The 57671-nt window shown below is 54.6% G+C and carries 54 protein-coding genes (1 of these 54 running past the window's edge); 19 read left to right on the forward strand and 35 right to left on the reverse strand.

The annotated features are described in order from the left end of the window. The 3 genes from tyrS to ACOQH0_RS09775 all read left to right on the forward strand — a co-directional run. Positions 1-570, forward strand: partial view of a tyrosine--tRNA ligase gene (gene tyrS, locus ACOQH0_RS09765; protein WP_010430352.1) — the final stretch only. 705 nt of this gene lie to the left of the window's left edge; the window shows 570 of its 1275 coding nt (coding positions 706-1275); the start codon falls outside the window, past its left edge; the stop codon is at positions 568-570. A gap of 65 nt (positions 571-635) precedes the next feature. Beyond that, positions 636-1496: a pyridoxal kinase PdxY gene (gene pdxY, locus ACOQH0_RS09770; RefSeq protein WP_420985647.1), complete on the forward strand. Its 861-nt coding sequence runs from the start codon at positions 636-638 to the stop codon at positions 1494-1496. A gap of 109 nt (positions 1497-1605) precedes the next feature. After that, a complete protein-coding gene (locus tag ACOQH0_RS09775) occupies positions 1606-2763 on the forward strand; it encodes a DDE-type integrase/transposase/recombinase (protein ID WP_421512123.1) in 1158 nt (385 codons plus the stop codon). A gap of 86 nt (positions 2764-2849) precedes the next feature. On the opposite strand, the gene gstA is transcribed toward ACOQH0_RS09775, so the two are convergent. The 12 genes from gstA to blr form a co-directional block, all read right to left on the reverse strand. After that, complete coding sequence (gene gstA, locus ACOQH0_RS09780) at positions 2850-3455, reverse strand: glutathione transferase GstA (RefSeq protein ID WP_023299960.1); 606 nt, start codon at positions 3453-3455, stop codon at positions 2850-2852. A gap of 109 nt (positions 3456-3564) precedes the next feature. Next, entirely contained in the window at positions 3565-5073 is a 1509-nt protein-coding gene (gene dtpA / locus ACOQH0_RS09785; protein ID WP_089599511.1) for a dipeptide/tripeptide permease DtpA, read from the reverse strand. A gap of 611 nt (positions 5074-5684) precedes the next feature. Continuing rightward, the gene (gene nth / locus ACOQH0_RS09790) at positions 5685-6320 is read right to left on the reverse strand and encodes an endonuclease III (protein WP_008500570.1); all 636 of its coding nucleotides are present in this window, start codon (positions 6318-6320) and stop codon (positions 5685-5687) included. Further along, the gene (locus tag ACOQH0_RS09795; RefSeq protein WP_010430367.1) at positions 6317-7003 is read right to left on the reverse strand and encodes an electron transport complex subunit E; all 687 of its coding nucleotides are present in this window, start codon (positions 7001-7003) and stop codon (positions 6317-6319) included. The genes nth and ACOQH0_RS09795 overlap by 4 nt, the downstream gene beginning before the upstream one ends. Before the next feature lie 2 nt (positions 7004-7005). Continuing rightward, positions 7006-7626 carry an electron transport complex subunit RsxG gene (rsxG, locus tag ACOQH0_RS09800; protein ID WP_421512124.1) on the reverse strand — a complete coding sequence of 207 codons (621 nt, stop codon included), beginning with the start codon at positions 7624-7626 and terminating at the stop codon, positions 7006-7008. Between the two features lie 10 nt (positions 7627-7636). Beyond that, positions 7637-8689 carry an electron transport complex subunit RsxD gene (gene rsxD / locus ACOQH0_RS09805; RefSeq protein ID WP_421512125.1) on the reverse strand — a complete coding sequence of 351 codons (1053 nt, stop codon included), beginning with the start codon at positions 8687-8689 and terminating at the stop codon, positions 7637-7639. Beyond that, entirely contained in the window at positions 8690-10711 is a 2022-nt protein-coding gene (gene rsxC / locus ACOQH0_RS09810; RefSeq protein WP_278434967.1) for an electron transport complex subunit RsxC, read from the reverse strand. Continuing rightward, positions 10704-11282, reverse strand: a complete 579-nt coding sequence (gene rsxB, locus ACOQH0_RS09815; protein WP_042716342.1) for an electron transport complex subunit RsxB — start codon at positions 11280-11282, stop codon at positions 10704-10706. Before rsxB ends, rsxC begins: the two co-directional genes overlap by 8 nt. Next, the gene (gene rsxA, locus ACOQH0_RS09820) at positions 11282-11863 is read right to left on the reverse strand and encodes an electron transport complex subunit RsxA (RefSeq protein WP_010430378.1); all 582 of its coding nucleotides are present in this window, start codon (positions 11861-11863) and stop codon (positions 11282-11284) included. The genes rsxB and rsxA overlap by 1 nt, the downstream gene beginning before the upstream one ends. Positions 11864-11939: 76 nt before the next feature. After that, a complete protein-coding gene (locus ACOQH0_RS09825) occupies positions 11940-12380 on the reverse strand; it encodes a DUF2569 domain-containing protein (protein WP_421512126.1) in 441 nt (146 codons plus the stop codon). An 85-nt stretch (positions 12381-12465) separates the two neighbouring features. Next, entirely contained in the window at positions 12466-12681 is a 216-nt protein-coding gene (gene ydgT, locus ACOQH0_RS09830; RefSeq protein ID WP_010430382.1) for a transcription modulator YdgT, read from the reverse strand. A 222-nt stretch (positions 12682-12903) separates the two neighbouring features. Continuing rightward, positions 12904-13029, reverse strand: coding sequence for a division septum protein Blr (gene blr, locus ACOQH0_RS09835; RefSeq protein ID WP_168112406.1), 126 nt, complete (start codon positions 13027-13029; stop codon positions 12904-12906). Positions 13030-13270: 241 nt separating this feature from the next. Between blr and ACOQH0_RS09840 the strand changes: the two genes are divergently transcribed. Then, positions 13271-14311, forward strand: a complete 1041-nt coding sequence (locus tag ACOQH0_RS09840; protein ID WP_421512127.1) for an oxidoreductase — start codon at positions 13271-13273, stop codon at positions 14309-14311. Positions 14312-14362: 51 nt separating this feature from the next. Here the strand turns inward: ACOQH0_RS09840 and add are convergent, their stop codons facing one another. The 3 genes from add to malX all read right to left on the reverse strand — a co-directional run bounded on the left by add (position 14363) and on the right by malX (position 18274). Beyond that, entirely contained in the window at positions 14363-15364 is a 1002-nt protein-coding gene (add, locus tag ACOQH0_RS09845) for an adenosine deaminase (protein WP_089599522.1), read from the reverse strand. A 96-nt stretch (positions 15365-15460) separates the two neighbouring features. Next, positions 15461-16633, reverse strand: coding sequence for a MalY/PatB family protein (locus ACOQH0_RS09850; protein ID WP_421512128.1), 1173 nt, complete (start codon positions 16631-16633; stop codon positions 15461-15463). Positions 16634-16681: 48 nt separating this feature from the next. Further along, positions 16682-18274, reverse strand: a complete 1593-nt coding sequence (gene malX / locus ACOQH0_RS09855) for a maltose/glucose-specific PTS transporter subunit IIBC (protein WP_089599526.1) — start codon at positions 18272-18274, stop codon at positions 16682-16684. Between the two features lie 178 nt (positions 18275-18452). On the opposite strand from malX, the gene ACOQH0_RS09860 reads away from it, so the two are divergent. Next, a complete protein-coding gene (locus tag ACOQH0_RS09860; RefSeq protein ID WP_421512129.1) occupies positions 18453-19481 on the forward strand; it encodes a Mal regulon transcriptional regulator MalI in 1029 nt (342 codons plus the stop codon). Positions 19482-19642: 161 nt separating this feature from the next. On the opposite strand, the gene ACOQH0_RS09865 is transcribed toward ACOQH0_RS09860, so the two are convergent. Beyond that, positions 19643-20506, reverse strand: coding sequence for a DUF2971 domain-containing protein (locus ACOQH0_RS09865; RefSeq protein WP_421512130.1), 864 nt, complete (start codon positions 20504-20506; stop codon positions 19643-19645). Positions 20507-20985: 479 nt separating this feature from the next. On the opposite strand from ACOQH0_RS09865, the gene ACOQH0_RS09870 reads away from it, so the two are divergent. Beyond that, a complete protein-coding gene (locus tag ACOQH0_RS09870) occupies positions 20986-21438 on the forward strand; it encodes a hypothetical protein (RefSeq protein ID WP_421512131.1) in 453 nt (150 codons plus the stop codon). 116 nt (positions 21439-21554) lie between these two features. Here the strand turns inward: ACOQH0_RS09870 and ACOQH0_RS09875 are convergent, their stop codons facing one another. Further along, complete coding sequence (locus tag ACOQH0_RS09875; protein WP_421512132.1) at positions 21555-23087, reverse strand: YdgA family protein; 1533 nt, start codon at positions 23085-23087, stop codon at positions 21555-21557. Positions 23088-23186: 99 nt separating this feature from the next. Beyond that, positions 23187-24362, reverse strand: coding sequence for a mannose-6-phosphate isomerase (gene manA, locus ACOQH0_RS09880; RefSeq protein ID WP_421512133.1), 1176 nt, complete (start codon positions 24360-24362; stop codon positions 23187-23189). 199 nt (positions 24363-24561) lie between these two features. Between manA and fumA the strand changes: the two genes are divergently transcribed. Both fumA and fumC read left to right on the forward strand, forming a co-directional pair. Then, entirely contained in the window at positions 24562-26208 is a 1647-nt protein-coding gene (gene fumA, locus ACOQH0_RS09885; RefSeq protein ID WP_237847624.1) for a class I fumarate hydratase FumA, read from the forward strand. 182 nt (positions 26209-26390) lie between these two features. Beyond that, on the forward strand, positions 26391-27785 hold the full coding sequence (fumC, locus tag ACOQH0_RS09890; protein WP_421512134.1) for a class II fumarate hydratase: 1395 nt from the start codon (positions 26391-26393) through the stop codon (positions 27783-27785). On the opposite strand, the gene tus is transcribed toward fumC, so the two are convergent. Beyond that, positions 27786-28715 (reverse strand): DNA replication terminus site-binding protein, encoded by a 930-nt coding sequence (gene tus / locus ACOQH0_RS09895; protein ID WP_214594095.1) that lies wholly within the window; start codon positions 28713-28715, stop codon positions 27786-27788. 73 nt (positions 28716-28788) lie between these two features. Continuing rightward, positions 28789-30087 (reverse strand): two-component system sensor histidine kinase RstB, encoded by a 1299-nt coding sequence (gene rstB / locus ACOQH0_RS09900; protein WP_421512135.1) that lies wholly within the window; start codon positions 30085-30087, stop codon positions 28789-28791. 670 nt (positions 30088-30757) lie between these two features. Here rstB and ACOQH0_RS09905 point away from each other — a divergent pair. After that, positions 30758-30988 (forward strand): hypothetical protein, encoded by a 231-nt coding sequence (locus ACOQH0_RS09905; RefSeq protein ID WP_421512136.1) that lies wholly within the window; start codon positions 30758-30760, stop codon positions 30986-30988. A 68-nt stretch (positions 30989-31056) separates the two neighbouring features. Further along, positions 31057-31284: a hypothetical protein gene (locus tag ACOQH0_RS09910; protein WP_421512137.1), complete on the forward strand. Its 228-nt coding sequence runs from the start codon at positions 31057-31059 to the stop codon at positions 31282-31284. Between the two features lie 895 nt (positions 31285-32179). Here the strand turns inward: ACOQH0_RS09910 and ACOQH0_RS09915 are convergent. Then, complete coding sequence (locus ACOQH0_RS09915; protein WP_089599550.1) at positions 32180-32440, reverse strand: hypothetical protein; 261 nt, start codon at positions 32438-32440, stop codon at positions 32180-32182. 251 nt (positions 32441-32691) lie between these two features. Then, complete coding sequence (rstA, locus tag ACOQH0_RS09920; RefSeq protein WP_108417029.1) at positions 32692-33408, reverse strand: two-component system response regulator RstA; 717 nt, start codon at positions 33406-33408, stop codon at positions 32692-32694. Between the two features lie 128 nt (positions 33409-33536). On the opposite strand from rstA, the gene ACOQH0_RS09925 reads away from it, so the two are divergent. After that, positions 33537-33872, forward strand: coding sequence for a GlpM family protein (locus ACOQH0_RS09925; protein WP_089599552.1), 336 nt, complete (start codon positions 33537-33539; stop codon positions 33870-33872). On the opposite strand, the gene folM is transcribed toward ACOQH0_RS09925, so the two are convergent. The 3 genes from folM to ydgH form a co-directional block, all read right to left on the reverse strand. Further along, positions 33869-34591, reverse strand: a complete 723-nt coding sequence (folM, locus tag ACOQH0_RS09930) for a dihydromonapterin reductase (RefSeq protein WP_421512138.1) — start codon at positions 34589-34591, stop codon at positions 33869-33871. The genes ACOQH0_RS09925 and folM overlap by 4 nt on opposite strands. Positions 34592-34630: 39 nt before the next feature. Beyond that, complete coding sequence (locus ACOQH0_RS09935) at positions 34631-36013, reverse strand: amino acid permease (RefSeq protein ID WP_089599555.1); 1383 nt, start codon at positions 36011-36013, stop codon at positions 34631-34633. A gap of 185 nt (positions 36014-36198) precedes the next feature. After that, entirely contained in the window at positions 36199-37143 is a 945-nt protein-coding gene (ydgH, locus tag ACOQH0_RS09940) for a DUF1471 family protein YdgH (protein ID WP_010430434.1), read from the reverse strand. 535 nt (positions 37144-37678) lie between these two features. On the opposite strand from ydgH, the gene pntA reads away from it, so the two are divergent. After that, the gene (pntA, locus tag ACOQH0_RS09945) at positions 37679-39208 is read left to right on the forward strand and encodes a Re/Si-specific NAD(P)(+) transhydrogenase subunit alpha (protein ID WP_010430436.1); all 1530 of its coding nucleotides are present in this window, start codon (positions 37679-37681) and stop codon (positions 39206-39208) included. A gap of 10 nt (positions 39209-39218) precedes the next feature. Then, a complete protein-coding gene (gene pntB / locus ACOQH0_RS09950; RefSeq protein ID WP_010430438.1) occupies positions 39219-40607 on the forward strand; it encodes a Re/Si-specific NAD(P)(+) transhydrogenase subunit beta in 1389 nt (462 codons plus the stop codon). An 84-nt stretch (positions 40608-40691) separates the two neighbouring features. Here the strand turns inward: pntB and uspE are convergent, their stop codons facing one another. From uspE to ACOQH0_RS09980, 6 genes are all read right to left on the reverse strand, one after another. After that, positions 40692-41642, reverse strand: coding sequence for a universal stress protein UspE (uspE, locus tag ACOQH0_RS09955; RefSeq protein ID WP_010430440.1), 951 nt, complete (start codon positions 41640-41642; stop codon positions 40692-40694). A 430-nt stretch (positions 41643-42072) separates the two neighbouring features. Then, entirely contained in the window at positions 42073-42825 is a 753-nt protein-coding gene (fnr, locus tag ACOQH0_RS09960) for a fumarate/nitrate reduction transcriptional regulator Fnr (RefSeq protein ID WP_006174991.1), read from the reverse strand. A 183-nt stretch (positions 42826-43008) separates the two neighbouring features. Then, positions 43009-43524: a methylated-DNA--[protein]-cysteine S-methyltransferase gene (gene ogt, locus ACOQH0_RS09965; protein WP_421512139.1), complete on the reverse strand. Its 516-nt coding sequence runs from the start codon at positions 43522-43524 to the stop codon at positions 43009-43011. 10 nt (positions 43525-43534) lie between these two features. Beyond that, on the reverse strand, positions 43535-45061 hold the full coding sequence (gene abgT, locus ACOQH0_RS09970) for a p-aminobenzoyl-glutamate transporter (RefSeq protein WP_421512140.1): 1527 nt from the start codon (positions 45059-45061) through the stop codon (positions 43535-43537). A 36-nt stretch (positions 45062-45097) separates the two neighbouring features. Continuing rightward, positions 45098-46543, reverse strand: coding sequence for a M20 family metallopeptidase (locus tag ACOQH0_RS09975; RefSeq protein WP_089599559.1), 1446 nt, complete (start codon positions 46541-46543; stop codon positions 45098-45100). Continuing rightward, the gene (locus ACOQH0_RS09980) at positions 46543-47853 is read right to left on the reverse strand and encodes a M20 family metallo-hydrolase (RefSeq protein WP_421512141.1); all 1311 of its coding nucleotides are present in this window, start codon (positions 47851-47853) and stop codon (positions 46543-46545) included. The genes ACOQH0_RS09975 and ACOQH0_RS09980 overlap by 1 nt, the downstream gene beginning before the upstream one ends. A gap of 175 nt (positions 47854-48028) precedes the next feature. Here ACOQH0_RS09980 and ACOQH0_RS09985 point away from each other — a divergent pair, with 175 nt between their 5' ends. Both ACOQH0_RS09985 and smrA read left to right on the forward strand, forming a co-directional pair. Next, positions 48029-48940 carry a LysR family transcriptional regulator gene (locus tag ACOQH0_RS09985; RefSeq protein ID WP_420986442.1) on the forward strand — a complete coding sequence of 304 codons (912 nt, stop codon included), beginning with the start codon at positions 48029-48031 and terminating at the stop codon, positions 48938-48940. A 354-nt stretch (positions 48941-49294) separates the two neighbouring features. Next, positions 49295-49858: a DNA endonuclease SmrA gene (smrA, locus tag ACOQH0_RS09990; RefSeq protein WP_089598704.1), complete on the forward strand. Its 564-nt coding sequence runs from the start codon at positions 49295-49297 to the stop codon at positions 49856-49858. 9 nt (positions 49859-49867) lie between these two features. Here smrA and tcp read toward each other — a convergent pair whose 3' ends face one another. Further along, the gene (tcp, locus tag ACOQH0_RS09995; RefSeq protein WP_303570446.1) at positions 49868-51526 is read right to left on the reverse strand and encodes a methyl-accepting chemotaxis citrate transducer; all 1659 of its coding nucleotides are present in this window, start codon (positions 51524-51526) and stop codon (positions 49868-49870) included. A 143-nt stretch (positions 51527-51669) separates the two neighbouring features. Here tcp and ACOQH0_RS10000 point away from each other — a divergent pair, with 143 nt between their 5' ends. Then, positions 51670-52536 carry an aldo/keto reductase family oxidoreductase gene (locus ACOQH0_RS10000; protein ID WP_421512142.1) on the forward strand — a complete coding sequence of 289 codons (867 nt, stop codon included), beginning with the start codon at positions 51670-51672 and terminating at the stop codon, positions 52534-52536. Between the two features lie 38 nt (positions 52537-52574). Here ACOQH0_RS10000 and ACOQH0_RS10005 read toward each other — a convergent pair whose 3' ends face one another. Further along, a complete protein-coding gene (locus ACOQH0_RS10005; RefSeq protein WP_029485054.1) occupies positions 52575-52784 on the reverse strand; it encodes a hypothetical protein in 210 nt (69 codons plus the stop codon). A gap of 213 nt (positions 52785-52997) precedes the next feature. Here ACOQH0_RS10005 and ACOQH0_RS10010 point away from each other — a divergent pair, with 213 nt between their 5' ends. The 3 genes from ACOQH0_RS10010 to umuC all read left to right on the forward strand — a co-directional run bounded on the left by ACOQH0_RS10010 (position 52998) and on the right by umuC (position 56335). Continuing rightward, entirely contained in the window at positions 52998-54521 is a 1524-nt protein-coding gene (locus ACOQH0_RS10010; protein ID WP_421512143.1) for an EAL domain-containing protein, read from the forward strand. A 133-nt stretch (positions 54522-54654) separates the two neighbouring features. Continuing rightward, positions 54655-55089, forward strand: coding sequence for a translesion error-prone DNA polymerase V autoproteolytic subunit (gene umuD / locus ACOQH0_RS10015; protein ID WP_010430481.1), 435 nt, complete (start codon positions 54655-54657; stop codon positions 55087-55089). Continuing rightward, positions 55073-56335: a translesion error-prone DNA polymerase V subunit UmuC gene (gene umuC, locus ACOQH0_RS10020; RefSeq protein WP_421512144.1), complete on the forward strand. Its 1263-nt coding sequence runs from the start codon at positions 55073-55075 to the stop codon at positions 56333-56335. The genes umuD and umuC overlap by 17 nt, the downstream gene beginning before the upstream one ends. A 12-nt stretch (positions 56336-56347) precedes the next feature. Here the strand turns inward: umuC and ACOQH0_RS10025 are convergent, their stop codons facing one another. Both ACOQH0_RS10025 and ACOQH0_RS10030 read right to left on the reverse strand, forming a co-directional pair. After that, positions 56348-56617, reverse strand: a complete 270-nt coding sequence (locus tag ACOQH0_RS10025) for a hypothetical protein (protein WP_010430487.1) — start codon at positions 56615-56617, stop codon at positions 56348-56350. An 82-nt stretch (positions 56618-56699) separates the two neighbouring features. After that, positions 56700-57587 (reverse strand): LysR family transcriptional regulator, encoded by an 888-nt coding sequence (locus ACOQH0_RS10030; RefSeq protein ID WP_218308129.1) that lies wholly within the window; start codon positions 57585-57587, stop codon positions 56700-56702. Positions 57588-57671: the final 84 nt, after the last annotated feature.

The following is a 57671-nucleotide window of genomic DNA, read 5'->3' on the forward strand; positions in this document are numbered from 1 at the left end:
TTCGGTAAGACCGAAGGCGGCGCGGTATGGCTCGATCCGAAGAAAACCAGCCCGTACAAATTCTACCAGTTCTGGATCAACACGGCGGATGCCGATGTTTATCGCTTCCTGAAGTTTTTCACCTTTATGGACATTGAAGAAATCAATGCGCTGGAAGAAGAAGACAAGAACAGCGGTAAAGCGCCACGTGCTCAGTACGTGCTGGCGGATGAAGTGACCAAACTGGTCCACGGTGAAGACGGTCTGGCCGCGGCAAAACGCATTACCGCAAGCCTGTTCAACGGTACCCTGAGCGATCTGAGCGAAGCGGACTTCGAACAGCTGGCGCAGGACGGCGTGCCAATGGTTGAGATGGAGAAAGGGGCTGACCTGATGCAGGCGCTGGTGGATTCTGAGCTGCAGCCGTCTCGCGGTCAGGCACGTAAAACCATCGCGTCTAACGCCATTACCATTAACGGTGAGAAGCAGGCTGACCCGGAATACACCTTCGTTGACGGCGATCGTCTGTACGGACGTTACACGCTGCTGCGTCGCGGTAAGAAAAATTACTGTCTGGTCTGCTGGAAGTAATTAAAAGTACACAGGGGCGTGGGAAACCACGCCCCTTTTGTTTTTACAGGGTTTGGTAAGAAAAAATGAAGAACATCCTCGCCATCCAGTCCCACGTTGTTTTTGGGCATGCTGGCAACAGCGCAGCGGAATTCCCGATGCGCCGCCTCGGTGCCAACGTCTGGCCCCTTAATACCGTACAGTTTTCAAACCACACGCAATACGGCAAATGGACCGGCTGCGTGATGCCGCCATCGCACTTGACGGAGGTTGTGCAGGGTATTGCCGAAATCGACCAGCTTAAGCGCTGTGACGCGGTGCTGAGCGGCTATCTCGGTTCAGCAGAGCAGGGGGAACATATCCTGGGGATCGTTCGTCAGGTGAAAGCGGCGAATCCGGCGGCAAAATATTTTTGCGATCCGGTCATGGGCCACCCTGAAAAGGGCTGTATTGTCGCGCCCGGCGTGGCGGAGTTCCACGTCCGCCACGCGCTGCCGGCCAGCGATATTATTGCGCCAAATCTGATCGAGCTTGAAATCCTCTGCGAGCATTCGGTCAACAGCGTAGAAGAGGCTGTAAGCGCTTCTCGCGAGCTAATTGCTCAGGGGCCTGAGATTGTCCTGGTGAAGCACCTTGCGCGCGCAGGGTTAAGCCAGGACCGTTTTGAGATGCTGCTGGTGACGAAAGACGAGGCATGGCACATCAGCCGTCCGCTGGTGGATTTTGGTACGCGTCAGCCGGTTGGGGTGGGCGATGTGACCAGCGGCCTGCTGCTGGTGAAGTTGCTCCAGGGGACGGCTCTGCGGGATGCGCTGGAGCATGTGACCGCAGCAGTTTATGAAATTATGATGGCGACGAAAAACATGCAGGAATATGAGCTGCAGGTGGTGGCGGCGCAGGATCGTATCGCGAAACCCGAGCATTATTTCAGCGCAACCCAATTGTAAAAGCAGGGATATGCCGGGTAAGCGTAGGGTATGAACCGGAAACATGGGTAACACTTTAGACCGGATACATGGGTAACAGTTATAACTGGCATAGAAGAGGAGACTCGCTATGCCCTGGACTGAGACCCGACCTATGCAACGCCTTGATTTTATCCGTGCCTGCCATGCAGGTACGGACTCCTTCTCCGCGCTTTGCCGTCTTTTTGGCATCAGCCGTAAAACCGGCTATAAATGGCTTCAGCGTTTTGACCCCTCTGACCTGTCATCTCTCTCTGACCGGTCGCGCGCGCCACACTCCCACTCCCGGACGGTTCCTGATGATATCGCCGGACAGCTGACGGCCCTGAGGCAAAAACACCCTGACTGGGGCCCCAAAAAACTGCGGATGTGGCTGCTCAATCATCATGTCGATTTTACCGTACCTGCTGCCAGCACTATCGGCGATATCCTCAAGCGTGAAGGCCTGGTTCCGGATAAAAAACGAAAACGCAGGACCCCGGGCAATCGCCAGCCCCTGACCACCATCAGTGAGAACAATCAGGTCTGGAGCGTTGATTTTAAAGGCAAGTTCAGGCTGCTGAGCAGAGAGTACTGCCATCCCTTCACCCTGACCGATAATCACAGCCGGTATCTTCTGAGCTGCCGGGGAACGGACCGGGAGAGTGAGCCCTTCGTCAGACAGTGCCTGACGGATGCGTTCCTGGAATACGGTCTGCCGGAAGTGCTCAGTACCGATAACGGTCAGCCCTTCGCGGGAACAGGGATAGCTGGACTAAGTCGTCTTGCCGTCTGGCTAATCAAACTGGGCATCAGGCCTGAGCGTATCAGGAAGGGGCATCCGGAAGAAAATGGCCGTCATGAGCGAATGCACCGCTCCCTGAAAAGTGCGGTGAAACAGGGCAACACCTTCATGACGATGGAAGAACAACAGCGGTGGTTCAGTGACTACCGGGAAGAATTTAACTACGAAAGGCCGCACGAAGCTCTGGCGGGTGCAACGCCCGGAACGGTATGGCACCCCTCGAACCGACACTGGGATGGCCGTGTTCCTGAATACGCGTATCCGGAAGGAGGTACGGTCTACAGGGTGAAATCGCGGGGGACACTCTATATGGGGAAAAAGGGGACGGTGTTCCTGAGTGAAGCGCTGACTGATGAGTACATCATGCTGGAAGAACAGGATGATGGCCTTGAGGCCATCATCTTTAACGGAATAACGCTTGCGTACTACGACCGAAAAACCGAGAGTGTGCTCCGGATAGACTGAAAAGTGTTACCTATGTTCCCGGTCTGATCTGTCACCTATGTATCCGGTCATACAGCAGCGCCACCCGGCAATACAGAGCGCTCGGATTAATTCAACCCTTCCGCCTTCAGCGCCGCCGCTACGGCAGGGCGTGCCGCTACGCGTTCCATATACGACGCAATATGATCTAACCCTTCCAGGTTCAGCTTCACCGCGCGCGCCCAGCGCAGAACGGTAAACAGATACGCATCAGCAATGGTGAAACGCGCACCGCAGATCCACTGATCGTCTTTCAGTGATTCATTAATGTACTGCATCTTTTTCTCAAGTAACGCACGTACGGTCGGTTTGTACTCTTCCGGCGTGTCCGGACGGAACAGCGGCGTAAAGCCTTTGTGCAACTCGGTCGCGATGTAGTTAAGCCACTCAAGGGTTTTATAGCGAGAGATACTGCCTGTTGGTGCCAGCAGCTGACGATCAGGCACGTTGTCGGCCAGGTACTGCATAATCGCCACGCCTTCGGTCAGCAGCGTACCGTCATCCAGCAGCAAAGCCGGAACTTGTCCTTTCGGGTTGATCGCGAAAAAATCATCGCCGTTTTCGAGGCGCTTTTTCATCAGGTCAACGCCGTCCAGCGTGAAATCTTTGCCGCTCTCGCGAAGAGTGATATGGGAAGCAAGAGAGCAGGCGCCCGGTTTGTAGAACAGTTTCATCGGTAACTCCTTTTTGCTGAGGTATCAGCTATGTTAGTGCGCGTTCGGATAAAAAAAAAGCCGCTAATGCTTTAGCGGCTTCTTTCCATTCAGTCGTTTCCCGATGACATTACGCGGTAGCGGTTTCGGTCGCTTTAGACGTTTTGTCGTCGTCCTGAGTCATGCGATTCAGCTTAGGCGCGGTCAGCAGCATCAGCACAGCGATAACCGCCGTGGCAATACCAATCTGCATGAACACGGTGCCGTATACGTTCAGGGAAAGCAGTGGGTCAGTCACGTTTTCCGGAACCGCCATCAGGTTAGCAATCTTACCTGCAATGATTGCCGCACCCGCAGTGGTCAGGAACCAGCTACCCATGATGAAGCCCATCAGACGCTGTGGCACCAGCTGTGCAACCATCGCCAGGCCCAGACCAGAGATCATCAGCTCACCGATAGACTGCAGGGCGTAGCTCAGGATCAGCCAGTTAACGGAGACGATACCCGCGTCGGACGCAAATTTCGTTCCCAGCGGCAGCACCAGGAAGGCGCAAGAGCACAGCACCATGCCCACGGCGAACTTGTGCGGCATTGGCAGACGGTCGCCCATTTTGTTATAGATAGCGGCCAGAATCGGGGAACCAATCATGATCCAGAACGGGTTCAGAGCCTGGAACTGCTCAGGTTCGAACGCGATACCGAGGATTGAATGTTCAACGTTACGGATAGCGAAGAAGTTCAGGGAAGTTGGCATCTGGCTGTACAGCACGAAGAAGATAATCGCTTCCAGCATCAGGATGAACGCGACAATCATCTTACGACGTGCAGCGCCCTGCATGGCGAAGGCTTCTTTCGCAAAGATGCAGACGATACCCAGCGCAACCACGCCCAGAACCGCACGTGCAACGCCCTGGTTGTGCAGAAGCCAGGTGGCGATCGCGGCGAGAACGACAACGCCCACGATGGTGGCCAGCAGTTTACCCATGTGAACCGGTTCGAAGTCTGGCTTAGAACCGTAGTCTTTAACCCAGCTGCGGCAGAACAGGAAGTTCACAACGGTGATCAGCATACCCACGAAGCTCAGCGCAAAGGCCACGCTCCAGCCGAATTTCGCTGCCAGCCATGGTGTTGCCAGCATTGAGAAGAATGAGCCGATGTTGATGGACATGTAGTACATGGTAAATGCACCGTCCAAACGTGGGTCATCTTTGTTATAGCAGGTAGAGAGCAGGGAGGACGGGTTCGCTTTGAACAGACCGTTACCGACGGCAATCGTTGCCATACCCATATAGACCACAGCCGCATCGTGTCCAGACCATGCAACCAGACCATAGCCAATCGCCAGGACAATGGCGCCCAGCATAATGACGCGTTTGGTGCCCAGGACTTTGTCACCCAGCCAGCCGCCGATAGCAACCAGACCGTACACCAGAGCACTGAAGGAGGAGAACAGCGTGATGGAATCCGCTTCGGACATACCCAGTTGTTTAACCAGGTAAACCGCCATGATCCCTTGCAGGCCGTAATAACCAAAACGCTCCCATAACTCAATAGAGAAGATGAGATAGAACGCTTTCGGCTGTTTGAAAGCGTTGAGACTCACGCTTTCATTTGTTGGTTTATTGTTTGCAGTAGACACATATACCTCTTTTTTTACATCCCATATTAACGGGGGTGTTCATAGCGTGATGACCGTAGTCCATCCGCTTTATAGTTATATTGGGAGGGGAAACGGCGGGTAATGTTCACTATCCTGACCCATCTGGCAATATGTTTGAAATACTCTGTTACATATAACTGAGGTGGTATAATCCACGGGTCACACAAATGTTATTCAGCGTTAAATTTCATCCGTTGCGTTTTGTTGGTTTTTTTCACTACCCCTAACCCCCTTTCAGCCCGATATGGCAATATGTTCTGCTATTTGGCCTTTAAGGTAGTGATATAGCCCATAATCTGAAAAATGACTGGTCTTATATGCGGTATACGAACGGTTAATTCTTGTCGGGCAAAGGTTTTGCGAGGTGTTTGACAACAAAAATCCAACATGACGTTATCAGAGTGATCTTGATCACAGATGTATAGAAATTTTTGGTGATGAAAAAACTATTAACCTGTTTGAGTGTTAAATAGCCGAACAATCCATAAGGTTGGATAGCGAAAGAACGGACAAATTACGGTCAAAAGGAAGGTATGCAGATGACCTTCCTTTTGTAGGGTTTTGATTCAGAAGTAAATACACTAAAGCGATCAGGGATAGACTTTTTCTTTATATTCGCAGAGATCTTCGATGATGCAGGAGCCGCAGCGAGGCTTGCGTGCGATGCAGGTATAGCGGCCATGCAAAATCAGCCAGTGATGACAGTCGACCTTAAATTCCGCCGGAACGACTTTTAATAACTTCTCCTCTACCTGTTCAACGTTTTTGCCAGGTGCAAAGTTGGTGCGGTTAGAGACGCGGAAAATGTGCGTATCGACGGCGATAGTCGGCCAGCCGAACGCCGTATTCAGTACCACGTTCGCCGTTTTGCGTCCGACGCCGGGCAGTGCCTCCAGCGCGGCGCGATCCTCCGGCACTTCACCTCCGTGCTGTTCCAGCAAAATCCGGCAGGTTTTGATCACGTTCTCGGCCTTGCTGTTAAACAGGCCGATGGTTTTGATATACGACTTCACGCCTTCGACGCCTAACTCAAGCATCGCCTTCGGCGTGTTGGCCACCGGATAGAGCAGGGCGGTGGCTTTATTGACGCTGACATCGGTAGCCTGCGCAGAGAGCAACACGGCGATCAGCAGCTCAAACGGGGAGGTAAAATTCAGCTCCGTCGTCGGGTGCGGGTTCTCGTCCCGCAGACGGGTCAGGATCGCAATGCGCTTTTCTTTATTCATGAAGCCTTCTCGGGTGTCCCTTCCAGAACGCTACGCTCAGCCGCGCGGCGCTTACGTTTTTCATCAATCAGGTATTTTATCGCCAGCATCATGCCAAGGCCAATAAAAGCACCCGGCGGCAGCATGGCCAGCAGGAAAGGCGTATCGGTGTGGAACACTTCAATACGCAACGCTTTTGCCCAGCCGCCCAGCAGCGCATCTGCACCGTCAAACAGCGTACCGTTACCGAGGATCTCACGAAGCGAGCCGAGGACAAACATGGCGCCTGTCGCCCCCATACCGATGGCGAAACCGTCAAGCGCCGACATCGCCGGGCTGTTCTTCACGGCAAATGCCTCGGCACGCCCGACCACAATACAGTTGGTCACGATCAGCGGAATGAAGATCCCAAGCGACTGATACAGGCCAAACGCGTAAGCGTTAATCAGCATCTGAACGATACTCACCACCGACGCGATGATCATGACGTAAATCGGAATACGGATCTCCGAAGGCGTCCAGCGGCGCAGTGCGGATATGGACAGGTTAGTCAGTGTCAGCACCAGCGTGGTCGCCAGCCCCAGACCGAGTGCGTTGGTCGCAGTCGAGGTGACGGCCAGCAGTGGACACATCCCCAGAAGCTGCACCAGCGCGGAGTTGTTCTTCCACAGCCCCTGGACAATAACCTCTTTAACCTGGCTCATGGCTACTCCTCACAGGCCGGAAGATTGTTAATCTGCGCAGGCAGCGTTTCAGCATACAGCCCGGCGCGTTTTACAGCGTTAACCACGGCGCGCGGCGTGATGGTCGCCCCCGTGAACTGGTCGAACTCACCGCCATCTTTCTTCACCGCAAACGCTGCGTCATTTTCGCCGTGGATCACTTTACCGGCAAAGTGCAAAATCCAGTCGCTTAAGCGTGTTTCAATTTTATCGCCAAGGCCCGGCGTCTCGTGATGCTCCGTCACACGGGTACCCAGTACGGTACCGGAAAAATCGCTGCCGACGAGCAGTTGAATGGCTCCGGAATAACCGTCGGGGGCCGTGGTTTCCATGACTGCACCCACCGGCCGATCCCCTTTGCGGGCGATAAAGACGCGGTGCGGGCCTTTCCCAAGCTGCGGTTCTTCTACAACAAAGCAGCTTTTCTGCAGGTCATTATCGTAGAAGTCAGACGGGATCACCTGATCAAACAGCGCTTTTTGCTGCTTTGCCGCCTGCTCATCAATCGTCGATTTGGTCAGCTCGTTCACCAGCGCCGTCAGGCCGGTCAGTACCGCAGCGAAAATAGCCAGCGTGACGCCGTGTTTTTGCATGGTCTTTAACATGGCGAAACCCTTAGCGATGACCGTACACGCGCGGGCGCGTGTAGTAGTCGATGAGCGGAACGGTAATGTTGGCAAGCAGGACGGCGAATGCGACCCCATCCGGATAACCGCCAAAGCTGCGAATCAGCCACACCAGCAAACCCGCCAGCGCGCCGAAGATCAAACGGCCACGATTGGTGGTCGACGCCGTAACCGGGTCGGTAAGAATAAAGAATGCACCCAGCATGGTCGCGCCGGAGAGCAGATGCATCTGCGGGCTGGCCAGTGACTCAGGAGAGAAGACCCAGCCCAGCGTAGCGCAAACCGCCAGCGTCACGAGGAAGCTGACGGGAATATGCCAGCGGATCGCTTTCTGCTGCAGCAGGAACAGGCCACCCAACAGATACGCCAGGTTGACCCACTGCCAGCCTGCACCGGCCAGCACGCCGCTGTAGATGGCGGATTTCATGATCTGCTCAACGCTGTGCCCGGCGTGCAGGGACGTTTTAAAAGTATCGAGAGGCGTTGCCTGGCTGATACCGTCCACGCCCATACGCAGCGCGTTCATATCCGCGCCGAGGATCGTATGGCCGGTAAAGATAACGTGCAGGGCATCCATAAAGCCAGGCACCGTGGCGGCAATTTCATGGGGGGGCAACCAGCTGGTCATCTGCACCGGGAAGGAGATCAGCAGAACAACATAGCCGATCATTGCCGGGTTAAACGGGTTATGCCCGAGCCCGCCGTACAGCTGTTTAGCGATAATCACCGCAAACACGGTACCCAGCACCACCATCCACCACGGGGCAAACGGTGGAATACTGATCGCCAGCAGCAGCCCGGTCAGCAACGCGGAGTTGTCAGCGAGAATGCGGGAGACCGCCATTTTTCGCAGCTTCAATACGAGCGCTTCCGCCGCTAACGCACTGGCGCAGCCAAGGACCAACTGGAAAAGGGTTCCCCAGCCGAAAAACCAGAACTGAACGGCGATGCCTGGCAACGCCGCCAGGCAGACCAGCATCATGATGCGCGATGTCTGGCGCTGGTTATGGGTGTAAGGGGAACTTGCGATTCTGAAAACCATTTAATCCTCGTTAACTGCTTGTTGTGCGGCTTTCTTCGCCTGAACGCGCGCAATCGCGGCGGCGACAGCGGCTTTGCGTGGATCGTCGTTTGCGGCCTGCGGCTGCTCTTCCTGCTGGGCGGCTTTGCGTGCTTTGGCCCGAGCGATAGCGGCTTCGACAGCGGCTTTGCGAGGATCAACCGGCACTTCGGGCTCCGCAGTTTGCGCCTGCTGCGCTGCTTTGCGCGCTTTCGCGCGTGCAATGGCCGCTTCGACGGCAGCTTTACGCGGATCCTCCGCGTCTTTCTCAACAACCACGTCCTGTTGACCCGCTTTACGGGCTTTGGCACGGGCAATTGCCGCTTCAACCGCCGCTTTACGCGGATCGACGCCCGTTTCCGGCTGGGCAGTTTCTGCTTTCTCTGCCTGACGGGCGCGAGCCTGGGCCTTGCGCGCTTCGCGTGCCGCAATCGCTTCGCTGTTATCCGGTTTTTCGCCTGCCGGGATCACCAGGGTTTGCGCTGCAGTGGCTTTTTTCTCTCGCACGCGCGCCAGTGCAGCGTTGATGGCGTCCTGATCTTTCTCACCAGGCTGAACGGCAGCCTGTTTATGGCGCTCCTGGCGGGCGATTTTCTCGCGTTCGAGACGCGCCTGGCGGGCTTCAAAGCGCGCTTTGGCTTCGGCTGCGCGCTTCTCTTCCATTGAGATGGCATAAATCTCGGCCTTCTCCTGACGGAAGTATTGCACCAGCGGAATATTGCTTGGGCAGACCCAGGCGCAGGCGCCGCATTCAATGCAGTCGGCAAGATTGTGGGCTTGCGCTTTGTCGTGCAGTTGGCCTTTGCTGTACCAGTACAGCTGCTGCGGGAGCAGATCCGCCGGGCAGGCATCAGCACAGGCGCTGCAGCGGATGCAGCCTTTTTCTTCCTGTTCTTCACCCATCTCGGTCGGAGAGGGGGCGAGCAGACAGTTAGTAATTTTGACGACCGGGACATCCAGCCACGGCAGGGTAAAGCCCATCAGCGGGCCGCCCATGATCACCATCTGGTCGCTACCAGGGCAAAACTCGGCCTGCTCCAGCAGATGACGCACCGGCGTACCTAGACGCGCCCAGACGTTGCCTGGACGGGACACCGATTCACCGGTCAACGTCACCACGCGCTCGGTTAGCGGCTCGCCGTCAATCACCGCACGTTTTACCGCATACGCCGTACCGACGTTTTGCATCAGCACGCCGATGTCAGAGGAGCGGCCACCGTGCGGTACTTGTTTACCAGTGAGGATCTGGGTCAGCTGCTTTGCGCCGCCAGACGGGTATTTGGTCGGGATAACGCGCAGGCTAATATCATGGCAACCCGCCAGCACGGCCCGCAGCATGGAAATGGCCTGCGGCTTATTGTCTTCAATGCCGATCAGCACTTCTCGTGGCTGCAGAATATGGGCGAGAATGCGAATACCTTCCACCACCTGGGCGGCACAGTCCTGCATCAGACGGTCATCGGCGGTGATATAAGGTTCGCATTCCGCAGCGTTGATGATTAGCGTGTTAATTTTGTCGCCACCGCCGCGCAGTTTGGTACCCGTCGGGAAACCTGCGCCGCCAAGACCGGCCACGCCGAACTGATGAACGCGTTCAATCAGCTCTTCGCGGCTGCGGGAACGGTAATCGCTCCAGCCGTCACGGTCGATCCAACGGTCTTCGCCGTCGGCTTCAATAATCACGCTCAGTTCAGACAGCGCTGATGGGTGCGCGACGGTATGTGGGGCGATCGACACCACTTTACCGGAGGTGGGGGCGTGTACCGGCAGCATTCGTCCCCGACCAAAGGTCAGCGGCTGGCCGCGAAGAACGGTATCGCCTTCTTTAACGCAGAGTTCGCCTTCCGCGCCGATATGCTGTTTGAGCGGCATGACGTAACGCGTCGCCAGCGGAATTTGTCGCAGCGGCGTGCCGTTTGACTGGGTTTTCATCTCCGGGGGATGGATACCGCCGTCGAAGTCCCAAATCTTCTCTTTTCTGAAAGCAGAAAATAACTTAAGCATGTTGTTCCACAGGAATATTGCGAACCGGAATGGTCTGAAGATCCCATTTCCAGCTTTCGGTAGTCGTTTCAACCGGGCGCAGTTCTATGCACTGCGTTGGGCAGGGGGCCACGCAAAGGTTACAGCCGGTGCACAGATCGGCCACAACGGTGTGCATGGCGCGGGTTGCGCCCACAATGGCATCAACAGGGCAGGCCTGAATACATTTGGTGCAACCGATGCAGTTCGCTTCGTCGATCACCGCGAGGGCGCGAACCGGCTCCTGCACCTCGGCATCGCCGTCGACAGGTTGCGGGTCAACGTTAAGCAGGGCGGCAATTTTGAGCATCACCGCTTCGCCACCGGGCGCACAGCGGTTGATTTTTTCACCCTGCACGCCAACCGCTTCGGCATAAGGCCGACAGCCGGGGTAGCCACATTGCCCGCACTGGCTTTGCGGCAGTAGCTCGTCAATTTTTTCGACAACGGGATCGTCCTCAACCGCGAAACGGCGGGAGGCGTAACCCAGAATCAGGCCAAACACCAACCCCAGTACGCTGATGGAGGCGATGGCAATCCAGATAGCACTCATTACAACTTCACCAGACCACTAAAGCCCATAAAGGCCAGAGACATTAAACCTGCCGTCACCAGTGCAATGGCGTTTCCGCGGAAGGGCGCGGGAATATCCGCTGCAGCCAGACGTTCACGAATAGAGGCAAACAGAACCATGACCAGTGAGAAACCGACGGCGGCAGAAAAGCCGTACAGCGCCGATTGCATGAAGTTATGCCCGAGGTTGATGTTCAGCAACGCCACCCCGAGTACGGCGCAGTTGGTGGTGATCAGCGGCAGGAAGATACCCAGCAGGCGATAGAGCGCCGGGCTGGTTTTGCGCACCACCATTTCGGTAAATTGCACGACGACCGCAATGACCAGAATAAAGGACAAGGTGCGCAAATAGATCATGTCCAGCGGGATCAGGATCCAGGTATCAATCAACCATGCGCAGATGGACGCCAGCGTCATAACGAAGGTTGTCGCCAGCCCCATGCCCATCGCGGTCTCCAGTTTTTTGGAAACCCCCATAAAAGGACACAGGCCAAGAAACTTCACCAGAACGAAGTTGTTAACCAGCACAGTGCCGACAAAGAGCAGTAAGTAATCGGTCATTATTCAGCCTGAAATAAAAAAGCCGCCTATTATCGGACAAAGCACGACAGGCGACAACAGGTTAACAGTAAGGTTATTACGGGTTCACGAAGGTTTTCTTCACCCGCGTCGAACGCTTGAAGTAAGGGACCAGCAGCGCAGCAGCCAGTAACGGGAATAACAGCTGGCGAACCGCTAGCGCGTCAGAAACCGGAGAAAAAGCAAAGGCTTTCACCGCCAGCAGCACGGAAATCAGCAGCCAGATAATATAATGTTTTGGCACACTTTTGCGGCGCTTAAAGAACGCAATGGTCAACCAGAGCGTGTAGTACCACATCCCGATGGCGAAGACGAACGAGGTAAACCACAACGCAATATTAAGCACACTTTGCGACATCAGGGTCTGAATGGCATGAGGTGTGATCAGCGCGGTGGTATAGAGTAACAGCGCAAGCGATGCGCTTAATAATGCAACCAGCAGCCATGCCAGCGGGGCGATTAACCAGCCTCCAATTCTTTCTCCAGGCGATACGGTCATGCTCTCTCCCATAGTCTGCGCGAAAGGGTATACAGAAATTTGCAGGGCGGAGAGTATATAACATTTCGCGCGGATGGCTACTTTCTTATAAAACGTAACGCCATACGGACTTCGGCACTTCCCCGACGTTGAACAAACGACCACCGGAGACCAGCTCAGCGCGGCGGTGGTCAGCGGCGCGATACATATTGATAATTTCGTGATTATCCGACAGCGTGTAGTTTAGATGGTCAAACAGTTTTTCCAGGCTCTCAAGGGAATTGATCTTGCGAAATTTTAATAAATAGTCCTGAACTGTCATGTTAATAAGTTTCCATATAAAAGTGAGTAATACCCGTGTCGGTAATTCGTTCGAATAATAAACGGATAAATAAAGACGTAAAACAGCCCACTCAGGTAATGTGACGAAATTAGGAGTTTTCTTTGCTGAAAGATTCAGGCATCAGACGATGCCTGGAAGAGAAGGTTAACCCTGTTCAACACGGCTGGCAATATGCAACTGACAGAATGTGTCACAAGGGCGTTACTTCGGTTGTGCGACGGTGACAGGCTCCGGCGGTTGGTAGTTATCGATGTGGCTGGCAACGCCAAGCAAAATGACCGAAACCCCAAGGACAATCCATCCCGCTAATTCAATGATTCGATTAATTATTGATGACATGACTCGTGTTTGTAATTTATCCATAAATACAGATTACAAATGTTACCGTGCAGCACTGACCTCGGCAAGCGGTTTGGGAACGATACCCTTAATCAATCTTAGTGAGTTACATCCTTGTAACAAAAACATCTGGTGCAAGGTGCTATTTTAAGTCATATGACACATTATTAATGTGTAGTAATACCCGCAAAGCCAGTGTGAAATAAGATAATGACAGGAGGGCACTACGATGAGTGAAAATATCCGTGTCGGGCTGATTGGTTATGGTTACGCGAGTAAAACCTTTCACGCGCCTCTGATTAGCGGGACCCCGGGAATGTCGCTGGGGGCGGTTTCGAGCAGTGATGCCGCCAAAGTACATGCCGACTGGCCAACCGTTCCGGTTGTTTCTGAGCCTAAACATCTTTTCAACGATCCGAATATTGATGTCATCGTCATTCCTACCCCAAATGACACGCACTTTCCGTTAGCTAAAGCGGCGCTGGAAGCGGGTAAACATGTTGTGGTCGATAAGCCCTTTACCGTGACACTGTCACAGGCGCGCGAGCTGGATGCACTGGCAAGAAGTCTTGGCAGGCTGTTGTCCGTCTTCCATAACCGGCGCTGGGACAGTGATTTCCTGACGGTGAAAGCCCTGCTTAGTGAAGGCACTCTCGGTGAAATAGGCTATTTTGAATCTCATTTTGACCGCTTTCGTCCGCAGGTGCGTAACCGCTGGCGTGAACAGGCGGGCCCCGGAAGCGGTATCTGGTATGACTTAGCGCCGCATTTACTCGATCAGGCCGTAAATTTGTTTGGTCTGCCGGTGAGTATGACGGTTGATTTAGCGCAGCTTCGGCCTGGCGCGCAGACGACAGATTACTTCCATGCCGTTTTGAGCTATCCGCAGCGTCGTGTCGTACTGCACGGGACGATGCTCGCCGCCGCGGAATCGGCGCGTTATATTCTTCATGGTACGCGCGGTAGCTACGTGAAGTTTGGTTTAGATCCGCAGGAGGACCGCCTGAAAAACGGTGAGCGTTTGCCGCAAGAGGACTGGGGCTACGACATGCGTGATGGCGTGCTGACGCGCGCGGAAGGTGAAGAGTTGGTTCAGGAAACGCTGCTGACCATTCCAGGGAACTATCCGGCTTATTACGCGGCTATCCGTGACGCGCTCAACGGGACGGGGGAGAATCCGGTTCCGGCCAGCCAGGCGATTCAGATCATGGAGCTGATTGAGCTGGGCATCGAATCTGCCAAACATCGCTCCACGCTCTGTCTGGCATAAGTTCTAAATGTTTTTGTAGGCCGGGTAAGCGCAGCGCCACCCGGCAAATGCTCAACCGCGAGCCACTTTATCTTTAAGCGCCTGCTTCTCTTCAGGCGTCAGGAACGCAATTTCCAGCCCGTTAATCTGCGCCTGGCGGATCTGCTCGCGGCTCAGGCCCGCCTGCGGTGCGGCGATGTTGTATTCGTGAATAATATCCACCCCCTGAACCGCCGGATCGTCGGTGTTCAGCGAGGCCAGCACGCCGTGTTCCAGGAAGGTTCTCAGCGGATGTTTATCCAGCGTTGCCACGGTGCTGGTCTGAATGTTGGAGGTCAGGCAGGATTCGATACCGATGCGCTGCTCCGCCAGGAAATCCATCAGGGCACGATCTTCGACGGCTTTCACCCCGTGGCCGATACGCTCTGCGCCCAGCTCACGAATGGCCTGCCAGATGCTTTCCGGGCCTGCTGCTTCACCCGCATGAACGGTAATGTGCCAGCCCGCGTCACGCGCGCGATTGAAATGAGAGAGGAACAGGCTACCTGGGAAGCCTAGTTCATCCCCGGCGAGGTCGACAGCGGTAATCTGGTCACGATGCGCCAGCAATGCTTCCAGCTCCTGAAGGCAAGCCGCTTCACCGAAGGTGCGGCTCATGATACCAATCAGACGTGCCTGAACGTCGAAAGCTTTACATCCTTCGCGAACGCCCTCAATCACCGCTTCCACCACGCCCGCGACGGGCAGGTTGTGGGTCATTGCCATATAGCCCGGCGAGAAGCGCAGTTCGACGTAATGCAGGCCATTACGGGCGGCGTCTTCAATGTTCTCGAACGCCACGCGGCGGCAGGCATCCAGCGAGGCCAGCATCTTTACGCCCCAGTCGAGTTTGCTCAGGAAGCTGACCAGATCCGGCTCATTCGAGGTGACCTGAACATGTGGGATCAGGGTTTCAAGCGTTTGTGCTGGAAGCGTTAAATTGAACTGGCGGCCAAGATCGAGGATGGTTTGGGCACGAATGTTACCGTCAAGGTGACGATGAATATCAGTTAAAGGCAGGCGTGTATCAATCATGGTCGCACTCTTTGCTGGTTAAAGTGCGCCATATTATAAAAACAAAACGGGGTAAAAAGCTATTTGCGCAAGGGAATATTCCGTTGCGCAATGGTGTTACAGCAGGGTAGCAATCCCGGCGATGAGGCGTTGCACCCCTTGTTCCAGCTTGCTGCGCGGGCAGCCTGCGTTCAGGCGTACGAAACCATTACCCTCTTCTCCGTAGGTATATCCCGGCATGATCGCCACTTTTTCCTGCTCTATCAGCACTTTTTGCAGCGCCCTGTCGTCAATGTTCAGCGGGCGCAGGTCAATCCAGGCCAGATAGGTTGCTTCCGGCGGCTGCCAGTTCAGTTTCGGAAAAGCGCGGTTTAATTCCTGCGCGATAAACAACAGATTCTCTTCCAGATAACTCCGCAAGGCATCCAGCCATGGCGCTCCCTGCTGATAGGCGGCGATATGCGCCGTCAGCGCCAGCACGGAAGGGGAAGAGAGTCCGTCGCGGCCTTTAAGAGCGCGGAGGTAACCCGTGCGACTCGCTTCATCGCCGATCAGGCCGTAAGCCCCGGTCAGTGCCGGAATATTAAAGCTTTTCGAGCCAGAGGTGAGGAGCGCCCATTTGCCGCGTGCTACCTCATTCCACGGTGTGTGATGATGTTTTCCCCACACCATGTCCATATGAATTTCATCGCTGATCGCCGCCACGTCATAGCGTGCACACAGTTCCGCCATCTGCGTCAGCTCATCCCGCGTCCAGACCTTACCGGTTGGATTTTGCGGGCTGCAGAGCAGCAAAATTTTGTTTTCTGGTTTGGCCAGGGCCGGTTCCAGCGCGGCCATATCACCCATCCAGCCGCTCGCCTGTTTCACCATCGCAACCGGTACGACGTGGCGCGCGTTGCCTTCGATGGCGTTATAAAACGCATCGTACGCGGGAGTATGAACCACCACGCCGTCGCCGGGCTGCGACCAGAGACGGATCAGCTCTGACACCATGTAGATGACGGAAGGGCCATAAACGACGGATTCGGTTTCGATACGGCTGTTAAAGCGTTGCTGGAACCAGTGCGCGACGGCAGCCAGAAACTCATCGTTTTTCCAGCGGCTATAGCCAAACACGCCGTGATCGATGCGCTGATGCAGCGCGTCGGTAATGCAGGGCGCAGTGGCGAAATCCATATCCGAGATAGTGAAGGGCAGCAGATCGGCCGCGCCAAAGCGGTCGGCAACGTAATCCCACTGGGTGCACCAGGTGCCGTGACGATCCACGACGGTCGAGAAATCAAACATAACTCTCATCCTTAACGTAAAACCCCCTCATGAGAGGGGGCTGAGGCATCAGGCTTCGACTGTTCGCATCAGGGTGGCCAGTTCATCTTTTACCGACTGCACCTGCGGGCCGATAACCACCTGCAAATTATGCTGATTTAACTGTACCACACCGATGGCGCGGTTAGCTTTCAGCGCATTGGTATCCACTTTCGACATATCCGCCACCGACAGACGCAGGCGGGTAATGCAGTTATCCAGCGAGGTGATGTTATCCGCACCGCCCAGCGCTGCCAGAATGGCCGGGGTGTTGTAACCCGATTTTCCTACCGTCCCTGCAACCGCTTGTTCAACGCTGGTCGCTGTTTCAGCATCACGGCCCGGTGTTTTCAGGTTAAAGCGGGTGATGGCGAAGCGGAAGATGCCGTAGTACACCGCAAACCAGATTGCCGCCACAACCGGCACCAGGTACCACTTGGTGGACAAGCCGTGCAGGATCCCGAACACCACGAAGTCAATCACGTTGCCGTCGGTGTTGCCGATGGTGACGCCCAGTACCGCCATCACGGTGAAGCCCAGACCGGTCAACACAGCGTGAATAAGATACAGCACCGGCGCGACGAACAGGAACAGGAATTCGATTGGCTCGGTTGTGCCGCCAACGACGCAGGCGATCACGCCGGAAATCAGCAGGCCTTTAATCTTATGACGGTTTTCCGGACGAGCACAGTGGTACATCGCCAGCGCCGCGCCCGGCAGGCCGCCCAGGAAGGCAGGCATTTTGCCCTGAGACAGGAAACGGGTTGCGCTCTCAGAGAAGCCGTGGGTGGTCGGGCAGCTCAGCTGCGCCTGGAAGATCGTCAGCGCACCGCTCACGTCGTGACCGCACACCTCCATCGTCCCGCCCGCTTCGGTGAAGCGAATCAGGGCCACCAGAATGTGCTGCAGACCAAACGGCAGCAGCAGACGTTCACCGGTACCGAAGATCATCGGACCGAAATCACCCGCGCCGTTAATGATGCGACCAATACCGGTGATACCCATCGCGAAGACAGGCCAGATCAGCGGAATGATCAGACCAAACAGACCCATGACCACGAGGGTGATAATCGGCACAAAGCGGGTACCGCCGAAGAAGGCCAGGGCATCCGGCAGACGGATATTGTGGAAGCGTTCGTGCAGCATCCAGATAATCACACCCGCGATCACCGCACCGAGGATCCCGGTGTCGATAGACTGGATACCAATCACGCTCTGAATATTATTGGCTTTCAGTACTGCAGCATCGGTGGTAGGCAGAATCCCTTTTGCGGTCAGCCAGAAGTTAACCGCAAGGTTCATCACTGCGTAGCCCACGAAGCCCGCAAAGGCGGCTACGCCTTTATTCTCGCGCGCCAGGCCCAGCGGGATGGCGATGCAGAACATGACGGGCAGGAAGCTAAACGCAAAGGAGCCGACTTTGCTCATCCAGATGAAGATCGCCTGCAGCACCGGGTTGCCGAGGAACGGGATCAGCGTGATGACGTCATGGCTGCTCAGGGAGCTGCCGATCCCCAGCATGATCCCGCAGAATGAGAGGAGTGCCACGGGCAGCATAAAGGTTTTACCCAGTTGCTGGAAAAACTCCCACAGCGATATTTTTTGTGCTGCTTTCGCCGTCATAAAACGACTCCTTGGTGGTTAAAAATAGTTTACCTGCTTCAATGCAGCGAGAAGATAAAACGTTTTATCAAACTTTAGTGCGCGCTAAATCACATTCTCAGGCTTTTACTGGTAGTATAAAGATAACGTATTGATAAAACGTTTTACCGATCTCATTATCAGGGAGTCACGCCAACCCATGGCTGTAGCGAAAAAGATCACCATCAATGATGTTGCCCTCGCGGCTGGCGTTTCCGTCAGCACGGTATCGCTGGTTTTAAGCGGGAAGGGGCGTATCTCCCCCGCCACCGGACAGCGGGTCAACGAGGCGGTTGAGCAACTGGGCTTTGTGCGTAACCGCCAGGCGTCCGCGCTTCGCGGTGGGCAAAGTGGGGTGATTGGTTTGATCGTTCGCGACTTAACCTCGCCGTTTTATGCGGAGCTCACAGCCGGATTAACGGAAGCGCTAGAGGCACAGGGACGGATGGTCTTTTTGCTGCATGGCGGATGCGAGGCCGATCAGCTTCTTTCCCGGCTCGATATGCTGCTAAACCAGGGAGTGGACGGGGTGATTGTCGCCGGGGCATCGGGCGTGGGCAGCGAGCTGTGTGAGCGAGCCGCCGAAAAAGGCGTACCGCTGGTGTTTGCCTCTCGCGCCAGCTACCTGGACGAAGCCGATACGCTGCGCCCGGATAACATGCAGGCCGCGCAAATGTTGACTGAGCATCTGATTCGTCGCGGGCATCAGCGCATCGCCTGGCTGGGCGGGAAAAGCTCGTCCCTGACGCGCGCCGAGCGGGTAGGCGGCTACTGCGCGACGCTGATTAAATACGGCCTGCCGTTCCACAGTGAATGGGTCGTGGAGTGTGAATCCAGCCAGAAGAAAGCGGCGGAAGCGATAGGCGCGCTACTGCGAAGCAGTCCGACGATCAGCGCTGTGATTTGCTATAACGACGTGATTGCCATGGGTGCCTGGTTTGGCCTGATCCGCGCCGGACGCCAGAGCGGCGAGGGTGGGGTAGAAACGTTCTTCGGCCATCAGGTGGCGCTCGGGGCGTTCGCCGACGTCGGCGAAAATGCGCTCGACGATCTCCCGATCGTCTGGGCGACTACCCCTGCGCGGGAGATGGGCTACACGCTGGCGGACAGGATCATGCAGCGCATCGACAATACGGATGTTCAGGCCGGGCACCAGATTGTGGCGGCGCGACTGGTAACGGTGAAATAATCTCCGCTGCACATCGCCCGGCGGCGCTGCGCTTGCACGGGCCTACAACGGCTCTGAATCGTAGGCCGGGTTAGGCGTAGCCGCCACCCGGCTAAAAGATTGTACATTCTCAAACACTCATTGGTTTAATCACTAATATTATTAATTTTTAGAACGTTCATCTATGGTGAAATTATTATTTTTCTGTGTTCGCCAAATTTGCTCTTTCGTATACGTGCTAAAGGATACTTTTGAACAAGTTTTGTAAAATCCACATCAATGTCATTAAAATGAGGGCCCAGAATTATCGACTTAACTTCTAACGGGTGAAAACCATAGTCACTGTAGTGTCCGGAATTAGTTGTTTTCGAATAGGTTGATATTCTCCATTCTTTTTCGTATGCCCAATCTTCTGTTTTGATAAATGTGATTTCATTGTTGATATAGTTAATTGATTGACTGTCTGGTAAAAAAAGTAAATCCGCCATACCCTCAGCAGTATAAGTTAAAGGCATTTCATTTGTATAATTTATTGGCTTTGCTATTAACCATGCACTATCAAGTTCATCAATGCATTCAAATTCAATAACAACACCTTTGTATCCGTCAGCATAATGATTCCACATTGGTGGGATTGTAGCACTTTCGGATAGGCATAGAATTCTTCTATCATTGAGCATACCTCGCCACATATTTTTCATATCTTCTATAGCAATAGATGCTCCTGGCCCAACAGGAGGATTAATTTCAATTTCTTGAAATTTTTCCGCTAAACCTGGAGGGATGCCGTAGGGGAAAAGTTTTTTATAAATATCCAGAAGGGCCCTTATTCTTGGGTTCAAATTTACAAGGTCCTGTCTTGGGTTAAGCAATTCCTGCTTCAGTTTTTGCGCTAATGCTTTACCTAGAGAAATTTCGTTGATATTTTTCATTACCTCTCGAGGTACATCAAATGGGTCATTAAATATTATTGGTGAGCTCCACCTTAGGCTGCAATTTTCGAGAACAATTTTGGCAGTATTTGTTGACATATATTTATAAAACATTTGTCGCTCATGTGTTCTGTATGATTTTCGCATAGATCATCTCGAAAAATTAGTTGGTTGTGATTGCCAATGATTATAGTAACCAAACAGGCTGCCTAAATCTAGGTATTGAGAATATTATATCATTTCATATTTAGAATTCGAATGATTCCAAGTGTACTTTTGGAATGCCTCTCGCATTTTTGATTAAAAAATAAAGTAAAAAAGAAGGGCCAATTTCTTTTTTTTGTAATATCCATTAGAGTTCCCCCACTGCGGCAAATTCCGCAGTCAGGCGTGGAAACCTGAACCATCACACGACGACACAGTTTTAGTGTCGGGGCAGCGCATATCCTTGTAAAATCAACGGTGGCGCTGATAGGGCAGTCGAAAGACTGGCTGAAGACCGTGTGATTCAGTTTCCACCCCTGTCAGCGCCGCCACCCTCTGAGCGTGGAAACTTAGACGGTGGCCTTAAAATATCACACGGAGGCTGCCATATGGCTACGATCCCAACTCTTGCTAACCCTCAATCCACTGACAGTATTTCCTGCCAACTTCTTGACCTGCCGATACCCTCAACGCTGGATCTCTTCGAACTGACGGATTGCTGCTGCGCTTTTGTTAACGTGCTTATGGAAACCCAAGACAAAGCAGAGCGCTTAGCGTTTTGTGGCCGTCTGGCTTTTACTCTCGATGAGTTAAAAAACAGATGCGATGAAGATTTACCGCCTCGTCTGGTAGAGCGATTGAGTACCCCATTATCAACTCAATCCTGTATGCCAGATTGCTGGCAAGATACTGCGATGCTGGTGGGGTATGCTAAGGCACTTAATCAGGCTTTGTTGAGCCAGACTCAGGCAATTGCTGTCTCGCAAGAACTTGCTGGTTTATTGCATGACCTGATTTATCTTCTGGCTGACTTTGTCAGAGAACCTTACCTGCAGCACTGAGGTCACGCCCGGCGGCGCTTCGCTTGCGCAGGCCTACAACGGCCCGGAATCGTAGGCCGGGTAAGCGTCAGCGCCACCCGGCAATAAAAAACCCCTCATGCGAGGGGTGTTGCTGTTTACTGCTGCGGCGCCGCCGGTTCGGCTGGCGCTGCAGGTTCAGCCGGTTCCGGCATCCCCAGAGCGGGCATACCAAACATGCCGACAAAATCTTCCAGCGGCATTTTATCGCCGTTCAGGTTTACCTGGCCGTTGGCATACTGCAGGCTGGTGGAAATCGTGTTGTCTTCCACTTTAGTGATGCGGAACATCTGGCCCATCGCAGCCAGACCTTTCACCTGCTGGTTCGCCAGTTTGCCAGCGTCTTCATCGCCGTAACCCTCCAGCTTCGCAATCTGGGTCATAAACTCGGTCGCCATGTCCATTGGGATGGTCAGCTTGCTCTCGAGCGACTTCACGCTGCGATCCACTTCCTGCGCCAGCGTCTGCGGTTCACCCGTTGCGGCTGCCGGATCTTTCAGGAACAGCGACAGGTTGAAGTTAGTTTCGCCTTTGCTGTTTTTCCAGCTCAGCGGCGCGACGGTGATCACCGGCTCGCCTTTCAGCAGGATTGGCAGGTTGTTGAACAGCACCGCCATCGCCTGCTGCTGGTACACTTCCGGGTTCTGCTGCAGCGCGGCATCGGTCAGCAGCGCCTGGCTCTCTTTGCTGTATTTTTGGCTAAATTCGTGCCACGCCTGGCCGTCGATATTGCCGATCTTCAGCGTTAATTTTCCGGTCCCCAGATCCTGATTCTGCACCTTCAGGCTCTTCAGGGCGTAATCCAGCTGCGTATTGATATTCTTGCCGTCTTTGGAAATGTCGGATTTACCGTTCACGTCCATGCCTTCCAGCACGGCCATCTCTTTACCTTCAACCGCGATTGCAATCTTATCGAGAGAGAGCTTCTGATCGCCAATACGCTCTTTAAAGTCGGTCATCCGGCTGTTGCCGTCGGCTTTCAGGTTGTTGAAGCTGAGCTGAACCTTTTGGTTATATTCATTAACCGCGTTCACTACGCCGCTTTCTGCTTCACCGGTCAGAGAGAACACGTTTCCGTCGCGGTCAGCGTCCAGTTTGAAGTTACCCCCGCTGAAGGCGACCTTCTCGTTCTCTTTCTCGTAGTTCAGCGCTTTCAGCGCAATATCAGAACTCGTGTCACCGGCATAGCTGATGCGAGTATTGACTTCGAAAGGCGAGGTATTTTTTGCCAGATCAAACAGTGGCCTGGTGACGTCGTTATTCACCAGCACCGTGTGAACGGACGCCATTGATGGGATCAGATTAAACGATTTTAACTGCGCCAGCGGGAACGGACCGTGGCTGACCACTTCATCCAGCACCACGCTCTGGCCTGGCTTCAGCCAGGCGTTGGCGTTTCCTGCTACAGGTTTCACCACCATCTGCATATGGCTGGTAAACACGCCGCGCTGATAGTTCTGATAGCTAAGCTCAACGCCAGCCTCCGGCGCGCTGCGCTTAATCTCTCCGTTAGCCTGCGCGACCATCTCAGCCAGACGACCTTCCAGCTGTTTCCCGGTAAACCAGGAGGCACCCGTCCAGACCACGCCTAACGCTACAATCACTCCAACCGCTACGACCGATTTTTTCATTGCGACTATCCCTAAAATGAAACCAGGCGGTAAAAACCGCCCGGAGATATAAAACCTTAAACTAGCTTAGCAAGAGTTGTTAAAAAATTCAGTAAGTGCTTATAGCTTATTAAAAACGCGCGCCAGACGACCGGTGCCGCTCACGCTAACCGGCGACTCGTTCGCTGCAACAAAAGCCGACTCGCCCGGCTTGAGCACCAGACGCTGTTGGCCTTTCTGCAGCGTCGCTTCGCCCTCCACGCAGAACAGGATCGCCGCGCTCTGCTGTGCGATGGCGGTTTCGGCCTGGCTGAGGTCGTGCAGAGAAAACGCGAAATCCTCAACCGGGATCGGGAAGTCCAGCTCTGCGCCGTTTTTCACCGGCTGAGTCAGCAGTTCGTCGGCAGGTTTCGCCACGAACTTCACGTTGGCGACCAGCTCAGGGATATCGATGTATTTTGGCGTCAGGCCCGCGCGCAGCACGTTATCCGAGTTGGCCATCACTTCCAGCGCTACGCCCTGCAGGTAGGCGTGCGGGGTTTCGGCAAACAGGAACATCGCTTCGCCCGGGTTCAGCTTCACCACGTTCAGCAGCAGGGGAGAGAATAGGCCGCTGTCGTCCGGGTAGAATTCGGAAATCAGACGGATGGTCTCCCACGGCTCACCTTGTTGGCTGTTCAGTGCAGCTTTCAGCACCGCCAGCGCATGAGATTTCTCTTCGCCCTGCATATTCAGCAGGCTGGCAAATAGCTGGCTCAGTGCGTCCGCGTTCGGGTTTTCCAGGAAGTGGGCGATAGCCTTGTTAGCACCCGCCACCGGTTGCAGCAGAGAAACGATCTCCGAAAACTCGCGGAACGCGTTCATCGCAAGGAAAGGGGTGAGAGCAAAAACCAGCTCCGGTTTGTGGTTCGGATCTTTGTAGTTACGTTCAGCCGCGTCTAATGGAATCCCCGCCGCGTTCTCTTTCGCAAAGCCGATTTCAGAGGCTTTCTTGTTCGGGTGAACCTGAATGGAGAGCGGCTGGTCGGCGCACAGTACCTTAAACAGGAACGGCAGTTCGCCAAAACGCGTGGCAACCTTCTCGCCCAGCAATGCGGCTTTATCGGCATCAATCACGTCGCGCAGGCTGCGCACCTGGCCGCTGGCGTCTTCAATTTTTGAGCTGCTCTTCGGGTGCGCGCCCATCCACAGCTCTGCCATCGGCAGGTTGTCCGGGTTGGCGATACCGTAGAGATCCGTTAACGCAGTTTTACTTCCCCAGGCGTAGTTTTGCACTGAGTTGATGAGTTTTTGCATTATCAAGCCCTGATTCAAATGTGGAATTAACTCCGGGTATTAAAGCAATAAACCGCGTGGAAGTAACCTGCGGATGTAAAAAGTCGTACTAGTCTCAGTTTTTGTTAAAAAATTGTGTAGGATAAGCTGACTCGCTTTTAAGCCGGGCAGCGGAACATCTGCCCTGAACAATCAGACCGAAGCAGTAAGTGAGAGAACAATGTCGAACAAACCCTTTCATTATCAGGATCCTTTTCCCCTCAGTAAGGATCAGACTGAGTATTACCTGTTAACCCGCGATTACGTTTCTGTCTCTGAGTTTGAGGGACAGGAGATCCTCAAAGTTGACCCGCAAGCGCTGACGCTGATGGCGCAGCAGGCCTTCCACGATGCTTCGTTCATGCTCCGCCCGGCGCATCAGCAGCAGGTTGCCGATATCCTGAGCGATCCGCAGGCCAGCGAGAACGATAAGTACGTGGCGCTGCAGTTCCTGCGTAACTCGGATATCGCGGCGAAGGGCATTCTGCCGACCTGCCAGGATACGGGTACCGCAATTATCACCGGCAAAAAAGGCCAGCGCGTCTGGACCGGCGGCGGTGACGAAGCGGCGCTGGCGCACGGCGTCTACAACACCTATATCGAAGATAACCTGCGCTACTCGCAAAACGCGGCGCTGGATATGTACAAAGAGGTCAACACCGGCACCAACCTGCCTGCTCAGATTGACCTCTACAGCGTCGATGGCGACGAATACAAATTCCTCTGCATCGCCAAGGGTGGCGGTTCGGCTAACAAAACCTACCTCTACCAGGAAACCAAAGCGCTGCTCACCCCGGGCAAGCTGAAAAACTACCTGGTTGAGAAAATGCGTACCCTCGGCACCGCAGCGTGCCCGCCGTACCATATCGCCTTCGTGATCGGCGGTACCTCGGCGGAAAGCACGCTGAAAACCGTCAAGCTGGCGTCGACCAAATACTACGACGGCCTGCCGACAGAAGGGAACGAACACGGCCAGGCGTTCCGCGACGTGCAGCTTGAGCAGGAACTGCTGATCGAAGCGCAGAACCTGGGGCTGGGCGCACAGTTTGGCGGCAAATACTTCGCGCACGACATTCGCGTGATCCGTTTGCCGCGCCACGGCGCATCCTGCCCGGTGGGCATGGGCGTGTCCTGCTCGGCGGATCGTAACATCAAGGCGAAGATCAACCGCGACGGCATCTGGATCGAGAAGCTGGAGAACAACCCGGGCAAATACATCCCGGAAGAACTGCGTAAAGCGGGCGAGGGGGAAGCGGTTCGCGTGGACCTGAACCGTCCGATGAAAGAGATCCTGGCGCAGCTTTCTCAGTATCCGGTCTCGACCCGTCTCTCCCTGAACGGCACGATTATCGTGGGCCGCGACATTGCGCACGCGAAGCTGAAAGAGCGTCTGGACAACGGCGAAGGGCTGCCGCAGTACATTAAAGATCACCCAATCTACTACGCAGGCCCAGCGAAAACGCCTGAAGGCTACGCGTCCGGCTCGTTAGGTCCGACTACGGCAGGCCGTATGGATTCCTACGTTGACCAGCTTCAGGCCAACGGCGGCAGCATGATCATGTTGGCGAAAGGTAACCGTAGTCAGCAGGTGACGGACGCTTGCCACAAGCATGGCGGCTTCTACCTGGGCAGCATCGGCGGCCCGGCAGCGGTGCTGGCGCAGGGCAGCATCAAGAGCCTGGAGTGCGTGGAATACCCGGAACTGGGTATGGAAGCGATCTGGAAAATTGAAGTGGAAGATTTCCCGGCGTTTATCCTGGTGGATGACAAAGGTAACGACTTCTTCAAACAGATCCAGTCTTCTCAGTGTTCGGCGTGTGTGAAGTAGTCTGAAGAAAATGCCGGGTGGCGCTGACGCTTACCCGGCCTACATTCTCGTAGGGCGGGTAAGCGTCAGCGCCACCCGACACCAAAAAGAGCGCACAAAGCGCCATAACGTTTCTCAAAAGTCATCAATACTTATCCCTTAAGCATGTGAGCAATCCCTCTTTTGTTATCAAGGAGAAAGTAATGACCACGGTACGCCATGAGAAAGACTCGATGGGCGCCATCGACGTCCCCGCCGACAAGCTATGGGGCGCGCAAACCCAGCGTTCGCTGGAGCATTTCCGTATCTCGACCGAAAAAATGCCTGTTTCGCTGATTCAGGCGCTGGCGCTGACCAAACGCGCCGCCGCCAAAGTGAATCAGGATTTAGGCCTGCTGGCCGCCGATAAAGCGACGGCCATCATCAACGCTGCCGATGAAGTGCTTGCGGGCAAGCATCCCGACGAATTCCCCCTCGCCATCTGGCAGACCGGTTCCGGCACCCAGAGCAATATGAACATGAACGAAGTGCTGGCAAACCGGGCGAGTGAACTGCTGGGCGGCGTGCGCGGCATGGAGCGTAAGGTTCACCCGAACGATGACGTCAACAAAAGCCAGAGTTCTAACGACGTCTTTCCGACGGCAATGCACGTGGCGGCGGTGATTGCTATCCGCGAGCAGCTTATCCCACAGCTCAACGTGCTCAAAACCACGCTCAACGAGAAAGCGCAGGCCTTCCGCGACATCGTTAAAATCGGCCGTACGCACCTGCAGGACGCCACGCCCCTGACGCTCGGGCAGGAGATTTCCGGCTGGGTGGCGATGCTGGAACATAACCTGAAGCACATCGACCACAGCCTGCCGCATCTGGCGGAGCTGGCGCTCGGCGGTACGGCGGTGGGTACCGGGTTAAATACTCATCCGGAATATGCGGTGCGCGTGGCTGAAGAGCTGGCAAGCATCACCGGACAGCCGTTCGTCACGGCGCCCAATAAGTTCGAAGCGCTGGCGACCTGTGACGCACTGGTGCATACCCACGGCGCGCTGAAAGGGCTGGCGGCATCATTAATGAAAATCGCCAACGACGTGCGCTGGCTGGCCTCGGGTCCACGCTGCGGCATCGGTGAAATCAGCATCCCGGAAAACGAGCCGGGCAGCTCCATCATGCCGGGTAAAGTCAACCCGACCCAGTGCGAAGCCATGACCATGCTCTGTTGTCAGGTGATCGGCAACGACGTGGCCGTCAACCTGGGCGGCGCGTCCGGCAACTTCGAGCTGAACGTCTATCGCCCGATGGTGATCCACAACGTTCTGCAATCGATTCGTCTGCTGGCGGACGGGATGGAGAGCTTTAACGAGCATTGTGCGGTAGGGATTGAGCCAAATCGCGAGCGTATCAGCCAGTTGCTCAATGAATCCCTGATGCTGGTGACGGCGCTAAATACCCATATTGGCTACGACAAAGCCGCCGAGATCGCTAAAAAAGCGCATAAAGAGGGGCTGACGCTTAAAGCCTCCGCCCTGGCGCTGGGCTATCTGACGGAGGCTGAGTTTGACGCCTGGGTTCGCCCGGAGGCGATGGTCGGCAGTCTGAAATAATCATCCCGCCACATACAGGTGCAGCCGTGGAATAATCAGCTGTAGCGGCTGCGCCTGAGGTCTGTAACGGTGCTGGACATTGTCCGCATCGTAATTCAAAAGCTCACCAATATCCGGCACCATGGCCCCCTGATCGGCATCAAAGAGCGCAATCAGCGGCGTTGGGCAGGCATACTGCACCTGCTTTTGCTGCCCGGAATACCAGACGCGGGCAATAGGCTGCACCTTCACCGGGCGTTTTATCTTGAGGCGCGTGTCCGCCGGTAGCGAGGCGATGCTGTGATACTCCTGCTCCAGACGCTCAATCCACTGCTCGCGAGACCAGGGGGCAACCGTACGCGGTGCTTTCAGGCTTTTCTCAAGCTGCGCCAGAATCTCATCCCGGGTGAAGTTTTTAATGATGTGCTTATTCGCCCAGCCGAAGCGCAGCGTGGCGGGGTGACGCAGTACCGTCAGCGTGCGATAGGCATTCAGGGTAATCAGCCCCGGAAGCTGACGGTGCACCCACTCAAACCGGGCGGCAGGGGCGAGGCCCGACTCTTCGGTGACGATCTTTTCAAATGCCGCTTTCAGGGTGTTGATATGGGTAGTCTGGCCTTCCAGCGTTTCACGCATTGTCGCATCGGTTTGCAGGCAGATCACGCCAGGCAGACGCACGGCCGCCTTGCTGCTGCGATGTTCTGACTGCTGCTGGATAAAAAGATGGCGATAGTGCTTCATCGCCAGCTCAAATGCGGCGCTGCCGATGTGCTGTTCAACTTCGATGGTATTCAGCGGGTCGTGTTCCGCCCCTTTGGCTACATCAGGCAGAGTAAAGACGCGCGCGGCCAGCAGGCGGCAGGTTTGCAAGCGTTCTGTCAGGGTAAGTAGCTCGTGTTCTATTTCGCGAAAGGTACTGTTCAGCCTTTCGATGAGATCGTAGGTCGCCATAAACACTCTCATTAGTTACAACATACTTATCATATAGCACAGCACGCCGGGTCAGGCCAGCGTGCGGTTGAGGTCAGGCAGGGACGGGAAGGACGATGTTATGGTACACCGGCCAGCTAAAGCAGAAGCGCGCGCCGCCAAGTTCGCTCGCCTCGCAATGTACCGTGCCGCCCATCGCCTGGGCGATAGAGTAGACGATCGCCAGCCCAAGGCCACAGCCTCCGGTGGCGCGATCGCGGCTGGGGTCGAGGCGGACAAAGGGTTCAAACACGGTTTCTCGAGCTTCCGGGGAAATTCCTGGCCCGTCATCCTCTACGGTCAGGCTCGCCTGATTGCCCTGCAAATCCAGGCCAATCCGCAGCGTACTCTCGCTGTAGCGCATGGCGTTATTCATCAGGTTATCCAGCACGCGCTCCATCAGACGCATATCCAGCGCGCCGTAATCCCCCGGCGTCACCGCCGTTAACAGCGTGCGTTGGGGATTAACGCTCTGCACATCATCAATATGCGCCTGTAACCAGACGGGCAGATCCGGCGTGCTGAGGTTAAGCTCGTTTTGCGGACGGTCGAGGCGCGCGTAGGTCAGCAGCTCCTCAATCAGCGCTTCAAGCTGGCCAATGTCGCGATTCAGCGCCTGATTCTCCGCCTCGGTCAGGTTCTCACTCATCTCCAGCCGATAGCGCAGGCGAACCAGCGGGGTACGCAACTCGTGAGCAATCCCGTCGATCAGCTGTTTCTTGCTGGCAATCAAGGCATTAATGTTATCGGCCATCTGGTTAAACGCAATGCCGAGGCGATCGAAACTGGAACCGCTGTCGAAATGAATCCGCTCGGTAAGATGACCCTCACCAAAACGCTGCGCGGCAGATTCCAGTTTCAGCATGTCCTGCCAGTGTGGGCGCATCCAGATAAACACCGGAAAAGCCAGTGAAATGGCAATAAACGCCAGCAGGGCGAGGTCTAGCAGGCGCATCTGATGCAGATAATACAGATAAGGCACCGGCCCGACGGCCAGTACGTAATGGCTGCGAGGAATACGCTGGATAAAGGTGTATTTCTCATCCAGCGCCACAATGTCCCCGTCACGCAAACGTTGCAGGGTGGGGGCATCTAAATCGAAATCTTTCAATGGCTCGATGCGCAGATCGAACGACAGATTTAAATCCAGCTCTTTAAGGGTTTTCGCCCAGTCGTGCGGGGGAATTTCCCGCAGCTCGCTACGCATCAGATAGAGCGAGCTTTTCATCAGATCGTCCAGCGACTGCCTGCCCGCACGTTCGGCGGTGAATTTATAGACCAGCCCGACCAGCATGGTCATCACCAGGAAGCAGACAAACAGCAAAAGATAAAACTGCACAAACAGCTTTTTCATTAAATATCACCGGGAAATCAAATAATTAACTACTCTGTTTTTACCTTCAGGGACACTCCAGGGGCATTCGCATATCCGCCAAAGCGCTGATTCAAAAATGATACCTGATCGCTAGCGAGAGCATTTATCCACGCAGAGTATACATGGAAGAACATCTCTGCATTCTCATGACCCATCTGATTCACTATAAAAGCAGGATTAGCACCTGCCGACAACATCCAGTACGCATATGTATGACCCAGCTGATAGGGCGTCTGCGGCGAATGCCCGGACGTCTTACCGTAATATCCCATAGTGACACAATAGAACTGACTGAATAATAGGCAGCCTGCCTTCCTTTTTGAGGTCGGGGCTTAAATACAAAGTGCAGCTTCTGCGTTTCCGTTTTTCCGAACTCCCGGAGGTGAACAGTAACCCGCCTGTTCGACGAGCGTGACTCCAAAAGGACGACGCCAGCTGAGCTTCTAAAAGCTAAATACACGCGTTTGAAAGCCGGAGGGAGGGTATGAGTAAATTTGATGCTTATAGAACAGGTGAGATTGTGGACCTTGAACAATTTATTCCTGTGTCAGATCACTTCCTTTCGAGGTTGCAGTATTATCGGTGAAATCGTGGATCTACCCGAGAGTAGATGTCCGCGTAACATGGAAATGGCGAAGGCGAATCAGAAATGAAATGGATAGCAATGGCTTCAATGGTTCTCGCTGCTCCTGTTTTAGCTGAAGAATACAGTTATGGCCCTCCAGTAACAGTATGTCTCGATAAATATACGACCCCGTACATCAACACAGATAGGCCAGCCATAGAGATCGTTGATGAGGCATACGATAAGTGTCAGGACGTTCTTGCCCAATGGGATGAGGAAAGGAATTCATTACCGCCCGAGCTTGTTGTCAGCTAGGATAAAGAGTTTCACGCATTTTACGTTCATATGATCGAAGCTCGTCGAAAATCGGATGCTAATAAAAAATGACTATTGTGTTTATTCCTGCGTTGGTAGTGGTTCTTTTAAGTAAAGAAAGAGAAACCGGAAGAGAGTTAACTCAGCAAGAGGTTGAGTCAATCCGTGATTCCGCTACAGCTGTACGAATGCCAGTTGATGTTGCAAAAGAAATGATTAAAGAACGGGGTTACCTTGACATCGACCCTGAGGATGTTTGGGCGGAATGGCTTCTATACAAAAAATATGTCAAATGAGATGTCGCTATACGTGAGAGAAAAGGCAAGCCGGAAACGACTGTACGTGCCGTGTTGGCTGCGCCAGTTTCGTCGATGGGGCCGACTCCAGCGGAGCTTTGAAAGCTAAATACGAGCGGATGAAGGCTCATAAGAGCCCGCGCTGTAATGGGAAAAATAGTGCCGCTTCGCCAGTTGCGAGACTTTTAGTATCCATGGAAGAAGTAGCGAATCTTCAAACCGATAAACTTTAACACTGGCCATACATAATACTGGATTAAATATAGGGCAGGTGGAACAACCAATGTCGCTCCAGTTGCGCAAAGTGCGTATACCGCCGAGTCCTTTGCGATTAATGAGTAATTTAGGTTAAGTGATTCAAGATTAATTGCACTGGCTGTACTCGAACCTACAAATCCAGAGCCAAAAACAACCAGAAACACATAAAGTGATGCTGTTATGAGCTTTAAAATTAGCCGAATGTATTTCACGATGAACACCTGCTGAATGAATCCCCCTTTTTACACATAAACAACGTGTATAGCTAGCTCATGGCTTACGTTGTTCTAAATAGTATTCTGATCCTTACACCCCCTCATCTTCCTGGACTGTCGCCGGGTATTTAATTCAGGCAGCAGGAAAACATTTTCAGATACCTCGTCGCTATTTTTCTGATGACCTTACCACTTCCTTTGAACAGCCCCCCAAAAAGCGAGGTGAGAGTATGTATCGCATGGACAAACTTACCACCGGTACTGCATACGGCGCTCCAGCCGGGCCTATTGCCCCGAACCCGTTTGGTTTCTGCTGACTGGCGCTTCTGCAAAGGGGCTGAGGCCGTAAAACATGCAGAATATGCAAGATTTTCATATCTCTTTAGCGTGTGGAAAGCATCATCTCTGTCGGGCAGAGCGCATTACATCGCGCGCGTATTTCTTTTTACCTTGGCGATGAGTGTTTCCGTTACGGCCAGGCCTTCCGCAATATGCATATCAATCACGGCAGTCCCAAATTCGTTAATTAAATCCAGAAGTATTTCGTAAGACTGGATGAGTTCAAGGAGGTCAAAGAGCGCTTTTTGATCGGCGCGTGAGGGGGAGGAATGGCTAAGCGCTGCCTGATTAACAATCCATTCAAGATTGGTTTTGATGGCTTCTACCTGATTGTAGCTATACATATTTCATGGGCTTAAATCCTCATTGCAAGATTTTATGGGAGAGGTAGCGTGAGAGCTTCACGGTAAAAAGAGTCTGTGTATAGACGGGGCGGTACTGGCTGTAGAAAGGATGGGTGAAGATTTAATTATGGGATAGTTCGCGTGCTTAGCAAGTTAATTGTTGCGCAAACGGATAAATAAAAGCGCGAAGGCGAGGGCATCGCTGTGTAATGCCTTCATTTCGCGCATGATATGCTAATCGGATAACGGAATCAGGTTTCCCAGGCGTGCGGGGCGAACAGATACCCCTTATTACGCACGGTTTTAATGCGGTATGGCTCGGTGGCATTATCCTGCAGTTTTTTACGCAGGCGCGAAATCGCGACGTCTACGCTGCGGTCCATTCCATCATAGCTGACGCCGCGCAGGTTTTTCAGCAGGGCATCGCGGTCCATGATCTGCCCCGCATGCGTTGCCAGCTCCCACAGCAGGTCAAAGTCTGCGGTGGAGAGAGCGATAAGCTCCCCAGAGAGCAGCACCTGGCGGTTAATGGGATCAATAGACAGCGTACCGAAGCGCATCGCTTTGTGCGGCGTCAGAGACGGCGCGGGCGCTTCGCGTTCACTGCTGGCGCGCTGGCGCAAATGAAGCCTCAGCCGGGCCAGCAGAACGGCTGGCGGCGTGGTTTTGAGAATGTAGTCGTTAGCGCCCATTTCCAGCGACAGAATATGGTTCATGTCGCTGTCCAGAGAGGTCAACAGCACGATAGGCCCTTCCCACCGGGCGCGCAGGTCACGGCAGAGCGTCATGCCATCTTTACCGGGCAGCATGATGTCCAGCAGCACCAGGTCCGGGTTTTCGCGTAGCACAACCTCTTCAGCACGATCGCCGCGAGGCTCAACGATGACGTCCATATCGTGTTTACCCAGATAAGCGGCGATCAATTGTCCCACTTCGGGTTCATCTTCTACATAAACAATCTTATTCATACTGCGTCTGTTATCGCGAAAAAAGCCAACATACACCGCACAACCTTAACCTTCCATTAATCTTTCTAAATTAACGACACTTCCGTTATTCTGCCTCATATTGTTTCTTGATTGTTATGGCAAAAATGATGGGGCTGCTGATTAAAGCCGCGCTGGGTGCGCTGGTGGTGCTGTTGATTGGGGTGCTGGCGAAAACGAAGAATTACTACATTGCCGGGTTGATTCCGCTCTTTCCGACCTTTGCGCTCATTGCGCACTACATCGTTGCGTCCGAGCGTGGCATTGAAGCGCTGCGGGCCACCATTGTGTTCGGAATGTGGTCCATCATCCCGTATTTTCTCTACCTGCTGTCGCTGTGGTACTTCACCGGTTTTATGCGGCTTCCGCTGGCGCTGGGCGGGGCAGTGGTCTGCTGGAGCCTCAGCGCCTGGGTATTGATCTTCTTCTGGAGCCGCTTTCACTAGCGAAGCGGGCGCCCTCCGTCCACGGAGAAGGTCCTGCCCGTAACGTAGCAGCTGGTGAGCAGATAATCGATAAGGTCGATCACCTCTTTCTCGCCCGGGGCGATTTTCATCAGTGATTTATTCAGCGCCTGCTGGCGATACTCTGCGTCATCGTGTTCGTTAAACAATATCATCGCCGGGGCGATGGCGTTCACTTTGACCTCGGGGGCCAGCTTGCGGGCAAACGAGCGCGTCATGTTATCCAGCGCGGCCTTGCTGGCGGCATAAGCGATGTGCTTGTCGCTGCCGCGCTCCACCACATAATCGGTGAAATGAATAATGTCACCCGCGGCATGCCCGTGGCCGCGCAGAAGGTCTTGCAATGCATGGTTCAGCAAATAGGGCGCATTGACGTGGATTTGCAGCATGCAGGAGAGCGTTTCGCTCAGCGGCGTCGCAGGCGTTTCGGCCTGCCAGGCGCTGGCGTTATGAATAATGGCGCGTAGCCCGTGGGTGGTAGATTTCACTTTCTCCGCGAAAGCAAGAATACCCTCATCGGTTGAAAAATCGGCCTGAATACAGATCGCGCCGGCTTTACGCAATCCCTCAATCGAAGGGTATTCACTGCGGTAGCTGACGATAACCGGATGGCGAAGGTTGAGAAAGTGATGGGCAAGGGCGAGGCCGATACGGCGGCCTCCACCGGTGATCAATATTGGGCGTTGCTGTGCATTTCCCATCGTATTCTCCTTTTCAGTTCAACAATGGGAAAGGCGATGCTATCCCATTAACATCCACGTGGCCGGTACGGCAGCAATCAGTAACAACCCGATCGCGGCCATTTCACGGCGCTTGAGGGCGTTCTCCAGCTGATGCGTGCGACGTGCATAGATAAACACCAGCAGACCCGGCGCATACAACACCACCGACAGCAGCAGATGCATAGGCCCGGAAGCATACAACAACCACAGACCGTAAATACAGGCGCCGACACCGACAATGTAATGCGCCGGGCGCGTCGCGATTTTTAACAGATACGCACCCACTAAGAAATAGGGTACCAGAATCATTTCAGAGGCGATGGTCAACAGGGTGTTATAGTCCGAACCTGTGAGCCAGATCAGCACCAGACAGACCTGTACGCTGATGTTGGTGAGCCAGAGTGAGGCCGACGGCGCATTGTTTTTATTCTGGCGGGCAAACAGGCGAGGAAACGCCTTGTGCGTGGCGGCCAGGAACGGTACTTCTGCCGCCATGATGGTCCAGCTCAGGTAAGCGCCGCAGACGGAAACGATAAGCCCCGCAGCAATCACCACATCTCCCCACGGGCCGAGCATTTTCACCATCAGCCCAGCCATTGATGGATTACGCATTTCTGCCAGTTCAGGACGCGCCACCACGCCCAGCGACAGCAGCGTCACCAGCAGATATACCCCCAGCGCCGCCAGCACGGCCAACAGCGTGGCGCGGCCGACATCGCGCTTATTACGCGCCCGGGCGGAGACCACGACGGCACCCTCAACGCCGATGAACACCCACAGGGTGATCAGCATGGTATTTTTGACCTGCTCCCAGACGGGCACGCCCAGCGCGATACCGGTGAAGTCGAGCTTAAAGACGTCAAGACGAAACGCAATAAATGCCAGCACGACAAACAGGCCAAGCGGGACCAGTTTAGCCAGCGTCGCGACCAGGTTGATGCTGGCCGCCGTCTGGACACCGCGTAATACCAGCCAGTGCACCACCCACAGCAGTACAGATGCCCCGACAATGGATTGCCAGGTATTGCCGTCACCAAACAGGCGGAGCTCAGGGGTATCGGTAAAGAAACTGAGCGCCGAGAAGACAATCACCAGGTAGGAGACGTTAGCGATCACCGCACAAAGCCAGTAGCCCCATGCGGAGCAGAAGCCAATCAGCTCCCCGAAGCCTTCGCGGGCATAGGTGAAAATGCCGCCATCAAGATCGGGGCGAATGCGGGTGAGCAGCAGCATGGCAAATGCCAGCAGCAGGATCCCGACGCCGGTGATCGCCCAGCCAATAATTAACGCGGCAGGGCTTGCGACTGCCGCCATGTTCTGCGGCAAACTGAATACACCCGCACCCAGCATTGAGCTTAAAACGAGTGCAGTTAATGCACTCAGGCCAAGTTTCTTTTCCATTGGCTTCCTGTTATGAAAGGTCCAAATCCAGAATAATTATTTCGCACGGGCGCATAAAAATGGTGGATCACACTAAGGCGCGGGATTTTACGGAGTGTCAGGAAAGCATGCAATGATGTGTGGCCGAAATTAGAAAAAAAGTAACAAAAAAGGCGGCATTACGCCGCCTCAGATCAACCGTTTTGTTACTTATACAGATCGGCGCTGATGGTCATGTTGTTACCACGTTCCTGCCACTGGCGGGTGATGTGGTAGTACTTCGCGCCTTTCTTCGCCGCGCGTTTCGCGACCTGATAAGAGACTTCCGTTCCGTTGCCGTAGTTGCCGGTAAACTTGATGCTGTCGAACGGTACCATCTGCGCGGCAGTGGCGTTGTTCAGCTCTTCAATTTTGGTTCCATCCGGCAGGGTGACGGAATAGCGTCCACCTTTGGTGGTTTGCGTTTCAAAGAAACGGCCCACTTCAGCGCTTGGCGCTGCTGAGGTCGCGACGCCCGGGATCTCAACTTTCTTCGCTTCTTCACCGCCTTTTGCTAACGCCGCACGTCCCGCATCGGAATCAGCAGGGATAGCGTCCGGGCTTTGCAGAACGCGTTTTTTCGCATCTTCTTTATAGATGAACGCGGTAATACGCTGGTTGCCGCCCTGGTTAGCATCCACCTGACGCACGATATAGAAAGAGTAAGCTCCTTTCTGCTTCGCGGCTTTGGTGATGGCATCGTTCACTTCAGGCTGGCTGCGGTAGAAGCCCTGAACGGTAACGGTGTCATACGGCTCAAGCGCAATCGCCTGATCTTTTGGCAGCTCAACGATGCCGTTAATCACGCGGTTTTTCTGTTCATCCGCTTTAGGCGCATTTTCTTTGTACAGCGCAATGGTGACGCGCTGGTTGCCGCTGTTGCCCTGATCGGACTGATCGAGCACATAAAACGAAGCCGCGCCTTTTTTATCAGCGGCTTTTGACGCGGCGGCAACGCCGTCGCCAATGGAGTTGTAGCGACCCACAATGACCGTCTGGTCAAAAGGTTTTAACGCTGCCGCTTGCTCCGGCGTTAACTCTGTCGCGGCATTCGCAGACAGGGCGGTCGCGGAAAGAAGTGCGGACGCCAGGAGTGTGTTCTTAAGCTTCATAAAAATAATCCTTCGCCTTGCGCAAACCATGTACTGGTATTGTTGTTAATTTGAGACGGTCCCGATTATGGCATTTAAATCCCGTCGCTGTCTGCGCCATTTTTCACAGCCTGTGCTCAGCGCATGACCCAATTCGATAACATTTAGTGATATGTTGAAAAAACAGACGTTTGACAAGTAAAACTGATAAAGCTTATGACTTTTACAAGTTAATTTAATGTTAATAAGTTGTTCTGTTATGGCGCTATATCATGTTTTTGCCGCTTCGCTTGCGCGATTTATCGGTCTCAGCGATGAATTTAAGGTAAATATCTCTGTCAGCGATGCCGATCGCTTATTTTTCACAGATAAAGTAAGAAATAGTGTTTTTGGACGGTAGATCACGGGCGTTATTTTCAGTAGGTTATAGAAAGTTTGTTACTGTTTTATTTTCCGGGGTGGATCATTTTTCGTCGTTATGTGGATGGCGAAATCTGCGGCCGACCGCGGGCAATTATCGACAAACCATCATCAAAAACCGATGGAAGGGAAAACTATGCGTATTGGGGTACCAAAAGAACGGTTAGCCAATGAAACCCGTGTAGCGGCAACACCGAAAACGGTGGAGCAACTGCTCAAACTGGGTTTTACCGTCGCGGTTGAAAGCGGCGCGGGCAAACTGGCCAGTTTCGATGACGAGGCCTTTATCCAGGCCGGTGCGGAAGTGGTCGAAGGGGCAGAGGTCTGGCAATCGCCGATCATTCTGAAGGTCAACGCACCGGAAGAGAACGAGATTGCGCTGCTGAACGCGGGCACGACGCTGGTGAGCTTCGTCTGGCCTGCACAAAATCCAGAGCTGATGGAGAAGCTGGCAGCCCGTGGCGTCACCGTAATGGCGATGGACTCGGTGCCGCGCATTTCGCGCGCCCAGTCTCTGGATGCGCTGAGCTCCATGGCGAACATCGCGGGTTACCGCGCTATCGTTGAAGCGGCTCACGAGTTTGGTCGTTTCTTTACCGGTCAGATCACCGCGGCGGGTAAAGTACCGCCAGCGAAAGTGATGGTGATTGGTGCGGGCGTGGCCGGTCTTGCTGCGATTGGAGCAGCAAACAGCCTGGGCGCTATCGTCCGTGCTTTTGATACCCGTCCGGAAGTCAAGGAGCAGGTCCAGAGTATGGGCGCCGAGTTCCTTGAGCTGGACTTCAAGGAAGAAGCTGGCAGCGGTGATGGTTACGCGAAGGTAATGTCCGAAGCCTTTATCAAAGCCGAAATGGAACTCTTCGCCGCGCAGGCCAAAGAGGTCGACATCATCGTCACCACGGCGCTGATTCCGGGCAAACCGGCACCGAAGCTGATCACCCGCGAGATGGTCGATTCCATGCAGCCGGGCAGCGTGATTGTCGATCTGGCCGCGCAGAACGGCGGTAACTGCGAATATACCGTGCCGAATCAGGTGACCACGACCGCTAACGGTGTGAAGGTCATTGGTTATACCGATCTGCCGGGTCGTCTGCCAACCCAGTCTTCACAGCTGTACGGCACTAACCTCGTCAACCTGCTGAAGCTGCTCTGCAAAGAGAAAGATGGCAACATCACCGTTGATTTTGACGACGTGGTTGTCCGTGGCGTCACCGTGGTCCGTGAAGGTGAAATCACCTGGCCTGCTCCGCCTATTCAGGTTTCCGCACAGCCTCAGGCGGCACCAAAAGCCGCGCCAGAGCCAAAAGAACCCGCCAAACCGGCTTCCCCGTGGCGCAAATACGCGATCATGGCGCTGGTGATTATTCTCTTCGGCTGGCTGGCTGACGTCGCACCAAAAGAGTTCCTTGGTCACTTCACCGTCTTCGCGCTCTCCTGCGTCGTGGGCTACTACGTGGTGTGGAACGTCTCCCATGCGCTGCATACGCCGCTGATGTCGGTGACCAACGCCATCTCCGGGATTATCGTGGTCGGGGCGTTGCTGCAGATTGGTCACGGCGGCTGGATCAGCTTCCTGAGCTTTGTCGCGGTACTGATCGCCAGTATCAATATTTTCGGTGGTTTCACCGTGACTCAGCGCATGCTGAAAATGTTTCGTAAAGGCTAAGGGGTAGCATATGTCTGGAGGATTAGTGACAGCCGCATACATTGTTGCTGCAATCCTGTTTATTTTCAGTCTGGCGGGACTTTCCAAACACGAAACGTCTCAGCAGGGGAATAACTTTGGTATTGCCGGGATGGCAATTGCGCTGATTGCCACCATCTTCGGGCCGGACACCGGCAACGTTGCGTGGATCCTGGTGGCGATGATCATCGGTGGCGCAATTGGTATTCGCCTGGCAAAACGCGTTGAAATGACCGAGATGCCGGAGCTGGTTGCGATTCTGCACAGCTTCGTGGGTCTGGCGGCGGTGCTGGTGGGCTTCAACAGCTATCTGTATCACGAACCGGGCCTGGAACCGATTCTGGTGAACATTCACCTGACGGAAGTGTTCCTCGGTATCTTTATCGGTGCGGTGACCTTCACCGGTTCGATTGTGGCGTTCGGCAAGCTGCGCGGGAAAATTTCCTCTAAGCCGCTGATGCTGCCAAACCGTCACAAGCTGAACCTGGCGGCGCTGGTGGTCTCATTTGTGCTGCTGGTGGTCTTCGTGCGTACCGAAAGCGTAGGCCTGCAGGTGCTGGCGTTGCTGGTGATGACCATCATTGCGCTGGCGTTCGGCTGGCACCTGGTGGCGTCCATCGGTGGTGCGGATATGCCAGTGGTTGTCTCAATGCTGAACTCCTACTCAGGTTGGGCGGCAGCGGCGGCAGGCTTTATGCTGAGCAACGACCTGCTGATCGTCACCGGTGCGCTGGTGGGTTCTTCGGGGGCGATCCTGTCTTACATCATGTGTAAGGCGATGAACCGTTCGTTCATCAGCGTGATTGCCGGTGGCTTTGGTTCTGACGGCTCTTCGACCGGTTCCGATGAGGAAGTGGGTGAGCACCGTGAAATCAGCGCGGAAGACACTGCGGATATGCTGAAAAACTCGCATTCCGTGATCATCACCCCGGGCTACGGCATGGCGGTGGCGCAGGCGCAGTATCCGGTTGCGGAAATCACCGAGAAGCTGCGCGCGCGCGGTATCAAGGTTCGCTTTGGTATCCACCCAGTGGCAGGTCGTCTGCCAGGCCACATGAACGTGCTGCTGGCGGAGGCGAAAGTGCCTTACGACATCGTGCTGGAAATGGACGAGATCAACGATGATTTCGCCGACACTGACACCGTGCTGGTCATCGGCGCTAACGACACCGTTAACCCGGCTGCGCAGGACGATCCGCGTAGCCCAATCGCCGGTATGCCGGTTCTGGAAGTGTGGAAAGCACAGAACGTGATTGTGTTTAAACGCTCCATGAATACCGGCTATGCAGGCGTTCAGAACCCGCTGTTCTTCAAAGAGAACACTCACATGCTGTTTGGCGACGCTAAAGCCAGCGTGGATGCGATTCTGAAAGCGCTGTAAGTTGCGTTAAAACGAAAAAACCGCCGAATCCGGCGGTTTTTTTATGGCCGGGTGGCGCAAGCTTGCGCCGCCCGGTGTTACGGGTTAATCGTCTTCCGGGTCATCCAACTCAACCGGCGTCTGGAACTCATCCGGCTTAATGACCAGCAGGTCGCAGCGCAGATGGTCGATCACCTGTTCGGCGGTATTGCCGAGGAACGCGGCTGAAATACCGGTGCGCCCGATGGTTCCCAGTACCACAATCCCCGCCTGAAGATGTTCCGCTAAATCCGGGATCACCTCTTCAGGCAGACCTTTTTCAACGTGCGTCATTTTCTCATCAATGCTGAATTTTTGGCGCAGCGCTTTCATCGCCAGCAGGTGCTGTCCGCGGATCGCATCGTTATAGACGCTCGGGTCAAATTCAGGCAGCTCAATGGCAATGTTAATCGGCGTGACCGGATACGCGCCCACAAGATGCACTTCGGTGTGATTGACCTGTTCGGCAAGCTGGATGGTTTCCTTCACCAGCTTCTCGTTCAGCGAATTGTGGTAATCCTCTTCGCTCGCGAGGTTTACTGCCACGACGGCTTTTCCGCCCTCAGGCCACGGCTGGTCTTTTACCATCCAGACTGGACAAGGGCATTTACGCAGCAGATGCCAGTCGGTAGGGGTGAAGATCACGGATTCCAGCTTGTCATGCTGGTGCGCCATTTTCAGCAGCAGGTCGTGCCCACCGGCGACAACTTCCTGGATAATGGCTTCGAAAGGTCGGTTATGCCAGACCACTTTGATATCAATAGGAACACCCGCTTCCAGGTAATATTTCGCCTGTTCACGGATCCACGCGGTACGCTGGCCGATCACGCCCTGACGCATCGCGGTGCGCTCGTCAGGGGACAGAAGGGTGGTCATCTCATACGAGAAGTCATAGATCGGCAAAAACGCTTTGATTTTGCCACCAATCCGTTGATGTAAATACACAGCACGTCGTAATGCTGGCTGATCGTCCTGATTCGGATCGATAGCTACCAGCATGTTTTGATACTTGGCCATACAGGTCTCCTTACTACTGTCACCACAGTCTGTAATTAAAAGAGTAACCTATATATCTTGAATGAAACAGGGGGGAGGTTTTGTCAGATCAATAAATGATGCAAATTTATCAAAGAAGCAGAACGGTCACCGTCACGGCGATAAACGCAATCAACAGCAGCACCATCACCGCTATCGCAAAGGTCGTTGAATCCTGCACATAGGTCTTTTCCTCTCCCTTCATCGGGCCGACAAGCATGATCCAGATGAATATGAAGGTGATTGAGGCAATAACGACTGAAACGAAAAATAAACTTTCTCTCAAATCATAACCTCAACGGGAACGTGCCAGGCGCAGACCGGGGAGTGGGAGCGGTTGAAAAGGACAATGTAAAATGCCAGTCCCGTCATCACGAAAATGTACGAAACTGGCATAAATCATTCGGGGATGTTATGCGACGTTGCGGGCGTGCCCGGCGAGAACCGCCAGCGCTTCACCATTTTCGATGGTGATGTACTTACCTTTAACCGCCAGCATGCCGCTTTTCTGGAAACGTCCCAGCAGACGGCTGATGGTCTCAACGGTCAGGCCCAGGTAGTTACCGATATCGCCACGCGTCATCGTCAGACGGAATTCACGCGGCGAGAAACCACGTTCCGCGAAACGGCGGGAGAGATTGTAGATAAACGCGGCCAGGCGCTCTTCTGCATTCTTTTTGGAAAGCAGCAGGATCATGTCCTGGTCGCCTTTGATCTCACCGCTCATCAGACGCATCATCTGCTGACGCAGGTTAGGCATCTTACCGGACAGATCGTCCAGGGTTTCAAACGGAATTTCGCAAACCATTGAGGTTTCGAGCGCCTGAGCAAAGCTCGGGTGATGACCCGTGCCGATAGCATCAAAGCCCACCAGGTCGCCCGCCAGATGGAAGCCGGTGATCTGCTCATCACCCTGTTCGGTGATGGTGTAGCTCTTGATGGTGCCAGAACGGATAGCATAGAGCGATTTCAGTTCGTCTCCCGCTTTAAACAGCGTCTGCCCTTTCTGAATAGGCTTTTTACGCTCGATGATATTATCAAGCTGATCGAGTTCATGCTCATTCAGGGTAAACGGGATACAGAGCTGGCTGATGCTGCAATCCTGGCAATGGATAGCACAACCGCCAGACTGAATGCGTCGTATAATTCGCTTTTCCGGGATCATAGGTTTGCTCAAGCCTTAATTGATATTGGTCAATTTTAACATCTTTTTGGTAAGTACGTAAGCCTGGCAAACCCTCAATAAGGACAAGTGGCGACATTGTGTCGCCATCTTCTTGAAATTCCACAAATTGCTTATGGATTTTTACCCTAACCGGAAGAAAATTAAGCACTAAAAGCCTGGTTTCTACAGCAAAAGATACCCTTCATGGCGCAGTAGCCACTCTTTTCGCTGCACGCCACCGGCATAGCCCGTCATGGTGCCGTTGCGGCCAATCACGCGGTGGCAGGGTACCACGATGCTGACCGGGTTGGAGCCGTTTGCGGCCCCCACTGCGCGCGCCGCGCCCGCACGGCCTAACTGCTCTGCGAGCTGACCATAATGCATGACCTGCCCGCAGGGAATCGACCGCAGGGCCTGCCATACGTCGCGCTGAAAAGGCGTGCCTGCCGTGGCGGTTGGCAGAGTATCAATGATGCTGAGATCGCCCTCGAAGTACGCCGCAAGCTTGTCGCTCAGCCCACCCGGATTGGTGGCGCTGATACGCTCAAAACCCTCAGCGCGATAATGAATGTTCAGCAGTTCTTCCATGCGGTCGCTGTGCTCTTCCCATTCGACGGCGCGCAGATTGAACGCCTCATCAGCGATAATCCACAGCGGCCCCAGCGGCGTCGCAATCTTATCTTCGAGTAATCTCAGCATCCTCATTCCTTTAGTTCAGCCTCGGGTATATTCCCGGTCCAATCGGCAGGCCGACAAGATACCACGCCACCAACATCACCAGCCATACCCCTAAAAAGATAAGCGGATAAGGCAAGACGAGCGAATAGTAGGTACCCAGTTTGGCCTCCGGTTTATAGCGCTGCAGGAAGCCTAAAAACAGCGGAACAAACGGTGAAACCGGCGCCAACGGAATGACCGAGGAGTCTGCGATACGGAACAGGATCTGCGCAAAAGCCGGGTGGAAGCCCAGCATCATAAACATCGGCACGAAGATCGGCGCCAGAATCGACCAAATGGCAGAGCCGCTGGCGATAAACATGCACAGCAGCGATGACAGCAGCGCCAGGCCGACAAACGCCGGTACGCCGCTTAACCCGGCCGCCTCCAGCGCGTCGGTCAGGCCCACGGCCATGAACTTGCCCATGTTGCTCCAGTTAAACATCGCCACGAACTGCGCCAGCGGGAATACCATCACAATAAAACCCGCCATCTCCTTCATCGGCTCGATCATCAGCTGCGGCAGATCGCCCTGACGGCGGATTTTGCCGGTGGCGATACCGTAGGCGAGCGAGACGACAAAGAAGAAGAGGATAATCAGCGGCACGATGCCCTGAATAAACGGCGACGGCAGGACGGTATGTTTAACCGGATCGCGCAATATGCCGTTTTCCGGCACCACCATCAGCGCCACCAGCGCGATAAAGGCCAGCGAGGCCAGGCCAGCTACGCGCAGGCCGAAGCGCTGCTCTTTGCTCAGGGTTTCCAGCTTTTCATCGCTACGGCCTTCCCATTTACCCAGCCGCGGCTCGATGATCTTATCGGTAATCAGCCCGCCAACAATCGTCAGGACAATCACCGAGCTGGCCATAAAGTACCAGTTGTCGATCACGCTGACGTACATTGCCGCATCGATGGTTTTCGCCGCCTCCGTGCTGATGCCAGAGAGCAGCACGTCGGTGGTGACGATCAGCAGGTTAGCGGTAAATCCGCAGCCCACGCCCGCAATCGCCGACAGCAGGCCCGCCACGGGATGACGCCCGACGGCGAGGAAAATTAGCGCCCCCATCGGCGGCATGATCACCAGCGCGGCGTCGGAGGAGATATGACTGAAGAAGGCGATAAACAGAACCATATAGCTCGCGTAGCGCGCGCTGACGTGGGAAGCCATCTTCACCATTAACGCGGGCAGCAAGCCCACGCGTTCCGCCAGCCCGGCGCCCAGCACCAGCGCCAGAATGGCGCCCAGCGGGGCGAAACCGCTGAAGTTCTTAATCACGTTGGGTAAAAACCAGTGCAGCCCGTCAACGCTGAGCAGGTTTTTCACCGCCACCAGGTTACCGTCAGCCGGACTGCGCACGCTCACGTCAAAGGCGGAGAGTACGGCGGTGGCGACCATCAAAATCACAATCAGATAGATAAAAAGCAGGAAAGGGTGCGGCACTTTATTGCCGATCCTCTCAACCCAGCCATAGAGCTTACCGGATGGGGAATGCGAAGGTATGGATGACATACTCATGGGCGTTCCTCGGGAGTGTTGTTGTGTTGTGTTTTTTTATTTTAAAGGTGACGGTGTCACGCCCTGAGGGATCGGACACACGTACGGTTTTTCTTGTAATTGTTGTTCGAACTCTTCACGGCATTTTTTCAGCAGCGCTGCGTCCTGCAGCAGATTGAGCGCGGTCGCACCCATCACTTTTCCGGCCAGCAGCATGCCTTTGTGGGCAATGGAGGTACGCCCCTGCGCCACCAGTTGCCAGGTGTGTAGCGGCGTGCCGACGGTAAAGCAGGGGCTGAAGCACTGGGCGACCGGCATTTTCCAGCTGACGTCGCCCACGTCGGTTGAACCCGCCAGCACGTTGTCGGTGATGGCATAGGGGGCGACTTCATCCACCAGCAGCGTCTCCTGATGACGACGGGCAAAGGCTTTCCCCGCGTCGCCACCCGTTGCGGCAATATTTTTCAGGCTGTTCTGCAGATCGTTGGGCGTCAGCGTGGCGCGGATCTCGCGGGCGAAGGCGCGTTCTTCCTCCGTCCAGAGCGGCGTGCCGTAGTGCTGCAGGGCGCGATACATCGCCGCCTCGAGCGTGCGGTTTGGCAGATAGCTTGAGCAGGCTTTATCAAAGCGACACTCGACGGTGGTTTCGGTCATCATCGCCGCGCCCTGGGCGATTTTCTCGATGCGTTCGTAGATTTGCTGCGCATCGGCCATCTCCGGGGCGCGGATCAGGTACAGCACCTCCGCCTGCGCCTGCACCACGTTGGGCGAAATCCCGCCGGTATCGGTAATGGCATAATGGACGCGCGCTTTTTCAATGATGTGTTCGTTGAGGAAGTTGGTGCCGGTGGTCATCAGCGTTACGGCGTCCAGCGCGCTGCGTCCCAGATGGGGGGAGTTGGCCGCGTGCGCCGCCACGCCGTGAAAACGCCAGGCGGCCTGAATATTTGCCAGCGTGCTGACGTTGAACATCCCGGCGAAGGCTTCCGGATGCCAGGTGACGGCGGCATCAACGTCATCAAACAGACCTTCGCGCACCATAAAGGTTTTCCCGGAACCGCCTTCCTCGCCGGGACAGCCATAAAAACGCACCGTTCCGCTGCCGCCGTGCTCCTCCAGCCAGCTTTTCACCGCCACCGCGCCCGCCAGCGCCGCGGTGCCCAGGAGGTTATGCCCGCAGCCGTGGCCGTTGGCCCCTGGCGTGGCGGATTGCGCCGTCGCGCAGTGCGCCTGCTGGCTTAACCCGGCCAGCGCGTCGTATTCGCCCAGCAGGGCGATAACCGGTTTCCCGCTGCCAAAGCTGGCGATGAAGGCATTTGGAATACCGCCAGCCTCGCGCGTCAGCGTGAAGCCCTCGGCCTCCAGCTCGCTGGCGAGCCGTTCGGCGGACCAGAACTCTTCAAAGCGGGTTTCAGGGCGATCCCAGATCGCGTCGGCAATATCGGTTAACGTCCGACATCGCGTGTCGATCGCATCGGCAATAAAAGCGTAGTTCTCCTGCATTACACACCTCGCGTCCACGGGAAATTGAGCGCAGTTCGCGCCAGCGTTTCAATGGCGATGGCCATGACCTGCTCATCGAAGTCGAATTTTTCGTTGTGATGTCCGGCGCTCAAATCGGTGCCAAACACCATATATGACGCCATGCCGCCGTTCTCCTGCACGCGGGCCATCATTAGCGTGGCGTCTTCAGAGCCTGCTGGCGCCTTCACCTTATCGATGGCGTGAACAACCCCGGAAACCTGACTCGCCTGTTCGCGCAGATAATCCACCCACGCCGGTGTCGGCGCGCTGGACGTCGCGGCACCCATCAGGCGCATCTCGGCGCGCACGCCGTAGAGCGCCGCTGCGCCGGTAATGACCGCCTGCGCGCGTTCAAAGACATACTGGTTAATGGCTTCGGTTTCGCCGCGCGTTTCAACCTTGATCAGGGCATTGGCGGGCACCACGTTGCGTCCGCTGCCCGCCTGCATCACGCCGACGTTCACCCGGGAGGCCCCTTCGCTGTGCGGGGCGATGCTGTGCAGGGCGAGGGAGGCCTGCGCGGCGGCGAGCAGGGCGTTACGTCCGTCCTCCGGTTTACCGCCCGCGTGTGCGGCCACGCCGGTAAAGTTCACGTCGAACTTGGTGGTGGCCATAAAGTTATCGCTGCCGCAGATCGTCGTTCCGGCAGGGACGCCGGTACCAATATGGATGGCGGTGAAATAGTCCACGTCGTCCAGCGCCCCGGCGGCAACCATGGCGCGCGCGCCGCGGGTGCCTTCTTCGGCAGGCTGGAAGATCAGCTTGAGGGTGCCGCTGAGCTGCGCTTCATTCTGCTTAAGCACCTGCGCCAGCCCCAGACCAATGGTGGTGTGGCCGTCGTGCGCGCAGGCGTGCATCATCCCCGCGTTACAGGAGGCAAACCCGTCGCGGAACGGGCGATGGCTTTCATCCAGCGCTTCGCTTAAATCAAGGGCATCCATGTCGACGCGAAACGCCAGGGTTGGACCAGGACGCCCGGTATTGAGGGTCGCCACAATGCCGGTAAACCCGCCTTCAAACGGCGCCAGCCATTTCTCAGTCGCGCCTTGCCCCCGCGCGCGTTCAAACTCATGCGCCAGGGTAGCGGCATCGGGCAACCCCATCCGGCTTTCGGCATCCACCACGTCACGACCCATCGCCAGTTCGTAACCCAGCGAGTCCAGGATTTCCGCGACTTTCGCGGCGGTACGAAACTCTACCCAGCCAGATTCCGCGAAATGGTGAAAATCACGACGCCATGCGCTCAGCTGCGGGGATAATATCTGGATGTACTGCGCCAGTGTGTCCATATCTGTTCCTGTCATCATTAAAATATGTGAACTGCTTCACGCTGTGATAGTTTTTACTTATCACTAACCGATTTTTCACAGTTTTAACCGTTCAGGAATTACCCTCGCACATCCCTTTCCATTAAAGTAGATGACAGTTTCTTTACTCTGATAAACAACGGTTATCGGTCGGGCTATGACATTCCAGATTAAATTTCATCAAATCCGGGCGTTTGTTGAAGTCGCGCGTCAGGGCAGCATTCGCGGTGCCAGCAGGACGCTGAATCTTTCGCAACCGGCGCTGACCAAATCCATCAAAGAGCTGGAGGAGGGCATAGCGGCGCAGCTTTTCGTGCGCAGGAGTAAAGGCGTCGCGTTGACCGAATGCGGTGAGGGCTTTTACCAGCGCGCCAGGTTGATTCTGGAAGAGCTGCGTGCGGCACAGGATGATATCCGTCAGCGGCAGGGCGAACTGGCTGGGCAGATCAACATCGGAATGGGGGCCAGCGTTTCACGAAGCCTCATGCCCGCCGTCATCACCCGTTTTCATGCGCAACATCCGCAGGTCAAGGTGCGAATTATGGAAGGGCAACTGGTGTCGATGATCAATGAATTACGCCAGGGTGAGCTGGATTTCACCATCAATACCTATTATCAGGGGCCTTACGACCATGAATTTACCTTTGAAAAGCTCTTTGAAAAACCGTTTGCAGTATTTTGTCGGGAGGGGCATCCGGCAACGGGGGCAACCTCTATTAATGAACTTTTGCATTATAACTGGACAATGCCGACGCCGCGGGGAAGCTATTATAAGCAATTAGAAGAGGTATTTAGTCACCGCTCGCAAATACCGCGAATTGGTGTCGTCTGCGAAACCTTTTCTTCCTGCATTAGTCTTGTCGCGCAAAGTGATTTTTTAAGCATATTGCCGCAGGAGCTAGGCTGTGACCCGCTGCTGGCGCACCGTCTGGTCATGCTGCCGGTCGTTGAGTCGCTTCCTAAAGCAACCTATTATTTAATTCAGCGCCGTGATTCACGTCAGACGCCCCTTGCCGAATCATTAATTACGCAATTCAGAAGGGAAGCGAGAAAAATAGTCATTGCGTGAAATACATATTATAAAAAAACAGGATCTGCCCGACATCAGACAGACCCTATAGTACACACAGCAGTGCATCCTTTCGCCAGTCCTGAGTATTATATCCATGAGGCAGGTATATTTAGGTATAACATCTTTCCCGAAAAATGAAAGGCAGGCGAGTGATTGATTTTCTAAAAATTTAACGCAAATCACTTATTTTAACTTTACTGAAGTTTTAGTTAAGTCTGATTTAAATGTTTTTAATAATGGCTATATATATTCATCAGGATAATATGTATCTCACCCCGCATTCTGCGGGGTGATTGAGGCGACTGTCTGGTGCAGGTATAGTACAAGCCCAGATGTAGCCGGAGGATTTCCATGAACCCTGACGATAAATCCCTTTTTCTTGACGCCATGGAAGATGTTCAGCCCCTGAAACGCTGCACGGATATCCACTGGCAGCAAAGCCGTAATTCACGGGCTCGCCAGGACATTGATACTGAACAGCTCGACAACTTTCTGACCCTGGGTTTTCTGGAATTGCTGCCGCTCGAAGAGCCGCTGATGTTCCAGCGCGAAGGGGTTCAGCAGGGCGTTATTGATAAGCTGCGTTCCGGTAAATATTCCCGTCAGGCCAGCTTAACCCTCTTACGTCAGCCCGCCGAACGCTGCCGCCAGATGCTGTATTCTTTTATCCGGCAGGCCAGTCGTGACGGGCTGCGCAATCTGATTATCGTGCACGGCAAAGGGCGTGAGCTGAAGTCGCACCCTAATGTGGTGCGCAGCTATCTGGCGCGTTGGTTGACGGAGTTCGAGGAAGTGCAGGCATTTTGTGTCGCGCTGCCGCACCATGGCGGCAGCGGGGCTTGCTATGTTTCGCTGCGAAAATCCGACGAAGCGAAACAGGAGACCTGGGAGCGGCACGCCAAGCGCAGCCGCTAGCGGTACGGCTTAGAACGTTTCCCAGTGATTGTCGCCCGACGCGCTGGCCGTTGCCGGGCGCAACAGCTGCGGCGTTTTCACATTTTTGGCGCGCGGCGCGGCACTTTCCTGCACGTTCAGGCGAAATGCAGCCACGGCCTGACGCAATTGCTCGGACTGGTCTTCAAGGGCCGCTGCAGCCGTAGCGGATTCCTGTACCAGCGCGGCGTTTTGCTGCGTCACGCTGTCCATCTGCGATACGGCCAGGCTCACCTGTTCAATACCGCGGCTCTGCTCGTCAGAGGCTGATGAAATCTCGCCCATAATATCGGTGACGCGGGTGACTGCGGCGACGATCTCTTTCATCGTTGCACCAGCCTCGCTCACCTGCTCAGAGCCGGTGTTGACCCGGCTGACGGAATTCTCAATCAGCCCTTTGATCTCCTTCGCCGCCTGGGCGCTGCGGCTCGCCAGCGTACGGACTTCACCGGCGACAACCGCAAATCCACGACCTTGTTCCCCGGCGCGAGCGGCTTCCACTGCCGCGTTAAGTGCCAGAATGTTCGTCTGGAAGGCGATGCTGTCAATCACGCCGGTGATGTGCGCGATTTGCTGCGAACTGTCGGCAATTTCGGTCATCGTGCGAACCACGTTATCCACGACGTGACCGCCGCGTGCGGCCGTTTCAGAGGCATTTTTCGCCAGCAGCGTAGCCTGACGCGCGTTATCGGAGTTCTGTTTAACCGTTGCGGTCAACTCTTCCATACTGGCGGCCGTCTCTTCCAGCGAGGCAGCCTGCTGTTCGGTACGGGCCGAGAGGTCGTTGCTCCCGGCGGCAATCTCACCCGCGCCGGTATAAATCGAATCCGTGCTCCCGCGTACGGCACTGACCGTGTTAACCAGCGACTGCTGCATCTCATGCAGGCCTGCCGCCAGCTGTCCCATCTCATTGCGGCCAGAGATATCGACGTTTTGCGTCAGATCGCCGCCCGCGATGGTGCGGATGTGGTTCATGATGGTTTTGAGCGGTTTCAGCAGCAGGTGTTGTAAACCCTGCCAGATTACGACCAGTACGGCGATCACGGCCAGGAAAATCCCTGCCAGCGTCCACTGCATCTGCGTAAAGCTGCTCTGGTTTTCTTGTGTCGCCGCTTTAAGCAGGGTGTTGTTTTCGGCACGCCAGCGGTTATAGACCGCTTCCATCCCGTCCTGTGCCTGCTGGGCATCCAGATCACCGTAAGCCTGATAGTTGTCGGCGCGCAGATACTCAATCGACAGACGCATCACCTCGTGCATTTGATTCCAGGATTTCTGCATCTCTTCGGTTAACGCCGCGTTTTGGCCATTAACCTGCGGCATTTTCTGCCACTCTTTGTTGTAGGCTTCGGCTTTCGCCAGAGAGTCATTGGCGGTGCCTAACAGCGTGTTGATCGCCGCGAGGGACGCAGGATCGCGCTGGTTTTTCAGGTAACGGATCGCCACGCGGGTGACGGTAACGCGCGTTTTTATCAGCGTATTGACGCTGTCGCTCAGGCTCTCCTGCTGGGCATTGAGCACCCCGGAGTTCTGGAAGTTATGGCGATCGTTGCTGACGGCAGAGTAGAACAACCCTCCCGTGACAACTTGCAGCAGACAGAATATGGTGAGGGCAAAGATAATACCGGTAATCACGTGCAGATTTTTCAGCATAGCGGTCGTCCGTTAGAGAGATGCAGAGGTACATCAATACTATCGTCGTATAGAATTTAAACTTTAATTTAACTCGTGCTTAACTTAGGGCTCCGATCGGGAACCTGTTGTAAACCCGGATCATTTTTATGAGGAAGGTCAACATGAGCAGCATTGATAAAAGCGGAACGTACGCGCTCGGCACGCGAACGGTTAAACGACTGGGCTATGGCGCGATGCAGCTTGCCGGGCCGGGCGTGTTTGGCCCACCGAAGGATAAGCAGGCCGCGCTGGAGGTGCTCCGCGAAGCGGTGGCCGCGGGTGTGAATCATATCGATACCAGCGATTTTTACGGCCCGCACGTGACTAACCAGCTGATCCGCGAGGCGCTTCATCCTTACCGGGACGATCTGACCATCGTGACCAAAATCGGCGCCCGCCGCGACGACAAAGGTGCCTGGCTCCCGGCCTTTTCCGCACAGGAACTGACTCAGGCGGTGCATGATAATCTGCGCAACCTGCAGCTGGACGTACTGGATGTGGTCAATCTGCGGATCATGTTTAGCGCCCACGGTCCTGCGGAAGGATCGATCGCTGAACCGTTGTCCACGCTGGCGGAGCTACAGCAGCAGGGGCTGGTTCGCCATATTGGATTGAGTAACGTCACTGCCTCTCAGGTCGCCGAGGCGCAGAAAATGGTGTCCGTGGTGTGCGTGCAGAACATGTACAACATTGTGAATCGCGGTGATGATTCGCTGGTGGATACGCTTGCGCAGCAGGGGATTGCCTGGGTGCCATTCTTCCCGCTGGGCGGTTTCACGCCGCTGCAATCTTCCGGGCTGCAGGCGGTTGCGGATGCGCTGGGGGCAACGGCAATGCAGGTTGCGCTGGCGTGGCTGTTGCAACGTTCTCCGAACATCCTGCTGATCCCCGGAACGTCCTCCGTGGCGCATCTCCAGCAAAACCTTGCCGCCGGGGATCTGGTGTTACCGCCGGACGCGCTGGACACGCTGAATTCACTGGTGGATTAAGCGAAAACAGAATACCGCCTGCCAGATGAAGCCCTGGCCTAGTCTGCCGCAGGCGTCATCGGGTTATTCTGCCGGTGAAGCGCTAACGCTTCCGCCACAATCTCTTGCTTACTTTTGCGGGTTTCATAGGCGGTGGTTCTGATGTACTCCATCAGGTCGGGATCGATGCGGGCGCTCAACATCCTGAGATCGGCCTCCTTTGCTAAACCGCGAGCAACGCGTTTGTCGGGATAATCACGGGCTGGCATAGAAAACGTCCTCCAAAAAGTCTTGTTAATTCGTGCTGTAAAATATGCATTAGTCTAAATTTAAAGTCAATCACTAGTGTTTTTATAGTGATTGATTTATTTGGACTCTCGCGATAAGTCATAATTAAGTCATAAATTTAAAGATAACATGGTTATTTTTATTATTGTCGACCATGCTATTTATAATCATAACCCTGTAGGGTAGATACGTTGATGCGTAACACTTTTGTGCCTGTCGCAGCAGCAGTAGCCATTTTTATTGCGGGTATTTCTATCCTCAATATTCAACTCTGGTATTCAGCACGGGCCGACAGTCAGTCGGGAGCCCGATATGCTATAAGCGATATCAATGACATTCTTGACGAGGCGCGCGTTGCCGCCCGAACGGCGACGGAAATTATCGTCAAGGGGTGCGATGCAGAAGGCCAGTATCAACTGGGTACGGAGGCAGCGCTTCAGCCACATCTCAGAACCATCGTCATCATCAGGCAGGGGCAGCCCTGGTGTTCCTCTCTGCCGGGAAATCGCGTGTTATTGCGGCATATTAATACATTACCCGATACTCCCTTATTTCTTGTTCCGGCAAGCGATACGGTAAACGGGCAGCCGGTTTTGCTCTTTCAGACCCGGTTTGCAGAAAACCGTATTATCGTGACGATCAGCGATCGCCATATCCGGGATGCGTTAAGCACGCCGTTAAAGCACGTGAATTATTCATTAGCGGTAGGCGGGAGCGCAATTGACGCCTCTGGCGAACTGCACGTCACGTCTCCCGGCGAACGTCAGGCCAGACAGGTTTACTCTGAACAATACGCCTATAGCATCCGATACAACCCTGCGCCTTTTTTCAGCCCGCAAAGGCTGCTTCGTCAGGGGGGCGGCATACTCCTTTTCGTACTGCTGGTTGCCGGTATCGCGGCTTATGTTCTGTATAAGTACCTGAACAAACACACGCTTCCTGAAGAATCACTTCGCAGTGCGATTGCGAAGAGAGAAATCATTCCGTTTTACCAGCCCGTGGTTAACGGCAGGGAGGGTACGCTGCGGGGCGTGGAAGTGCTGGCAAGATGGAAGCACCCCAAAGCGGGATATATTTCACCGGGAGCATTCATTCCGATTGCTGAAAAATCGGGGCTGATTGTTTCCCTGACACAAAGCCTGATGGCGCAGGTGGTGACGCAAATGAATGCCATCTCCAGTAAACTTCCGGAAGGTTTTCATATCGGGATTAACTTCAGCGCTTCCCATATCGGGATGCCAGGCTTCGTGGACGAATGCCTGAAATATAAAAATAGCTTCGTCAGAAAGGATTTAAACCATGTGATTGAGGTGACAGAGCGAGAGCCGCTGGATATTGATGAACGCCTCGTGCAGACCCTGAACGTGCTCCATGAAAATGGTTTTGCCATTGCCCTGGATGACTTTGGCACCGGCTATTCCGGGCTCTCTTATCTGCACGATCTGCATATCGATTACATCAAGATTGACCACAGCTTCGTCAGCAGAGTCAATGAACACGAGGACTCCACCCGGATCCTCGATTGCGTATTGGATTTAGCGCGTAAGCTCTCCATCAGCATTGTGGCGGAAGGCGTTGAGACGAAAGCGCAATTAGACTATCTCAACCGGAATAACATCGTATATCAGCAGGGATACTACTTCTTTAGACCGGTCGCCTTTACCGGGCTTATCCATATTTTGCTGTCTAAAGCCAAGGTGAAGGTCATGGTGGAGTGACTTGTACAGGCTATGGCTAAATTAAATCCGCTCAAACTTCAACGCGTTTGGGTTCGCCTCCGGAAATCATCTTGATCCTTGTCCATAATCCGTAATACTGTATTTATATACAGTATCTGGCGAGAAAGGCATTATGGACACTCTCTTTTCTTATCACCCAAAACAAGTCATTGAATTACCGTTATTTTTAGAACGCGTCGCCTGTGGTTTCCCGAGCCCGGCGCAGGATTACGTGGAGGATCGTCTCGATCTTAACCGGCTGGCAGTGAGACACCCCAGTGCGACCTATTTTATCAAGGTGAGCGGAGACTCCATGATTGGGGCGGGAATTAGCGATGGCGATCTGCTGGTGGTGGATCGTTCGTTAAATGCCGAACATGGGGATATCGTCGTGGCATCGGTCGCCGGTGAGTTTACGGTGAAAGAGCTACAGACCCGCCCGGTTCTGAGGCTATTGCCACATAATGTCCGCTATCAGCCGATCGCCTTTCAGTCCGAAGAGGAGCTGCAGATCTTCGGCGTCGTCACCCACACACTCAAAACGCATAAACATGTTCGCGCTGGTTGATGTAAATAGCTTCTATGCCTACTGCGAGCGGGTGTTCCGCCCCGATCTGGAAGGGAAGCCCATCGTGGTGGTGTCCAATAACGACGGCTGCATTATTTCACTGTCGCGAGAGGCAAAGCAGTTCGGCATAAAAATGGGTGAGCCGTATTTTAAATTCAAAGAAAAGCGCTACCCGTCGCGGGTTTACGTCTTTAGCTCGAACTATGCGCTGTATGCCGATCTCAGCAGCCGGGTCATGCAGACGCTGACCGATCTCGCTCCGGCCATTGAGATCTACTCCATTGATGAAGCATTTGTGAATGTTTCGGGTGTCAGCCACTGCCTGTCGCTGGAAACGTTCGGTCACCAGATGCGCACGCAGGTCTTTAAAAATACGGGCTTAACCGTTGGCGTCGGTATTGCTCCGACAAAAACGCTGGCGAAACTGGCCAACTATGCGGCGAAACGCTGGGCCAGCACGGGCGGCGTGGTCGATCTCTCAGGCCGCGAGCGGCAGCGTAAACTGCTTGAAAAGGTTCCGGTAGAGGAGGTGTGGGGAGTAGGACGGCGCATTACGAAAAAACTGAACGCGATGGGCATTACCACGGCGCTGGAACTGGCGGAAGCGTCATCCTGGGTCATTCGCAAACATTTTAACGTGGTAATGGAACGTACGGCGCGCGAGCTTCGCGGCGAGCCGTGCCTTGATCTGGAAGAGTTCACCCCCACTAAGCAGCAAATTATCTGTAGCCGTTCATTTGGACACCGTATTACGCAATACGAAGAGATGCACCAGGCCATTTGCGCCTACGCGGAACGCGCAGCGGAAAAACTGCGCGGCGAGCATCAGTACTGTCGCTTTATCAGCGTGTTTGTGCGCACCAGCCCGCACGCTGACAACGAAATTTATTACGGCAATCAGGCTTCTGTCACGCTGATGACGCCCACCAATGACTCGCGCGATATTATCCGCGCCGCCACGGAGGCGCTGGGGCGTATATGGCTCGACGGCTATCGCTATATGAAAGCCGGAGTCATGCTGGCGGACTTTTTCAGCAGCGGCGTCGCCCAGCTTAATTTGTTTGACGATAATCGACTGCGCGCCAACAGCGCAGCGCTGATGGAGATGATCGACAGCGTAAATCATTCCGGCAAAGGGAAGATATGGTTCGCCGGGCAGGGGATTGAGAAATCCTGGGCGATGAAGCGCGAGATGCTGTCACCGGCCTATACGACGCGGTACGCCGATTTGCCGGTGGCGAAGTAGAGGAGCGTTGCGTTATTTCTTTTGCGTCAACCAGGTTGCCGCAGCCGTCAGCACGCCGATCCACGGCATTTGGCCCGCTCCGGCCAGGAAGTTATGGCGATCGATGTCATCATTTTTACGGATATCAGCAAGGCGGGTCAGCGCCTCTTTTTCATCCATGGCGCCGATCTTCTCAAACTGTTTTTCAAACCCCTGAGCGGTGAGCTGAGCGGCCGCATCGGTGTTCGCGCTCTCGATCGCAATGAGGTTTGGGCCTTTTTTGAAAAAACAGTAATCCGGCATAAGTGCTCCAGAAAGAGGGGATACGGTAAAAACACTCTATTCCTTGCGGTTAAAAAATGCACGTGGTTTACGGCGGGAACAATTAATTTTTCTTTATTATTTCAGGCAGTAACTGCTCAATCACGCTGACGACCTTTCTGACGCGCTGCGGAATAAAGCGGGCGTCAGGATAAACGGCATAGAGGAAGCGATCGGGTAACCGCCAGTCGGGCAGTATCGGTACCAGCGTGCCCGCCTGCAGCGCGCGGGCCGCGAGCGGTCGCTGCAGGCCGCCGATGCCAATGCCGGATGCCAGCGCCTGTAGCAGCGCGTCGCTGGTATTGGCACGGAAAACGGTATTCACGTTTATCTCGACCGTTTCCTCGCCAGAAATCAGACGCAGGGGAGCATCCAGCGGAATACCGCTGAACCGTACGTGTGGCAGCGTCGCCAGCTCGCTGACGGCGTGTACCGCCTGAAAGCCGGGAGCGGCAAACAGCGCGGCTTCAATCCGCGCCAGCACGCGAGCCGCGTGCGCCTGCGGAGGCTCACTGCTTAGCCGTATCGCAACATCCACGCCTTCCGTCACCAGATCGGCAAGGCGGTCATCCAGGGAAATCATCAGCTGCAGTTCGGGATGCAGGCGCTGCAGCCCCAGCAGATGCGGCAAAATGATCTGCCCCAGGCCGCTCGGTAACTGGACATGGACGCGTCCCTGAACGCTATGATCGACAGGATGTAAACGCCTCTCCGCTTCCCCCATGGCGTCCAGCACAAGCTGCATATCTCGCCGGTAACGTTCACCCTGTTCGGTCAACTTCATCGTACGCGTTGTACGGTGCAGCAATACCACACCCAGCGATTCCTCAAGCGCCGCGATCTGTTGACTGACGGCGGACTGCTTAATACCTGTCTGACGGGCGGCTGCAGAAAACGAGCCCGCTTCAGCGACGCGCAGAAAGGTAGAAATGGCATTGAGCTTGTTATTCATTTAATGATTCTGCTTATAAGTGCCATCGGTTTCAGGGGATATCTCCAGAAAAAATAATATATCACACTGCGTCTGTCACCCATT

It is taken from the genome of Enterobacter sp. JS8-1, from assembly GCF_049187015.1.
In the GTDB taxonomy this organism is placed as follows: domain Bacteria; phylum Pseudomonadota; class Gammaproteobacteria; order Enterobacterales; family Enterobacteriaceae; genus Enterobacter; species Enterobacter mori.

Excerpts from the sequence above, each read along its gene's own strand:
- pdxY (WP_420985647.1), top strand. The coding sequence starts at position 636 with ATGAAGAACATCCTCGCCATCCAGTCCCACGTTGTTTTTGGGCATGCT.
- ACOQH0_RS09775 (WP_421512123.1), top strand. The coding sequence starts at position 1,606 with ATGCCCTGGACTGAGACCCGACCTATGCAACGCCTTGATTTTATCCGT.
- gstA (WP_023299960.1), bottom strand. The coding sequence starts at position 3,455 with ATGAAACTGTTCTACAAACCGGGCGCCTGCTCTCTTGCTTCCCATATC.
- nth (WP_008500570.1), bottom strand. The coding sequence starts at position 6,320 with ATGAATAAAGAAAAGCGCATTGCGATCCTGACCCGTCTGCGGGACGAG.
- ACOQH0_RS09795 (WP_010430367.1), bottom strand. The coding sequence starts at position 7,003 with ATGAGCCAGGTTAAAGAGGTTATTGTCCAGGGGCTGTGGAAGAACAAC.
- rsxG (WP_421512124.1), bottom strand. The coding sequence starts at position 7,626 with ATGTTAAAGACCATGCAAAAACACGGCGTCACGCTGGCTATTTTCGCT.
- rsxD (WP_421512125.1), bottom strand. The coding sequence starts at position 8,689 with ATGGTTTTCAGAATCGCAAGTTCCCCTTACACCCATAACCAGCGCCAG.
- rsxC (WP_278434967.1), bottom strand. The coding sequence starts at position 10,711 with ATGCTTAAGTTATTTTCTGCTTTCAGAAAAGAGAAGATTTGGGACTTC.
- rsxB (WP_042716342.1), bottom strand. The coding sequence starts at position 11,282 with ATGAGTGCTATCTGGATTGCCATCGCCTCCATCAGCGTACTGGGGTTG.
- rsxA (WP_010430378.1), bottom strand. The coding sequence starts at position 11,863 with ATGACCGATTACTTACTGCTCTTTGTCGGCACTGTGCTGGTTAACAAC.
- ACOQH0_RS09825 (WP_421512126.1), bottom strand. The coding sequence starts at position 12,380 with ATGACCGTATCGCCTGGAGAAAGAATTGGAGGCTGGTTAATCGCCCCG.
- ydgT (WP_010430382.1), bottom strand. The coding sequence starts at position 12,681 with ATGACAGTTCAGGACTATTTATTAAAATTTCGCAAGATCAATTCCCTT.
- ACOQH0_RS09840 (WP_421512127.1), top strand. The coding sequence starts at position 13,271 with ATGAGTGAAAATATCCGTGTCGGGCTGATTGGTTATGGTTACGCGAGT.
- add (WP_089599522.1), bottom strand. The coding sequence starts at position 15,364 with ATGATTGATACACGCCTGCCTTTAACTGATATTCATCGTCACCTTGAC.
- ACOQH0_RS09850 (WP_421512128.1), bottom strand. The coding sequence starts at position 16,633 with ATGTTTGATTTCTCGACCGTCGTGGATCGTCACGGCACCTGGTGCACC.
- malX (WP_089599526.1), bottom strand. The coding sequence starts at position 18,274 with ATGACGGCGAAAGCAGCACAAAAAATATCGCTGTGGGAGTTTTTCCAG.
- ACOQH0_RS09860 (WP_421512129.1), top strand. The coding sequence starts at position 18,453 with ATGGCTGTAGCGAAAAAGATCACCATCAATGATGTTGCCCTCGCGGCT.
- ACOQH0_RS09865 (WP_421512130.1), bottom strand. The coding sequence starts at position 20,506 with ATGTTTTATAAATATATGTCAACAAATACTGCCAAAATTGTTCTCGAA.
- ACOQH0_RS09870 (WP_421512131.1), top strand. The coding sequence starts at position 20,986 with ATGGCTACGATCCCAACTCTTGCTAACCCTCAATCCACTGACAGTATT.
- ACOQH0_RS09875 (WP_421512132.1), bottom strand. The coding sequence starts at position 23,087 with ATGAAAAAATCGGTCGTAGCGGTTGGAGTGATTGTAGCGTTAGGCGTG.
- manA (WP_421512133.1), bottom strand. The coding sequence starts at position 24,362 with ATGCAAAAACTCATCAACTCAGTGCAAAACTACGCCTGGGGAAGTAAA.
- fumA (WP_237847624.1), top strand. The coding sequence starts at position 24,562 with ATGTCGAACAAACCCTTTCATTATCAGGATCCTTTTCCCCTCAGTAAG.
- fumC (WP_421512134.1), top strand. The coding sequence starts at position 26,391 with ATGACCACGGTACGCCATGAGAAAGACTCGATGGGCGCCATCGACGTC.
- tus (WP_214594095.1), bottom strand. The coding sequence starts at position 28,715 with ATGGCGACCTACGATCTCATCGAAAGGCTGAACAGTACCTTTCGCGAA.
- rstB (WP_421512135.1), bottom strand. The coding sequence starts at position 30,087 with ATGAAAAAGCTGTTTGTGCAGTTTTATCTTTTGCTGTTTGTCTGCTTC.
- ACOQH0_RS09905 (WP_421512136.1), top strand. The coding sequence starts at position 30,758 with ATGAAATGGATAGCAATGGCTTCAATGGTTCTCGCTGCTCCTGTTTTA.
- ACOQH0_RS09910 (WP_421512137.1), top strand. The coding sequence starts at position 31,057 with ATGACTATTGTGTTTATTCCTGCGTTGGTAGTGGTTCTTTTAAGTAAA.
- ACOQH0_RS09915 (WP_089599550.1), bottom strand. The coding sequence starts at position 32,440 with ATGTATAGCTACAATCAGGTAGAAGCCATCAAAACCAATCTTGAATGG.
- rstA (WP_108417029.1), bottom strand. The coding sequence starts at position 33,408 with ATGAATAAGATTGTTTATGTAGAAGATGAACCCGAAGTGGGACAATTG.
- ACOQH0_RS09925 (WP_089599552.1), top strand. The coding sequence starts at position 33,537 with ATGGGGCTGCTGATTAAAGCCGCGCTGGGTGCGCTGGTGGTGCTGTTG.
- folM (WP_421512138.1), bottom strand. The coding sequence starts at position 34,591 with ATGGGAAATGCACAGCAACGCCCAATATTGATCACCGGTGGAGGCCGC.
- ACOQH0_RS09935 (WP_089599555.1), bottom strand. The coding sequence starts at position 36,013 with ATGGAAAAGAAACTTGGCCTGAGTGCATTAACTGCACTCGTTTTAAGC.
- ydgH (WP_010430434.1), bottom strand. The coding sequence starts at position 37,143 with ATGAAGCTTAAGAACACACTCCTGGCGTCCGCACTTCTTTCCGCGACC.
- pntA (WP_010430436.1), top strand. The coding sequence starts at position 37,679 with ATGCGTATTGGGGTACCAAAAGAACGGTTAGCCAATGAAACCCGTGTA.
- pntB (WP_010430438.1), top strand. The coding sequence starts at position 39,219 with ATGTCTGGAGGATTAGTGACAGCCGCATACATTGTTGCTGCAATCCTG.
- uspE (WP_010430440.1), bottom strand. The coding sequence starts at position 41,642 with ATGGCCAAGTATCAAAACATGCTGGTAGCTATCGATCCGAATCAGGAC.
- fnr (WP_006174991.1), bottom strand. The coding sequence starts at position 42,825 with ATGATCCCGGAAAAGCGAATTATACGACGCATTCAGTCTGGCGGTTGT.
- ogt (WP_421512139.1), bottom strand. The coding sequence starts at position 43,524 with ATGCTGAGATTACTCGAAGATAAGATTGCGACGCCGCTGGGGCCGCTG.
- abgT (WP_421512140.1), bottom strand. The coding sequence starts at position 45,061 with ATGAGTATGTCATCCATACCTTCGCATTCCCCATCCGGTAAGCTCTAT.
- ACOQH0_RS09975 (WP_089599559.1), bottom strand. The coding sequence starts at position 46,543 with ATGCAGGAGAACTACGCTTTTATTGCCGATGCGATCGACACGCGATGT.
- ACOQH0_RS09980 (WP_421512141.1), bottom strand. The coding sequence starts at position 47,853 with ATGGACACACTGGCGCAGTACATCCAGATATTATCCCCGCAGCTGAGC.
- ACOQH0_RS09985 (WP_420986442.1), top strand. The coding sequence starts at position 48,029 with ATGACATTCCAGATTAAATTTCATCAAATCCGGGCGTTTGTTGAAGTC.
- smrA (WP_089598704.1), top strand. The coding sequence starts at position 49,295 with ATGAACCCTGACGATAAATCCCTTTTTCTTGACGCCATGGAAGATGTT.
- tcp (WP_303570446.1), bottom strand. The coding sequence starts at position 51,526 with ATGCTGAAAAATCTGCACGTGATTACCGGTATTATCTTTGCCCTCACC.
- ACOQH0_RS10000 (WP_421512142.1), top strand. The coding sequence starts at position 51,670 with ATGAGCAGCATTGATAAAAGCGGAACGTACGCGCTCGGCACGCGAACG.
- ACOQH0_RS10005 (WP_029485054.1), bottom strand. The coding sequence starts at position 52,784 with ATGCCAGCCCGTGATTATCCCGACAAACGCGTTGCTCGCGGTTTAGCA.
- ACOQH0_RS10010 (WP_421512143.1), top strand. The coding sequence starts at position 52,998 with ATGCGTAACACTTTTGTGCCTGTCGCAGCAGCAGTAGCCATTTTTATT.
- umuD (WP_010430481.1), top strand. The coding sequence starts at position 54,655 with ATGGACACTCTCTTTTCTTATCACCCAAAACAAGTCATTGAATTACCG.
- umuC (WP_421512144.1), top strand. The coding sequence starts at position 55,073 with ATGTTCGCGCTGGTTGATGTAAATAGCTTCTATGCCTACTGCGAGCGG.
- ACOQH0_RS10025 (WP_010430487.1), bottom strand. The coding sequence starts at position 56,617 with ATGCCGGATTACTGTTTTTTCAAAAAAGGCCCAAACCTCATTGCGATC.
- ACOQH0_RS10030 (WP_218308129.1), bottom strand. The coding sequence starts at position 57,587 with ATGAATAACAAGCTCAATGCCATTTCTACCTTTCTGCGCGTCGCTGAA.